The 57,671-nt window shown below is 61.2% G+C and carries 51 protein-coding genes (2 of these 51 running past the window's edge); 27 read left to right on the top strand and 24 right to left on the bottom strand.

What is annotated here, in order from left to right; all coding sequences use genetic code 11:
• On the top strand, positions 1-3,065 hold the 3' portion of the coding sequence (locus tag CRO59_RS28665) for a hypothetical protein (protein ID WP_159988116.1). The gene continues 619 nt to the left of window position 1, outside the view; the window shows 3,065 of its 3,684 coding nt (coding positions 620-3,684); its start codon lies off the left edge, out of view; its stop codon occupies positions 3,063-3,065.
• A 42-nt stretch (positions 3,066-3,107) separates the two neighbouring features.
• On the opposite strand, the gene CRO59_RS14575 is transcribed toward CRO59_RS28665, so the two are convergent.
• Together CRO59_RS14575 and CRO59_RS14570 are read right to left on the bottom strand one after the other, a co-directional pair.
• Positions 3,108-5,354: an ATP-binding protein gene (locus CRO59_RS14575; RefSeq protein ID WP_097087942.1), complete on the bottom strand. Its 2,247-nt coding sequence runs from the start codon at positions 5,352-5,354 to the stop codon at positions 3,108-3,110.
• The gene (locus CRO59_RS14570) at positions 5,351-5,965 is read right to left on the bottom strand and encodes a biliverdin-producing heme oxygenase (protein ID WP_097087943.1); all 615 of its coding nucleotides are present in this window, start codon (positions 5,963-5,965) and stop codon (positions 5,351-5,353) included. Before CRO59_RS14570 ends, CRO59_RS14575 begins: the two co-directional genes overlap by 4 nt.
• A 273-nt stretch (positions 5,966-6,238) precedes the next feature.
• Between CRO59_RS14570 and CRO59_RS14565 the strand changes: the two genes are divergently transcribed.
• Positions 6,239-6,859 (top strand): LysE family translocator, encoded by a 621-nt coding sequence (locus CRO59_RS14565; protein ID WP_097093090.1) that lies wholly within the window; start codon positions 6,239-6,241, stop codon positions 6,857-6,859.
• 3 nt (positions 6,860-6,862) lie between these two features.
• Here CRO59_RS14565 and CRO59_RS14560 read toward each other — a convergent pair whose 3' ends face one another.
• The gene (locus CRO59_RS14560; RefSeq protein ID WP_097087946.1) at positions 6,863-7,276 is read right to left on the bottom strand and encodes a VOC family protein; all 414 of its coding nucleotides are present in this window, start codon (positions 7,274-7,276) and stop codon (positions 6,863-6,865) included.
• Positions 7,277-7,383: 107 nt separating this feature from the next.
• On the opposite strand from CRO59_RS14560, the gene CRO59_RS14555 reads away from it, so the two are divergent.
• Genes CRO59_RS14555 through CRO59_RS14545 form a run of 3 tightly spaced genes read left to right on the top strand, consistent with a single transcriptional unit; the run spans position 7,384 to position 9,914 of the window.
• Positions 7,384-8,466, top strand: coding sequence for a bifunctional transcriptional activator/DNA repair enzyme AdaA (locus CRO59_RS14555; protein WP_097087948.1), 1,083 nt, complete (start codon positions 7,384-7,386; stop codon positions 8,464-8,466).
• 31 nt (positions 8,467-8,497) lie between these two features.
• Positions 8,498-9,295, top strand: a complete 798-nt coding sequence (locus CRO59_RS14550; protein ID WP_097087951.1) for an isocitrate lyase/phosphoenolpyruvate mutase family protein — start codon at positions 8,498-8,500, stop codon at positions 9,293-9,295.
• Between the two features lies 1 nt (position 9,296).
• The gene (locus tag CRO59_RS14545) at positions 9,297-9,914 is read left to right on the top strand and encodes a DNA-3-methyladenine glycosylase (protein WP_097087952.1); all 618 of its coding nucleotides are present in this window, start codon (positions 9,297-9,299) and stop codon (positions 9,912-9,914) included.
• Positions 9,915-10,019: 105 nt separating this feature from the next.
• Here the strand turns inward: CRO59_RS14545 and CRO59_RS14540 are convergent, their stop codons facing one another.
• The 3 genes from CRO59_RS14540 to CRO59_RS14530 form a co-directional block, all read right to left on the bottom strand.
• Positions 10,020-11,117, bottom strand: coding sequence for an extracellular solute-binding protein (locus CRO59_RS14540; RefSeq protein ID WP_027613167.1), 1,098 nt, complete (start codon positions 11,115-11,117; stop codon positions 10,020-10,022).
• A 2-nt stretch (positions 11,118-11,119) separates the two neighbouring features.
• Positions 11,120-12,235 carry an agmatine deiminase gene (aguA, locus tag CRO59_RS14535; protein WP_027613168.1) on the bottom strand — a complete coding sequence of 372 codons (1,116 nt, stop codon included), beginning with the start codon at positions 12,233-12,235 and terminating at the stop codon, positions 11,120-11,122.
• Positions 12,236-12,334: 99 nt separating this feature from the next.
• The gene (locus tag CRO59_RS14530; protein WP_097087954.1) at positions 12,335-13,219 is read right to left on the bottom strand and encodes a LysR substrate-binding domain-containing protein; all 885 of its coding nucleotides are present in this window, start codon (positions 13,217-13,219) and stop codon (positions 12,335-12,337) included.
• 208 nt (positions 13,220-13,427) lie between these two features.
• Between CRO59_RS14530 and CRO59_RS14525 the strand changes: the two genes are divergently transcribed.
• Positions 13,428-13,916 (top strand): GFA family protein, encoded by a 489-nt coding sequence (locus CRO59_RS14525; RefSeq protein ID WP_097087956.1) that lies wholly within the window; start codon positions 13,428-13,430, stop codon positions 13,914-13,916.
• Positions 13,917-14,034: 118 nt separating this feature from the next.
• Here the strand turns inward: CRO59_RS14525 and CRO59_RS14520 are convergent, their stop codons facing one another.
• The 3 genes from CRO59_RS14520 to CRO59_RS14510 all read right to left on the bottom strand — a co-directional run bounded on the left by CRO59_RS14520 (position 14,035) and on the right by CRO59_RS14510 (position 16,785).
• Complete coding sequence (locus CRO59_RS14520; RefSeq protein ID WP_097087958.1) at positions 14,035-15,321, bottom strand: ATP-binding protein; 1,287 nt, start codon at positions 15,319-15,321, stop codon at positions 14,035-14,037.
• Complete coding sequence (locus CRO59_RS14515; protein WP_027613172.1) at positions 15,322-16,029, bottom strand: response regulator; 708 nt, start codon at positions 16,027-16,029, stop codon at positions 15,322-15,324.
• 147 nt (positions 16,030-16,176) lie between these two features.
• Positions 16,177-16,785 carry a tRNA-(ms[2]io[6]A)-hydroxylase gene (locus tag CRO59_RS14510; RefSeq protein WP_007965776.1) on the bottom strand — a complete coding sequence of 203 codons (609 nt, stop codon included), beginning with the start codon at positions 16,783-16,785 and terminating at the stop codon, positions 16,177-16,179.
• A gap of 158 nt (positions 16,786-16,943) precedes the next feature.
• Here CRO59_RS14510 and CRO59_RS14505 point away from each other — a divergent pair, with 158 nt between their 5' ends.
• Positions 16,944-17,807: a universal stress protein gene (locus tag CRO59_RS14505; RefSeq protein WP_027613174.1), complete on the top strand. Its 864-nt coding sequence runs from the start codon at positions 16,944-16,946 to the stop codon at positions 17,805-17,807.
• A gap of 101 nt (positions 17,808-17,908) precedes the next feature.
• Here the strand turns inward: CRO59_RS14505 and CRO59_RS14500 are convergent, their stop codons facing one another.
• Positions 17,909-18,379, bottom strand: a complete 471-nt coding sequence (locus CRO59_RS14500) for a DUF1289 domain-containing protein (RefSeq protein ID WP_007965774.1) — start codon at positions 18,377-18,379, stop codon at positions 17,909-17,911.
• Between the two features lie 467 nt (positions 18,380-18,846).
• Between CRO59_RS14500 and acnB the strand changes: the two genes are divergently transcribed.
• Positions 18,847-21,456, top strand: coding sequence for a bifunctional aconitate hydratase 2/2-methylisocitrate dehydratase (gene acnB / locus CRO59_RS14495; protein WP_027613175.1), 2,610 nt, complete (start codon positions 18,847-18,849; stop codon positions 21,454-21,456).
• Between the two features lie 51 nt (positions 21,457-21,507).
• Here acnB and CRO59_RS14490 read toward each other — a convergent pair whose 3' ends face one another.
• From CRO59_RS14490 to CRO59_RS29290, 4 genes are all read right to left on the bottom strand, one after another.
• Positions 21,508-23,169, bottom strand: a complete 1,662-nt coding sequence (locus tag CRO59_RS14490; RefSeq protein WP_096795936.1) for a SulP family inorganic anion transporter — start codon at positions 23,167-23,169, stop codon at positions 21,508-21,510.
• Positions 23,170-23,249: 80 nt separating this feature from the next.
• Positions 23,250-24,530: an HAAAP family serine/threonine permease gene (locus CRO59_RS14485; protein ID WP_097087962.1), complete on the bottom strand. Its 1,281-nt coding sequence runs from the start codon at positions 24,528-24,530 to the stop codon at positions 23,250-23,252.
• 252 nt (positions 24,531-24,782) lie between these two features.
• Positions 24,783-24,953 (bottom strand): hypothetical protein, encoded by a 171-nt coding sequence (locus tag CRO59_RS28770; RefSeq protein ID WP_171061925.1) that lies wholly within the window; start codon positions 24,951-24,953, stop codon positions 24,783-24,785.
• 49 nt (positions 24,954-25,002) lie between these two features.
• Positions 25,003-25,383, bottom strand: a complete 381-nt coding sequence (locus tag CRO59_RS29290; protein ID WP_306460899.1) for a hypothetical protein — start codon at positions 25,381-25,383, stop codon at positions 25,003-25,005.
• Positions 25,384-25,427: 44 nt separating this feature from the next.
• On the opposite strand from CRO59_RS29290, the gene CRO59_RS14475 reads away from it, so the two are divergent.
• The 5 genes from CRO59_RS14475 to CRO59_RS14450 all read left to right on the top strand — a co-directional run bounded on the left by CRO59_RS14475 (position 25,428) and on the right by CRO59_RS14450 (position 29,665).
• Positions 25,428-25,811, top strand: a complete 384-nt coding sequence (locus tag CRO59_RS14475) for a tautomerase family protein (protein WP_097087964.1) — start codon at positions 25,428-25,430, stop codon at positions 25,809-25,811.
• A 207-nt stretch (positions 25,812-26,018) separates the two neighbouring features.
• Positions 26,019-26,543, top strand: coding sequence for a cysteine hydrolase family protein (locus tag CRO59_RS14465; protein ID WP_097087967.1), 525 nt, complete (start codon positions 26,019-26,021; stop codon positions 26,541-26,543).
• A 139-nt stretch (positions 26,544-26,682) separates the two neighbouring features.
• Positions 26,683-27,651, top strand: coding sequence for a 2-hydroxyacid dehydrogenase (locus CRO59_RS14460; protein ID WP_096795932.1), 969 nt, complete (start codon positions 26,683-26,685; stop codon positions 27,649-27,651).
• A gap of 156 nt (positions 27,652-27,807) precedes the next feature.
• On the top strand, positions 27,808-28,875 hold the full coding sequence (locus tag CRO59_RS14455; RefSeq protein ID WP_096795931.1) for a phosphotransferase family protein: 1,068 nt from the start codon (positions 27,808-27,810) through the stop codon (positions 28,873-28,875).
• A gap of 22 nt (positions 28,876-28,897) precedes the next feature.
• On the top strand, positions 28,898-29,665 hold the full coding sequence (locus CRO59_RS14450; protein WP_007965755.1) for an SDR family oxidoreductase: 768 nt from the start codon (positions 28,898-28,900) through the stop codon (positions 29,663-29,665).
• A gap of 174 nt (positions 29,666-29,839) precedes the next feature.
• Here the strand turns inward: CRO59_RS14450 and CRO59_RS28555 are convergent, their stop codons facing one another.
• From CRO59_RS28555 to CRO59_RS14425, 6 genes are all read right to left on the bottom strand, one after another.
• Complete coding sequence (locus CRO59_RS28555; protein WP_045122399.1) at positions 29,840-30,061, bottom strand: hypothetical protein; 222 nt, start codon at positions 30,059-30,061, stop codon at positions 29,840-29,842.
• Positions 30,062-30,806: 745 nt separating this feature from the next.
• Positions 30,807-31,064 carry a DUF1652 domain-containing protein gene (locus CRO59_RS14445; protein WP_097087969.1) on the bottom strand — a complete coding sequence of 86 codons (258 nt, stop codon included), beginning with the start codon at positions 31,062-31,064 and terminating at the stop codon, positions 30,807-30,809.
• 134 nt (positions 31,065-31,198) lie between these two features.
• The gene (locus tag CRO59_RS14440; RefSeq protein ID WP_097087970.1) at positions 31,199-32,695 is read right to left on the bottom strand and encodes a helix-turn-helix transcriptional regulator; all 1,497 of its coding nucleotides are present in this window, start codon (positions 32,693-32,695) and stop codon (positions 31,199-31,201) included.
• A gap of 188 nt (positions 32,696-32,883) precedes the next feature.
• The gene (locus tag CRO59_RS14435; protein ID WP_097087972.1) at positions 32,884-33,777 is read right to left on the bottom strand and encodes a LysR substrate-binding domain-containing protein; all 894 of its coding nucleotides are present in this window, start codon (positions 33,775-33,777) and stop codon (positions 32,884-32,886) included.
• 5 nt (positions 33,778-33,782) lie between these two features.
• Positions 33,783-35,996, bottom strand: a complete 2,214-nt coding sequence (locus tag CRO59_RS14430; RefSeq protein ID WP_097087974.1) for a xanthine dehydrogenase family protein molybdopterin-binding subunit — start codon at positions 35,994-35,996, stop codon at positions 33,783-33,785.
• Positions 35,996-36,460, bottom strand: coding sequence for a (2Fe-2S)-binding protein (locus tag CRO59_RS14425; RefSeq protein ID WP_027613188.1), 465 nt, complete (start codon positions 36,458-36,460; stop codon positions 35,996-35,998). The genes CRO59_RS14430 and CRO59_RS14425 overlap by 1 nt, the downstream gene beginning before the upstream one ends.
• Before the next feature lie 118 nt (positions 36,461-36,578).
• On the opposite strand from CRO59_RS14425, the gene CRO59_RS14420 reads away from it, so the two are divergent.
• The 9 genes from CRO59_RS14420 to CRO59_RS14380 all read left to right on the top strand — a co-directional run bounded on the left by CRO59_RS14420 (position 36,579) and on the right by CRO59_RS14380 (position 46,476).
• A complete protein-coding gene (locus CRO59_RS14420) occupies positions 36,579-37,469 on the top strand; it encodes a LysR substrate-binding domain-containing protein (protein ID WP_097087975.1) in 891 nt (296 codons plus the stop codon).
• A gap of 332 nt (positions 37,470-37,801) precedes the next feature.
• Positions 37,802-38,731 carry an amidohydrolase family protein gene (locus CRO59_RS14415; protein WP_007965237.1) on the top strand — a complete coding sequence of 310 codons (930 nt, stop codon included), beginning with the start codon at positions 37,802-37,804 and terminating at the stop codon, positions 38,729-38,731.
• A gap of 4 nt (positions 38,732-38,735) precedes the next feature.
• A complete protein-coding gene (locus tag CRO59_RS14410; protein ID WP_003224037.1) occupies positions 38,736-39,641 on the top strand; it encodes an amidohydrolase family protein in 906 nt (301 codons plus the stop codon).
• Positions 39,642-39,926: 285 nt separating this feature from the next.
• Entirely contained in the window at positions 39,927-41,312 is a 1,386-nt protein-coding gene (locus CRO59_RS14405; protein WP_097087977.1) for a UbiD family decarboxylase, read from the top strand.
• Positions 41,309-41,938: a UbiX family flavin prenyltransferase gene (locus CRO59_RS14400; protein WP_097087979.1), complete on the top strand. Its 630-nt coding sequence runs from the start codon at positions 41,309-41,311 to the stop codon at positions 41,936-41,938. The genes CRO59_RS14405 and CRO59_RS14400 overlap by 4 nt, the downstream gene beginning before the upstream one ends.
• A 66-nt stretch (positions 41,939-42,004) precedes the next feature.
• Positions 42,005-43,045, top strand: coding sequence for a GTP-binding protein (locus CRO59_RS14395; RefSeq protein WP_097087982.1), 1,041 nt, complete (start codon positions 42,005-42,007; stop codon positions 43,043-43,045).
• A 248-nt stretch (positions 43,046-43,293) separates the two neighbouring features.
• Complete coding sequence (locus CRO59_RS14390) at positions 43,294-44,649, top strand: nucleobase:cation symporter-2 family protein (protein WP_097087984.1); 1,356 nt, start codon at positions 43,294-43,296, stop codon at positions 44,647-44,649.
• Positions 44,650-44,662: 13 nt separating this feature from the next.
• The gene (locus CRO59_RS14385) at positions 44,663-46,051 is read left to right on the top strand and encodes an amidohydrolase family protein (RefSeq protein ID WP_097087985.1); all 1,389 of its coding nucleotides are present in this window, start codon (positions 44,663-44,665) and stop codon (positions 46,049-46,051) included.
• A gap of 215 nt (positions 46,052-46,266) precedes the next feature.
• Positions 46,267-46,476, top strand: coding sequence for a hypothetical protein (locus tag CRO59_RS14380; RefSeq protein WP_097087987.1), 210 nt, complete (start codon positions 46,267-46,269; stop codon positions 46,474-46,476).
• A gap of 49 nt (positions 46,477-46,525) precedes the next feature.
• On the opposite strand, the gene CRO59_RS14375 is transcribed toward CRO59_RS14380, so the two are convergent.
• Complete coding sequence (locus CRO59_RS14375) at positions 46,526-47,809, bottom strand: Zn-dependent hydrolase (protein WP_027613196.1); 1,284 nt, start codon at positions 47,807-47,809, stop codon at positions 46,526-46,528.
• A 154-nt stretch (positions 47,810-47,963) separates the two neighbouring features.
• Positions 47,964-49,448 (bottom strand): NCS1 family nucleobase:cation symporter-1, encoded by a 1,485-nt coding sequence (locus CRO59_RS14370; RefSeq protein ID WP_097087988.1) that lies wholly within the window; start codon positions 49,446-49,448, stop codon positions 47,964-47,966.
• 623 nt (positions 49,449-50,071) lie between these two features.
• Between CRO59_RS14370 and hydA the strand changes: the two genes are divergently transcribed.
• The 3 genes from hydA (at position 50,072) to preA (ending at position 54,311) form a co-directional block, all read left to right on the top strand.
• Positions 50,072-51,511, top strand: a complete 1,440-nt coding sequence (hydA, locus tag CRO59_RS14365) for a dihydropyrimidinase (protein WP_097087990.1) — start codon at positions 50,072-50,074, stop codon at positions 51,509-51,511.
• Positions 51,512-51,668: 157 nt separating this feature from the next.
• Positions 51,669-53,036: an NAD(P)-dependent oxidoreductase gene (locus tag CRO59_RS14360; RefSeq protein ID WP_097087992.1), complete on the top strand. Its 1,368-nt coding sequence runs from the start codon at positions 51,669-51,671 to the stop codon at positions 53,034-53,036.
• Entirely contained in the window at positions 53,037-54,311 is a 1,275-nt protein-coding gene (gene preA / locus CRO59_RS14355; RefSeq protein ID WP_097087994.1) for an NAD-dependent dihydropyrimidine dehydrogenase subunit PreA, read from the top strand.
• A gap of 118 nt (positions 54,312-54,429) precedes the next feature.
• Here preA and CRO59_RS14350 read toward each other — a convergent pair whose 3' ends face one another.
• On the bottom strand, positions 54,430-55,050 hold the full coding sequence (locus CRO59_RS14350) for a TetR/AcrR family transcriptional regulator (RefSeq protein ID WP_096795914.1): 621 nt from the start codon (positions 55,048-55,050) through the stop codon (positions 54,430-54,432).
• A gap of 138 nt (positions 55,051-55,188) precedes the next feature.
• On the opposite strand from CRO59_RS14350, the gene copC reads away from it, so the two are divergent.
• On the top strand, positions 55,189-55,551 hold the full coding sequence (copC, locus tag CRO59_RS14345) for a copper homeostasis periplasmic binding protein CopC (protein WP_097087997.1): 363 nt from the start codon (positions 55,189-55,191) through the stop codon (positions 55,549-55,551).
• 3 nt (positions 55,552-55,554) lie between these two features.
• The gene (copD, locus tag CRO59_RS14340; RefSeq protein WP_097087999.1) at positions 55,555-56,418 is read left to right on the top strand and encodes a copper homeostasis membrane protein CopD; all 864 of its coding nucleotides are present in this window, start codon (positions 55,555-55,557) and stop codon (positions 56,416-56,418) included.
• Between the two features lie 118 nt (positions 56,419-56,536).
• Here copD and CRO59_RS14335 read toward each other — a convergent pair whose 3' ends face one another.
• Positions 56,537-57,671: the 3' portion of an HlyD family secretion protein gene (locus CRO59_RS14335; RefSeq protein WP_027613204.1), read on the bottom strand. The gene runs 8 nt beyond the window's last position; only the last 1,135 of its 1,143 coding nucleotides appear in the window; its start codon lies off the right edge, out of view; it ends in the stop codon at positions 56,537-56,539.

The following is a 57,671-nucleotide window of genomic DNA, read 5'->3' as shown; positions in this document are numbered from 1 at the left end:
AAACCGGCGCAACAGAGCTGTGCATCGACGAAGATCAGCAATCGGCTATCTACCAGGTCATCCATAAGTTGATGGACAAGGGCGAGCCGCGCGCGGAACCGCTGATCAATTATCTGGCGGGCGCACTGCTCAAGAAAGAGACGCCGACAGCCCTGCGTGAATACCCGCGTCGCGCCTGGGCACTGCTGATCGAGACCGAAGAAGCCAAAGCTTTCGCCCAGTCCTGCTTCGAAGCGCTGAACGAGCCGTCCATGGTCAATGCGACTGTGCTGAGCACAGAGCAGCGCAGTCGACTGCTGGTCGCAGCGGTCATGCTGGATTTGTCGTTGGGTCGCGAAGACAAGAACCAGAACTTCATCGAGCAGAATATCTATAACCCAGGTTACGTGCAGGCTACCTCCCATGAGGTCAACCTGACACTGGAACAGGCACTCGGACGCCGACGTATCAAGGAATATGCAGTTCCCATGACGCTGGAACTGATCCTCGCCGGACTTGCACCTGAGTTCCTGGTCAGGACACCCGCGACTCTGCAGATCGGCACGCCAGGCTGGGTAATTCTGCGCAAATCGGTAAGTCTGGCCGAGAGCATCGCGCCTGGCCTGTCCAGTCAGATGTCCTATGACAAGCTGCTTGAATTGGGCGCGATCTTGCCCACTAGTGCCCAACAGCAGACCCTGCATGACTGGGCGAACCTGCAAGGCATCATGGACTGGTCGATGCTGAATGGCCTGGAACCGGAGAATGCCAATGACCTGCCAACCCAGGAACTGTTCAAGCAGGCAGCCAGCCAATACAACGCCCACCTCGAGACGATCAACACCGCACTGACAACGATCGCCACCCCACCGGTCAGCCGGCGCAAGCTGGCAAAAGCCGAGCTGTACGACGTAGGTTGCGATCCGATGATGCAAATAGCGTCGCCGGTCGAATACGGATACGAACGCCATTATCATCCCGTGCTTGATGTTTACATGACCCGCAACTTGCTGTTCAAAAAGGGCTATGACAGGCAATCCGGCACAAGTATCTACAAGGCGTATCCGGATCTGCTGACACTCGAACCAATCAACGACATTTACAAGGCAAAAGTAAAAGAACACTTCAAGCAATACAAAACAGCCATCAATACCACTGTGCGTCTGACACTTTCACGATTGTCACTGGAAGAACGGATGGCACTTGAATTCGGCAAGGTGGCCATATTCACCGTTCGCGATTTCTCCATACAAACCCCGATAAACAGCAGCTTTGTGCCGTTTGATCCACGTAAAACAGCGCGCTTCGGCAACATGCTGTTTTGCAAGTATGGATTGCAGTTCTACTGTTTTGAAATATTCCCCCTGCAAGGCATTTGCCGCAATAATCCGGCTCTTGCTGGAGCCTACATCCGCGGCCAGACACTCGATGAGATCGGATGGTTTACCGAGGGACCGAACGGCGACAAAGACTTCAAGTCGCTGACGTATCTTCATGCGCGAATCGAGAAAACCGCCTACTTCGAAGGCCAGCCCCCCTTGAGCGAGGAGCTGCGAGACAGGCCGGGCATCATTCTCGAACGCTTTGCCGAATTCGATGAACCTGACGACGCGCTACCCCTTACGCGTAGCCCTATGCACAGTTTCAACTCGGAACGTTTCGACAAGATCGGCGAAATCATTGCCGAACATAATCCCCCGACCCATTACGATCAGTTTTATGCAATCAGTTACGACAGACCCGCCCTGGAGAAGAAACATGATGACTGGGACAACGTCACCGAAACCATTCTCGACATCGTCATCCCGTTCCGCCAGTGCATCAGGGGCCTGTCCTCCAGTGACCCGGATCTTCGCAGCGGCGCCATATTCAGCTGTGTGATGGACCTGACCGCGATCCTCTTCGTCTTTGCCGGAGCGCTGGGGCCGTTCAGCAAGGCGCTGGGCAGCAGTACAAGACTGTTAAGCCTGAGCAAGGTCGGCGCAAGCGTAGCGCTGTCGGTGTTCAATCCGCTCGATGGCGTTCCGAAGCTGGTTTACGGTGGCGCCAGACTGGTCGGCAAAGGCGTGATGAAACTCAGCCATTTCGGCCATACCGTCATCCGGGCCGGAGCCGGACAACTCCGAGCGCTGAGCAGTACCAGCAGCGGCTCGTACGACCTGGTCAAGGCCCTGAGCAAGACCGGGGTTGCAGCGGAGATTCGCATGACGTTGCCGACGCTGGCGCATGCACGGGCATTGTTCAAGGATGATGCACTCGAAACAGTCGAACAGCTCGTCACACGCCTGAGCCAGGACGTTGTTTCCATACCCAAGGGCGGCAATGCGACAGAACTGCAGCATCTGTTCAACGCTGCAACGAGGGAAGCGACTCAGTCCTCAAAGGGATTCCAGCAACTGGAATCGTTAATCGGTCATGCCGCGGCGAACGACGTACTGATCAGCTTCACCAAAAGCAGAGGCCCCCGGTTCAACGGCACAAAGTTCACTACAAAAGCTGGTGACTATTCGGAAATACTTGGATCAATGGCCGAGCTTGAATCCAGGAAAGTCATCTATCTGAAGAATCATCAGCAAAGCATCTTGAAGACGGATCTGGGCAAGCCACCCTACAGCGACGTGATGCCCGAAACGGCGTTCAACCCGCAGGGTTTCACCGACAATGCGCAGAGAGCCGGAGCCTGGATGGTCAAGGGTTCGTCCTCCGACAACGAACTGGAGCACATTGTCGCGATCCTGCGCGAGTATACGAGCAACAATAAATCGCTCACCGATGCGAACGTGGTCAAAGAGATCCACGCTCGACTGGTGCCTCAACTGGCGGAGTCTGTGCGCGAGGTAGGACAGCCAACAAAATATGGTGGCAGCATCAGCGGTTATGCTTCGCTGGAACAACATCTGAAGACGCTCGATGCCGCCCATGAGCATGTCGACAAACACTTGCTGGCGGCCATCGCCGGTTTTCAAGGCTTCGGCGACGGCAATGGTCGTACCGCCAGCGCGGTGTATGCGATCAGCCAATTGCGCAACAATCGATTTGTACCGATGCCGAAACACGTGTTCATGTCGTTGAGCGATCTGGGCTAACCACCCAAAATCCGTGCCCCGTTTAAGGTGGCACGGATTTCTTCATTCCCCGGAGAGCATCGCCGGCACGGTAAACCGAAACTCCGTGCCCTCACCCGGCTCACTGCTGGCCTCGATGCGCCCGCCGTGGGCTTCAACAATCCCCTGCGTGATGTACAAGCCCAGTCCGGTTCCGGTCGGGTTGCCCTCCTTCACCGTCCAGTAGCGGTCAAACACCCGCGCCAGGTTTTCCTTGGGAATGCCTTCGCCGGTATCGCGCACGGTAAACACGATCTCTTTGCCGTCAGACTTGGCCAACACGCCCACCGAACCTTTGCGCGGGGTGAACTTGATCGCGTTGCCGATCAGGTTCGACAGCACCTGAAACAGGCGCTCCGGGTCGGCGTGGATTTTCAGGTCGGGATCGGCCTCGAACGAGATATTGATGTCCTTGTCCAGCGCCAGTGGCCCGAGCAGCGACTGGGTTTCCTCGAACATCTGCCCGACATCCAGGGTCTGCGGGGCGATGGTGTAGCGCCCGGCGTCGATCTTCGAGGTGTCGAGCAGATCTTCCAGTAGCGTGTTCATCCGCCCAGCTGCCTGCTGCATGGTGTCGATAGCCGTGGAGATGCGCCGCGAGGTGTGCGGGCCGTCGGAACTGAAGGTCTTCTGCATCATGCCGCAGAGCATGGAAATCACGGTCATCGGGTTGCGCAGGTCATGGGAAACCACCGCCACCAGTTCATCACGGGCGCGCACCGCCTCCTGCTCGCGGCGTACCTGTCGCGCCAGGTCGTTTTCCAGTGCCGAACGGCGCAAATCGTTGGCCGCGAACAGATCGCCATGACTCCATTTGGTGGAGATCCCGGCCATCTCGACTTTCCAGATTTCGAACGAAGTACGCGGACGCAGACGCAGGCCGGCGTCGGAATTTTCCAGATCCAGCGGTTTGCGCGGGTCGCCGCTCCAGTTGATGTTTTCCTTGACCTCGGGACGGAACCACATCACCCCGTTGTCCACCGGTTTGGGCAGGCTCATGGCAAGCACGCCGCTGGCCACTTGCTGAAACTGCGCGGCTGGCGGATAAACGCTCGCCAGATGATGGCTGGCGAATACCGGCTCGCCGGTGTTCTGCAACCACTTGTGCAGGGCGCGAATGTCTTCCGGCTCCGGGCAGTTGCCATAACGGTGCAATTGCTTGTCTTCGATGATCGCAATGCCCCCGGCCCCGGCCAGCGCCATAAGCACTTGGGGTTGTTGCGCCAGACCGTCGAAGACGTTTTCCGGCGAGTCGATCATGGCCTGATTGAGCAGCGCCAACGCCTCGACTTTCTCCTCGCGCTGGCGGCTGATTTCCAGCGCTTCCATCGCGCTGATCTGCAGCGACAGCACCTGACCGATGGTCTGGCACGCGCTGCGCAGTTCATGCGGCACGTGCAGCGGCTGGCGGTTGCCGCAGCTGATCAGGCCCCAGAGTTTGTCGCCCTTGAGCAGCGAGATGCTCATCGACGACAGCACGCCCATGTTCTTCATGTACTGGCAATGAATCGGCGAGACGCTGCGCAGAGTGGCAAAACTCAGGTCCAGCGGGGTCTGGGTGTCCGGGCGCAACTTGGGCACCAGCGGCACCGGCTGGTAATCGGCATTCGGGATGATCCGCAGCCAGTTGGTGCGGTACAGCTCGCGCGCCTGCTCGGGGATGTCCGAGGCAGGGAAAAACAGGCCGTTGAACACTTCCATCGACGGATCGGACGCCTCGGCGATCACCTGACCGTGGCCCTCCTCCTCGAAGCGGTAGATCAGCACCCGGTCGTAACCGGTCATCGCCTGGATTTCCTTGACGCTGATGTCGTACAGGGCCTGCAGCGAAGTGGCCGCTTGCAAGCGCTGGAGCATGCGCCCCAGATGGGTCTGGTTGCCGGCGACGTTACGTGGCTGGAAGTTCTCGACGTGGATTTCCAGTTCCAGGATCAACACGCCTTGATGACGGTGCAGCAGACCCTCGAACGCGGTGCCGTTGAGGCGAAAGTGCAGCGGTGCGGCATCGGCAAATACCGGTTGTTGCAACGCCTCGCGCACGGCCACCGCGTGCGTCTCACCCAGCAATTCGTGCAGCGGCTGGCCGATCAGTTCCTGCGCCGGGCGTGCCAGCAGGGTCTCGACATTGGCGCTGATCTGAATGATTTCCAGCGTCGGCTCGCTCAGGGTCAGCAACAGGCCATGAGGCTGGATCGCCCCGGGAAAGCGGATCGGTTCGTCGGCACAGTTGGCCAGCAGTTCTTCAAAAGCTTCTTGGTCTTGCGGGTTCATGCCAGTACCTCCCGGCTTTCGAGCCAGCGCTCGAAACAACTGAATGTGGTTCGGGCCGCCGCAACCACGGCTTCACGTTCGCTCGCATCCAGCGATCGACTGCCCAAGTATTCAATGAAAGCGCGCCAGCGGCGGCCAGTGGCGGCGCCATAAATGTCGAGGAACGCCGCGCCATTGTCGGCGTTCAGGCTCAACCGCGAGGCGATTTCGCGGCGCAGGATCTGCCCGCCGAGGGTTGCCCCTTCCAGCACGTACGTCACTCCCAGACAGGCAGCGCTGGAGTCGATCACGGGCAGCGCCTGACACAGCGGCAAACGGGCGATAGCCTCGACCGACAGACCCTGGGCCCTCAGATCATTGAACAGGGTCGGCGCCTTGAGACGTGGCGCAAGATCGAAATCGACCGGGATTGCGCCGCTGTCGAGCAATGCGCTTTCCAGCGGTCGATAAAAGCCGTAGTAGGCCTGCATCAGCCGTACAAAAGCGTTGGAATCGAGGGTATCGGAGAAAAAAGGAAGACGTTTTTCCAGTGCGATGTGCAGTTCGGCAGTGCCGGCTCGCAGATCTTGCAGCACCGGTGGCACATAAACTTCACGGGCCTTTGCTTGCATGTAGATCGCTCTTGGTGGGGCCGCTTCGGGGCCGGCAGGGTGTTTGCAGCTTTGGAAGGATATTACACGGCAAACGCCTTTTTCTGACTTGGCGCACAGATTTTTCTGACGAAACCATCGCCTTCAGACCTTTGAGAGTTTCGGCCAACCGGAAAAGTTCGACTCGATGGACGGGCTGCTGATGCTGTACCGCGACAGCACCACGTGACTGTACGGGTCAAGGCGCCCGCAGCCTGTGATAAAAAAGCACCATCGTTTCCGGAGCCCAAGCCCATGGATCTCGCCACGCTCTCGCTGTTTCTCCCGGCCTGTTTCGCCCTGAACATGGCCCCCGGCCCGAACAACCTGCTGTCGGTGAGCAATGCCACCCGCTACGGCTATCGTCGGGCCTGCGCCGCCGGTATCGGGCGAATCGTTGCATTCGCCGCAATGATTGCCCTCGCCGGGGCAGGATTGTCGGTGGTGCTGCAGACCTCGGAATGGCTGTTCCATGCGATCAAGATCATCGGCGCGGCGTACCTGCTTTACCTGGCCTGGCAACTGTGGCGGGCCAACCCCGAGGCCGAGCAGCAGGTCGCAGGAGCGTCGGTGGGGTTCTGGCGGCTGGCACGTCAGGAGTTTCTGGTAGCGGCGGGTAATCCGAAAGCGATCCTGTTGTTCACCGCGTTTCTGCCGCAATTCGTTGATCCGAGCCGCCCGGTGCCGGCGCAATTCGCCGTGCTCGGTGCGCTGTTTCTGCTGCTGGAGTGGATCGCCCTCGGCGCCTACGCGTGGATGGGCCTGCACATGCGCCGCTGGTTCGCCGAGCCGCGCGGCAAACGGATCTTCAACCGTTGTTGCGCAGGGCTGTTGTCGGCGGCAGCTTCGGTGTTGTTGCTGGCGAAACGCGCGTGATACCTAGGCCTCGGACGGGCCTTTGAGCTCAACCTGATTGCCGTCCGGGTCGAAGCAATATAACGACAGGCCGTAGCCCTCGGCGCCGAAGCGTCTGGCGGCTTTTTCCACGCTCAGGCCGTGCGCCTGCAAGTGCTCGGTCAGCGCCGGTTCATCGAACGGCTCGATGCGCAGGCAGAAGTGATCGACGTTGCGCCGCTCGGTACCGGCCGCCCCGCCACCCTTTTTGCCGAGTTCGCCTTGCAAGTCGACGAGGTCGATCATCGAGGTGCCGGCGCGCAGGTGCACCAGACCCAATGGTTCGTTGTGCCTGACCACCTCGGCGCCGAACACCTGGCGGTAGAAATCGATACTGCGTTGCAGATCGGCGACCCGCAGGACGATGTGATCGATGTGTTGAATGATGAACGGTGGCATGGTTGGCTCCAGCGAATCGGCGATCCGCTGATTGTGGTGCAGAATCGAAAAAATTCACTGTCGATTTTTCGGTGGAGCCATCGAAAACCTGGATTTAAGCTCTGCCCATGAACATACAAACCGCACTCCTGCCGCCCCACGCCGAGATGGTTCGCGCCATGCTCGAACGCGACACCGCCTACGAAGGGGTGTTCTTCACGGCCGTGAAAACCACCGGGATCTTCTGCCGCCCCAGCTGCACGGCGCGCAAGCCGAAACCGGAGAACGTCGAATTCTTCGCCCATGCCGATGAGTGCTTGAGCGCCGGTTATCGCGCCTGCCTGCGCTGCAAGCCGCTGGACGCCGCAGCCATCGCCCCCGACTGGGTGCAGCGCCTGCTCACCGCCGTCGATGCCGACCCGGAAATGCGCTGGAGCGATGCGCAACTGCTGGCCGAAGGCATCGAACCGCTGAAGCTGCGGCGCTGGTTCAAGCAGCATTTCGGCATGACCTTTCATGCGTGGCTGCGCACGCGCCGGCTCGGCATGGCACTGGGCGGCATTCGCCAAGGCACCTCGATTGATCATGCGGCGTTCGATTCCGGCTACGAATCGATCAGCGGTTTTCGCGATGCGTTCCAGAAGTCGTTCCACATCACCCCGGGTCGTGCGGCCAGCAGTGAACCGCTGCTGTTCACCCGCCTGACCACGCCGCTGGGGCCGATGATCGCCATGGCCGAACGTCGCGGACTGGTGTTGCTGGAGTTTCTCGATCGCCCGGCGCTGACCCGCGAAGTCGAAGAGCTGCAAAGCCGTCATGGCTACGTGGTCGCCCCGGGACACAACGCGCCTTTGCGGCAGATCGAAGAGCAACTCAACGAATATTTTGCCGGGACGCGCAGTGCATTCAGTGTCCCGCTGCATCTGCCCGGCAGCGCGTTCGACCAGCAAGTCTGGGAGCAACTGCTGCAAATTCCCTATGGCCAGACCAGCACCTACGGCGCCATCGCCTCACGCCTGGGCAAACCCGGCGCCAGTCGCGCGGTAGGTTTGGCCAATGGGCACAATCGGCTGTCGATCGTGGTTCCGTGCCATCGGGTGATCGGTGCGGACGGTACGCTGACCGGCTATGGTGGTGGACAGCCGCGCAAGGCGTTTCTGCTGAGGCTGGAAAACGCTGCGGTGCAGCTCACGCAACCACTGGCTTTCTGACGCTTCGCTCCACTCACAAGAAGGGATTTCGATGAACGCGCTCGACACTCGGTTCCACCAGTTACACCAGGAAGGTCTGCTGATCCTGACCAACGTCGCCGACGCCACTGGCGCGCGACTGGTCGAGCATGCAGGCGGTAAAGCGGTCGCCACCAGCAGCGCGGCAGTCGCTTGGGCGCATGGCTATCCAGACGGCAACACCCTGCCCCTCGAACGGCTGATTTCAACCGTGGAATCCATCGCGCGGGTGATCCAGGTGCCGCTGAGCGTGGACATCGAGGCGGGTTATTCCGATGACCTCGAGCGCGTGGCCGAAGTGATCGACGCGGTGCTTGCCGCCGGTGCGGTCGGGATCAATATCGAGGACGGCAGCGGCGCCCCGGAGCTGTTGGCGCGCAAGATCGAAGTGGCGCGAGAAGTCGCCCGCAAACGTGATGTGAAGCTGTTCATCAACGCGCGCACTGACGTCTACCTCAAGGGTCTGGTCCCGGCCGAGGATCGCGTCGCCGAAACCCTGCGCCGTTCGAGGTTGTATCAGGCGGCCGGAGCCGATGGTTTGTTTGCCGCTGGCGTGACCGCCGCTTATGAAATCGAGGCAATCTGCAAGGGCACGTCACTGCCGGTGAACGTGCTCGGCTTCGCCTGCCTGCCCTCGCCGACCGAGCTGCAAGCTTTGGGCGTGCGGCGCCTGAGCGCCGGGTCGGGAATCGCCGAGTTCCTCTACGGCGCAATGGGCTCGCTGGTGAAAAGCTTCCTCGCCAGCGGCAAGCTCGACACCCATGATCTGAAGGCGCTGACCTACGGCGAAGTCAACGGACTGCTGAAATAGCATGCCGGATCGTTATCAGGCGGCCAGCGAATTTCTGGCCGCGCTCGACGAGGACTGGCAGCGCCACGTTGCAGCCGTCGGCCAGTGCCTGCATCAACCGCACCCGGCGCGTGACCCTTACGAATCGCTGGTGCGGGCAATTGCTTATCAGCAACTGCACGCCAAGGCTGGGGATGCAATTGTCGGGCGTCTGGTGGCGCTGTTTCCGGGGCAGACGTTTCCCCGGCCTGAACAGATTCTCGCGACCGACTTCGATCAACTGCGCGGCTGCGGTTTTTCGGCGGGCAAGATTGCGACCATTCAGGGCATCGCCCAGGCAACGCTGGACGGTGTAGTGCCGGATTATCCCACCGCGCTGGCAATGGAGGATGAAGCGCTGATCGAACGCCTTGTCAGCCTGCGCGGGGTTGGCCGCTGGACCGTGGAGATGCTGCTGATTTACAGCCTGGAGCGCATGGATATTCTGCCGGCGGATGATTTTGGCGTGCGCGAGGGCTATCGCCGATTGAAGGCGCTGGAGGTACAGCCGACGCGCAGGCAGATGATCGAGATCGGCTTGGCGTGGAGTCCGTATCGGACGGTGGCAGCTTGGTATTTGTGGCGCGTTGCCAAGGTCTAGACCGCGTTATCGTTCTTCGCGAGCAAGCCCGCTCCCACAGAGGAACGCATTTCAAAATGTGGGAGCGGGCTTGCTCGCGAAGGCGCCCGTCGACTCAACCTCAAATCAAAGACCTGACTTCAACTTGCTGAACGCCCGAATCAAAGCCCGATTGAACGCCTTGCCATTGTCATTCTTGCTATACAGCGAAGCCCGCACCGCCTCCGACGGATACGTCCCCGGATCATTACGGATCGACGCATCCACCAGACCATCCGCCGCCGTGATCGCATTGGCGTAGTGGATGGTGTCGGTGATCGGCGCGATCACCTCAGGCGTCATCAGATAATCCATCAATGCCAGCCCGGCCTGTGGATGCGGCGCATCCTTGGGAATGACCATGGCGTCGAACCAGATCAACGTGCCTTCTTTGGGGATGCGGTAACTGAGCTGGAACGGCTTGTTCGCCGCTTGCGCCTGCCCGGCTGCAATCGCCACGTTGCCGTTCCACGACATCGCCACGCAGGTGTTGCCGTTGGCCAGGTCGCTAATGTTCAGATCGTTGTCGAAGTAGCGAATGTACGGGCGGATCTTCGCCAGTTGCTGCTCGGCGAGTTTCAAGTCATCGAGGTTCTGGCGGTTGATGTCCAGGCCCAGGTACTTCATGACCGCCGCGAACACTTCGTTCGGATCGTTGAGCAGACTCACGCCACAGTCGGCAAATTTCGCCACCACCGCCGGGTCGAACAGCATCGCCCAACTGTCGGTCGGCGCGTTTGGCAGACGCCGCTTGATCGCCTGTTCCTGATAACCCACGCCGGTGGTACCCCAGGCATAAATCCCGGCGTAACGGTTGCCCGGATCGAACACCGCCATGTGCTGGCGGAACTCCTCGCCAACCCCGGCAAAGTGCGGCACCCGCGCCTTGTCCAGCGGCTGGATCGCACCGCTCTCGATGGCTCGCGACAGGTGTTGCCCGGCGGTCAGTACCAGGTCATACCCGCTGCGCCCGGTGAGCAGTTTGGTCTCTACGGTTTCCAGCGAATCGAAGTGATCGGCGACCACCTGAATCCCGGTTTTCGCCTCGAAATTCTTCAGGGTATCCGGGGCCAGGTACTCGCCCCAGATGTACAGATTGACCACCGGTTTCGCCGTTTCGGCAGCCTGCACACACAGGGGTGCAAGCACCAGCAATAACGCTTTACTCAGTTTGTGCAGGCCCATGGTCAGGCTCCTTTTTTCTGGCCGGCGTATTGCGGCATGGTGATGCACGCGACGTTGCCGCCACCGAGGAGGATTTCCCGGGAATTCTCGATGCCGACAATCTTGTGCTGCGGGAACAGTTCGGCGAGGGTCGCCAGCGCCACCTGATCGTTGCGATCACCGAACAGCGGCACCACGATCGAGCTGTTGCCGGCGTAGTAGTTGATATACGACGCGCAGATTCGGGTGCCGGCCTGACGGGTGTGGGTACTGTCCTGCTGATCGAGGCCTTCGGCTTCTTCGGCGGTCCACTCCAGCACGTCCGGTTGCGGCAGCTTGTGCACGATCAACTCGCGACCACGGCTGTCGCGGGTGCTGCGCAGGATGTCGTAGGCCTCTTGATAGATTTCCCATTGTGGGTCGTCGCGGTTGTCGGTCCATTGCAGCACCACTTCGCCGGGACGCACGAAGCACGCGAGGTCATCGACATGGCCATCGGTTTCGTCGAACTTGCAGCCACGTGGCAACCAGATCACTTGTTCGGCGCCGAGGTAATCGGTCAGGCGCCGAGTGACCTCGTCCTTGCCCAGATGCTGGTTGCGATTGCGGTTGAGCAGGCACTGTTCGGTGGTGAGGATGCTGCCCTGGCCGTCACTCTGGATGCCGCCGAGTTCGGCAATCAGCGGCGCGCGGTAACGGTCGAAACGTTCGATTTCGAGGATCTTGCTGGCGATCTGGTCGTCCTTGTCCCACGGGTAGTACAGCCCGCCGTCGAGGCCGCCATAGGCGTTGAATTCGAAGTCGACGCCGCGCACTTCGCCGCTCTGGTCGTTGACCACGAAGCACGGGCCGCTGTCGCGGAACCAGGTGTCGTTGCAGGTCATCTCGACCACGCGCACTTGCGGCGGCAACTGGCGGCGGGCGGTGGCGAATTGCGCGGCGGAGGCGCAGACGGTGACCGGTTCGCTGTGGGAGATGGCGGTGACGATCTGCACCCAGACTTTCTGCGCCGGTTTCGCGCCGTTGCGCCATACGTCGGTGCGCTCCGGCCAGCCGAGCCAGCAGCCGGACTTGGCTTCAAATTCGCCGGGCAGACGGAAGCCGTCGCGCTTGGGGGTGGAGTCGAGCAAACGTGCCATGGTCAAACCTCGTCTTGGGGTTGGGAATGACCACAGGCTACGATCGCGGGCGGCTGGCCCGCCAACGATGAATATTGCGGAACAGTTGAATTCAACTCATCAATCGGCCAGTTGATCGTTGAACCATTCAAGCATCTGCGCCACCGCCGGCCGCTCCAGGCGCAGCCGTTCGCAGACCAGCGCGTATTGGCCGAGCGCGGTCATGCTCGAGGTGAATGGCCGCACCAGCCGCCCGCTCAGCAAGTCCTCCTGCGCGGTGAGGTTGTCGCCCATCGCCACGCCCTGCCCCTGCGCCGCCGCTTCCAGCGCCAGACCGGCATGGGCGAAATACAACTGGCGCTGCGGGCGCAGATCGCCGGCGTGACTGGTGAGCCAGGCGGTCCAGGTCTTGCCGTCCTGATCGTCGTGCAGCAGGCAGTGGCGCGCCAGGTCTTTCGGGGATTTCAGACTGCCCTGATTGAACAGCCCCGGGCTGCATACCGGGAAGAATTGCAGCGCAGGCAACGGCCGTACGAAGTAGGCGCTGCTGTCCACCGGGCCGGTGCCGTAGGTGATCGCCAGGTCGATGTCTTCGCCCGGCGCGCTGGCGTCGATCGGCTGTTCGTAGAGATGCAGGGTGATGTGCGGATAGCGCACGTAGAAATCGGTGAGGCGGTTCATCAGCCACTTTTGCGCCAGCTCGGCGGTGACCGCCAGGCGCAACACCGCCAGCGAGGAAGGATCGCGCAGTTCATCACAGGCCTCGCCGATCAGTTCGAAGGCCTGCTGCAGGCTCTGCATCAGGCGTCCGGCGGCGATGGTCGGGCGGATCTGCCGGCCTTCGCGGATGAACAGCGAAACGCCGAGCTGCTCTTCGAGCTGACGGATCTGGTGGCTGACCGCGCTGTCGGTGACGCACAACTCGGCGGCAGCCCGGCCGAAATGCGCGTGGCGGGCGGCGCATTCAAAGGTTCGCAGGGCCGCCAGTGAGGGGAGTCTTCGCATGGGTTGGGGTGCCTTTTTTTGGGACATGCTGACCGGGCTGGCGGTGGGCGTCCAGTGCGACAGAGCTATCGTTCTTCGCGAGCAGGCTCGCTCCCACATTCTCGAACGCGCTTCCCTGTGGGAGCGAGCCTGCTCGCGAAAGCGTCTGCATGATCGCCACAAATCTTCTAGGCTCAACCGCACCCCTTCAGCCAACCGGAGGCCCCTCATGCACCTCGAAGGCTCCTGCCATTGCGGCGCCGTCACTTTCAGCCTGACCAGCGCCCATCCCTACCCCTATCAACGCTGCTACTGCTCGATCTGCCGCAAGACTCAGGGCGGTGGCGGCTATGCAATCAATCTCGGTGGCGATGCGGCCAGCCTCAAGATTCAGGGGCGCAAGCACATCAGCATCTACCACGCGAAGATGAAGGAAGCAGGTGAAAAACGTGCCCATCGCAGCACCGCCGAGCGGCATTTCTGCTCACAGTGCGGCAGCGGCTTGTGGCTGTTCAGCCCGGAATGGCCGGAGTTGATTCATCCATTCGCCTCGGCCATCGATACGCCACTGCCGGTGCCGCCGCAGCACACACATTTGATGCTGGGGTCGAAGGCGCCCTGGGTCGAGGTGGATGCGAAACCCAAGGACAAGCAGTTTGCGGTGTATCCCGAGGAGTCGATTGCGCAGTGGCATGAGCGGTTGGAGTTGGTCAAATGAGCAGGGGGTTGTGTTGTGATTGATGGCTCTATCGCGAGCAGGCTCACTCCTACAAGGGAATGCATTCCAAATGTAGGAGTGAGCCTGCTCGCGATAGGGCCCAACCTGTCTACACAAATCAGTCCAGATGCGCCCAGGTCATGCGAAACGACGCCCCGCCCCAAATCGACTCCCCGACCTCGACCTGTCCGCCATGGGACTGCGACACCCGCCGCACCAGCGCCAGCCCCAGGCCGAAGCCACCGGTGCGACGGTCGCGACTGGCATCCAGCCGCGAGAACGGTTCGAAGATTTTCTCCCGACCTTCCACCGGCACACCCGGGCCGTCGTCGTTGACCCGCACTTCGTAGTAATCGCCGCTACGAACCAGTGTCACTTCAACCCGCTGCTCGGCATAACGAATGGCGTTGCGCAGCAGATTGATCACTGCGCGCGCCATGAACCGCGGCTCAATGCGCACGGTGTCGAGCCGACAGTCACCAATCAGCAACTGCACTCCCGCCGCTTCCGCCTCCAGCGCCACGCTGCCGACCACGCTGTCGAGCCAGTTGGCGGCCTGAATGTTTTCGCGCTTGATCACCGTCGCACCGCGTTCGAGGCTGGCGTAGGTCAGCAGTTCGGAGACCATTTCTTCCAGCTCGCCAAGGTCGGCGTACATATCGGCGATCAGTTCGCGGTTCTGAGTGGCGTCCGGCTGTTGCTTGAGCTGATCGAGTTCGAACGACAGCCGCGCAATCGGCGTGCGCAACTCGTGGGACACGGCATTGGTCAGTTCGCGCTGATTGGCGATCAGGCTCTCGATGCGCGCCGCCATCAGGTTGAAGTGTTCCGCCAGATCGCGGATGTTCGAGCGTTTTGACAGTTGAATGCGCACCGACAAATCGTTGTCTCCAAAACGCTCGGCGGCCAGGCGCAGTTTTTCCAGATCGCGCCAGTGCGGACGCACCCAGAAAAACAACACACAGCCGATCAGCACGGCGATCATCAAGTAGGCACCGGCAATGTAGAACGGCATCAGGCTGGGTTCGGCGGGCAAGCGAATGCTGAGCAGTTGCGAGCCGCCGTCGATGGCTGAAATGTATTGGGTGTATTTGTCGCGGATCACCAGCAAGCCTTGAGCAAGCTCGGCTTTTTCCTCGTCGCTGAGCGCCAGTTGATCGGCGTCGACCAAGGTCAACCCCAGGCCATAGTGCGGGCGCAGGGCCTGCAATTGTTTTTCACGGGCCGGGCCGTCGAGGTTGCGCAGCAACTCCCCCAGCGTCCAGGCCTGACCACGCACCGCCTCGCGGTTGTAATCCTGCATCTGATAGTCGAGCAAGGCATCGAACGTACGCTCGACAGTTTGCAGGGCCAGGACCAGGCCCACCGTCATCACCAGAAACAGCCCGAGGAATAACCGCAGCATCTACAGCTCCCACGCGAACGGATTGAACAGATACCCCTTGCCCCACACGGTCTTGATGCACACCGGTTCGCGTGGGTTGTCCTTGAGTTTGTTGCGCAACTTGCTGATGTACACGTCGACGCTACGATTGAGCCCGTCGAAGGCGATGCCGCGCATGCGGTTGAGAATGTCATCGCGGGACAAGGTCTTGCCCGCGGCGCTGGCCAGCAACCACAGCAGCTCGAATTCCATGGTGGTCATTTCGATGATCTCGCCGGCCAGACGCACTTCGCGACAGCTGCGATCGATGCTCAAGCGCCCGAACTCCAGCGCACTGACCACGCCAGCTTCCGGCATCTGCCGCCGCTGCAAGGCGCGCAGCCGAGCGAGCAGTACCGGCGGTTTGATCGGTTTGATCACGTAGTCGTCGGCGCCGGATTCCAGGCCGAGAATATGGTCGAGGTCGTCTTCCTTGGCGGTGAGGATGACAATCGGCGTGTCCGACACGCTGCGGATTTCCCGGCACACGTGCAGGCCGCTCTGCCCCGGCAGCATCAGGTCGAGCACCACCACTTTGGGCTGGAACTCGAGAAACGCGGCCACTGCCAGATCACCGCGATGCACCGCGCGCACCTCGTAGCCATGTTGTTCGAGAAAGTGCGCAATCAACGTGGCCAGACGCTCATCGTCTTCGACCAGCAGGACTTTGCCAAAACCCAGGTTATCCATAACGACCGTCTGCCAACCCATGTGTGAAGTGGGCGACAGTATGGCGGGATTCGTCGGAGAGGCGTTGTTTCGGGCAGCAAAAACCGGCCGCAGGGGCCGGTTCTCGGTGATATTTCATACTCTTAAGAGTTTTTAACAGTTTGTGTTTCAGGCCGCGGCCGGCACACCACTGTGAAAGCGGAATTCTTCATCCGGCGACTCGATCAGCTCCTGCTCGGCAGCACGCACCTTGTCGATCACCTGAGCGATGTCCTTCGCGTCGCCGTACTGGTAAGCCAGTTTCAGATAACCCTGGAAGTGCCGCGCCTCGCTTTTCAGCAGGCCGAAATAGAACTTGCCGAGTTCTTCGTCCAGATGCGGCACCAGCGCTTCGAAACGCTCGCAACTGCGCGCTTCGATAAATGCACCGACCACCAGGGTATCCACCAGTTTCACCGGCTCATGGCTGCGCACCACTTTGCGCAGGCCCGAGGCGTAACGCCCGGCGTGCAACTGGCGCAGCTCGATCTTGCGGCGTTTCATGATGCGCATGACTTGTTCGTGGTGCACCAGTTCTTCCCGGGCCAGACGCGACATCATATTGATCAGGTCGACGTGGGAATGGTACTTGGCAATCAGGCTCAGCGCGGTGCTGGCGGCCTTGAACTCGCAGTTCTTGTGGTCGATCAGCAGGGTTTCTTGATCGGCCAGTGCCGCCTGGACCCAGGCGTCGGGCGTGCGGCAGCCAAGGAATTCGTGGATTTCGGGAAGGATCATGGGGCTCACGGTAAAGGTATTGGCGCGAAGGGCGCCGATTATACCGGCCTGCCCGCAGACCACCAGTCGCAGGCGTTGATATGCATCAAGTCGCAGGCGCATGAGCAGCAACTATAGTTGTGCAACGCCGTGCCTTTTCTTTGCTGGAGACTCCGCTCATGCAAGCCATTCGCAGCATTCTGGTGGTCATCGAACCCGAACATTCGGAAAGCCTGGCGCTCAAGCGCGCCAAGCTGATCGCCGGCGTGACCCAGGCCCATCTCCACTTGCTGGTGTGCGACCGCAAGCACGACCACGCCGGCATGCTCGGCGTGCTCAAAGCCGCGCTGCTGGCGGATGGCTACAGCGCGACCACCGAACAGGCATGGAACGAGAGCCTGCACGAAACCATCATCGATGTGCAGCAGGCCGAAGGCTGCGGGCTGGTGATCAAGCAGCACTATCCCGACAGTGCGCTGAAAAAGGCTCTGCTGACGCCGGCGGACTGGAAACTGCTGCGCCACTGCCCGACCCCGGTGCTATTGGTAAAAACATCCACTTCCTGGAAAGACCGGGTGATTCTTGCGGCCGTGGACGTGGGCAATGCCGATGGCGAACACCGGCATTTGCACACCACGATCATTGATCACGGCTACGACATTGCCAGCCTCGCCAAGGCGCATCTGCATGTGATCACGGCGCATCCGTCACCCATGCTCTCGGCAGCGGATCCGACCTTTCAACTCAAGGAAACCATCGAGGCGAAATACCGCGAACAGTGCAAGGCGTTTCAGGCCGAGTTCGATGTGGACGACGAACACCTGCACATCGAGGAAGGCCCGGCGGATGTGCTGATTCCGTTCATGGCGCACAAACTGCAAGCGGCAGTGACCGTGATCGGCACCGTGGCGCGGACCGGGTTGTCGGGCGCACTGATCGGCAATACCGCCGAAGTGGTGCTGGATGCACTGGAAAGCGACGTGCTGGTGCTCAAGCCGCAGGAGGTTGAGGATCATCTGGTGGAGTTGGCGGTGAAGCACTGAGGATTACGGTGCCTGAACCGGCGCCTTCGCGAGCAGGCTCGCTCCCACAATTGGAATGCAATCTCCTGTGGGAGCGGGCTTGCTCGCGAAGCTTTTGATCTTCAGGCGCCGAAGGCGTCTTTCAGGAAGCCAGGGGCGATGTAGCGCTGATAATGCGCTTCCGACAGCAGGAAAAATTCCCGATCAATGGCATCGCGCAACTCCGGCAGGTTCCAGTCGCGGAACTCCGGCAGCAACACCATCCCGTAGGCTTCCAGATTAATGATCACCCGCGCCCCGCGCGCAATCAGCTGATAGGCCCAGCAATATTCCGACTGATGCGGCACGAAGCGGATCTTGCGCTGCTCCAGCTGTTGGCGAAGGCGCGCCGGATCGAAGATCTCGACCTTGCTCGCCATCACTTGTGACAGCAATTGCTCCAGACGCAACCACACCGCACGCTTTTCCTCCTCGCCGTAACCATTCCAGTGGATCACTTCGTGGTGGAAACGCTTGCAGCCACGGCACACCAGATCTCCGTAAACAGTGGAGCAGAGGCCGACGCAGGGGGTCTTGATGGTCTGATTGGGCATAAATTGGCAAAACACTGAAACGCGGAACAGGCCGGCATGTTAGCCCTTTGTCGGGCATTGATCACCCCTCAAACGTCAGGGGCAAGCGCTGGCTCGCGGTTTGCCTCGCCCGCGCACAACGCCACCAAAGTCCAATAGAGCGCGACTTACCTTTAAATTTTTTTTGCCGTAGAATCAGCCAGCCTTTTAAGGCGCCAATGTCCGTTAGAAGCTGTTTTCAAAGCGTCACGAGCACAGTCGTTCCTTCAGAGCGGTGTTGGCGAAGGGTTTTTCCAGCGGGGAAAAGCCCAACGCCAACCCTCATCAGCTCCCCGTTCTGCAGGCGTAAAACTTTGAAAGCAGCTTCTGTAAGGAATTGCCGGTAATTCTGGCCAAACGACCCACAACGTCGTGCGGTGCATGAGTACGGCAATTTCGGGATGAGCGTCCCGGACACCCATTTGGGACCACTGATGAGGGTAATAACTGTGCTTGAAGCCTACCGCAAACATATCGAAGAGCGTGCAGCCCTGGGTATCGTTCCCCAGCCGCTTAACGCCGAACAAACTGCAGGCCTGGTCGAGCTGCTGAAGAATCCTCCGGCTGGCGAAGAAGCTTTCCTCGTTGACCTGATCACCAATCGCGTACCACCAGGAGTGGACGAAGCCGCTTACGTCAAAGCCGGTTTCCTGTCGGCCCTGGCCAAAGGCGAAGTCACCTCCCCTCTGCTGGACAAGAAGCGCGCTGTAGAACTGCTCGGCACCATGCAGGGCGGCTACAACATCGTGACTCTGGTTGAACTGCTGGACAACGCCGAGCTGGCGCCAGTGGCTGCCGAAGAACTCAAGCACACCCTGCTGATGTTCGATGCCTTCCACGACGTGGCTGAAAAAGCCAAGAACGGCAACGTTCACGCCAAGGCCGTGCTGCAATCCTGGGCTGACGGCGAGTGGTTCAAGAAGCGTCCTGTCCTGGCCGACAAGATCAGCCTGCGCGTATTCAAGGTCACCGGCGAAACCAACACCGACGACCTGTCGCCTGCACCAGACGCCTGGTCGCGTCCTGACATCCCGCTGCACGCCCTGGCCATGCTGAAAATGGCCCGTGACGGCATCGTTCCGGACGAGCAAGGCAAGACCGGCCCGATGAAGCAGATCGAAGAAATGCGCGGTCAAGGCTTCCCGATCGCCTACGTCGGTGACGTGGTCGGTACCGGTTCCTCGCGTAAATCGGCGACCAACTCGGTGCTGTGGTTCTTCGGCGACGACATCCCTTACGTGCCGAACAAGCGCGCTGGCGGTTTCTGCTTCGGCAGCAAAATCGCTCCGATCTTCTACAACACCATGGAAGATGCCGGCGCACTGCCAATCGAGTTCGACGTGTCGAACATGAACATGGGCGACGTGATCGACCTGTACCCGCACGCTGGCAAAGTCTGCAAGCACGGTACCGACGAAGTCATCACCACCTTCGAAATGAAGACCCCTGTGCTGCTGGACGAAGTCCGTGCCGGCGGTCGTATTCCGCTGATCATCGGCCGTGGCCTGACCGAGAAGGCTCGTGCCGAACTGGGTCTGCCGGCATTCGATCTGTTCAAGAAGCCGGAAGCACCGGCTGAAAGCACCAAGGGCTTCACCCTGGCGCAGAAAATGGTCGGCAAGGCGTGCGGTCTGGCAGAAGGCAAAGGCGTTCGTCCTGGCACCTACTGCGAACCGAAAATGACCACCGTCGGCTCTCAGGACACCACCGGTCCGATGACCCGTGACGAACTGAAAGACCTGGCGTGCCTGGGCTTCTCCGCTGACCTGGTGATGCAGTCCTTCTGCCACACCGCGGCGTATCCGAAGCCGATCGACGTGACCACCCACCACACCCTGCCTGACTTCATCATGACCCGCGGCGGCGTTTCCCTGCGTCCGGGCGATGGCATCATCCACTCGTGGCTGAACCGCATGCTGCTGCCGGACACCGTAGGTACCGGTGGTGACTCGCACACCCGCTTCCCGATGGGCATCTCGTTCCCGGCCGGTTCCGGTCTGGTCGCGTTCGCCGCTGCCACCGGCGTCATGCCGCTGGACATGCCGGAATCGATCCTGGTGCGCTTCAAAGGCAAAATGAAACCTGGCATCACCCTGCGTGACCTGGTTCATGCCATCCCTTACTTCGCCATCCAGAACGGTCTGCTGACCGTCGAGAAGAAAGGCAAGAAAAACGCCTTCTCCGGCCGCATCCTGGAGATCGAAGGTCTGGAAGGTCTGACCCTGGAACAGGCGTTCGAACTGTCCGACGCCTCGGCCGAACGTTCGGCTGCCGGTTGCACGATCAAGCTGTCGAAAGAGTCGATCACCGAGTACCTGCAGTCCAACATCACCCTGCTGCGCTGGATGATCGGCGAAGGCTACGGCGATGCGCGTACCCTGGAACGTCGCGCGCAAGCGATGGAAGCCTGGATCGCCAACCCTGAGCTGATGGAAGCCGATGCCGACGCCGAATACGCCGAAGTCATCGAAATCGATCTGGCCGACATCAACGAGCCGGTACTGTGCGCGCCGAACGATCCGGACGACGCCCGTCTGCTGTCCAGCGTCGCTGGCGAGAAGATCGACGAAGTGTTCATCGGTTCGTGCATGACCAACATCGGTCACTTCCGCGCTGCCGGTAAACTGCTGGATCAGGTCAAGGGTCAGCTGCCAACCCGTCTGTGGCTGTCGCCGCCGACCAAGATGGACGCTCACCAACTGACCGAAGAAGGCTACTACGGCATCTACGGCAAGGCTGGCGCACGCATGGAAATGCCAGGCTGCTCGCTGTGCATGGGTAACCAGGCACGCGTTGAGCCGAACAGCACCGTGGTGTCGACTTCGACCCGTAACTTCCCAAACCGTCTGGGCGACGGCGCGAACGTCTACCTGGCTTCGGCCGAGCTGGCGTCCGTGGCTTCGATCCTGGGTCGCCTGCCGACCGTCGAGGAGTACATGGAATACGCTGGCAAGATCGACAGCATGGCGGCCGATGTCTACCGCTACCTGTCCTTCGACCAGATCGCCGAGTTCCGTGAAGCTGCTGCGAACGCCAAGATTCCAGTCGTTCAAGCCTAACGTTACAAAGCAATAGAAAACGCCGCCCATCGTGAGATGCGCGGCGTTTTTTTATGTCTGGGGACCTGTGGGAGCGGGCTTGCTGGCCTGCTGCACCGCACCATCGACGCTCAGCCCGCTGAGTATCACCCCGTTGGCCGTCACCTCCGGCAACGCCTCCAACACGGCCAGCGCCTCATGCTTGAGTCGCGCCAGAATCAGGCGCTTGCCCTCCTGATGCACCCGCAGGAAGAACTCCTGGATCGCCTCGATGCTGGTGCCGTCCAGATCCGGGGTTTCCTCCAGACTGAGAATCACCGTGTGCAGCGGCACGTCCGAATGACGAATCAAGTGCAAAGCTGCACCAAGAACCCGCTCGACGTTGGCAAAGAACAACGCCTCACTGGGTCGCACAATCAGCACTCCGGGCTCGGTTGTCGCCGTCGGATGACGTTGCACATCGACAAAATCATGCCCGCCGTCAATCCGACCGAGCACCTGAATGTCCGCCGCCGACATCTGTTTGAGCATCAGCAACACGCTGATGGCCACCGACACCAGCAAGCCGTCGAGAATGCCCAGTACCAGCACCGCCCCCACCGCGCACAGCACCAGCAGCCGATCCCGGCGCCAGACGAAATAGCGCCCCAGCGGCTGCAGACTCAAACCACGCGCCAGCGCATGAACCACGATGGCCGCCAGAATCGGCTCCGGTGTCAGGGCGATCCACGGCAGCACCGTCAGCACGATCACCAGCACCACCAGCGCCGCCACCCCACCGGCCCAGCGAGAAGTCGCGCCAGCGGCCTCGTTCGCCGACGTTGCCGAATACCCGGCCCCCGCCGGCATGCCATGGAACAATCCGGCCAACAAGTTCGCTGCGCCGAGCGCCAGCAGATCGCGGTTGGAGGTCACACGATCACCGTGCTTGAGGGCGAACGAACTGATCGAGCCGTACGACTCGGCGTACAGAATCATCACCAGCGCAAACCCCACCTCCCCCAGCCGCAGCCAGTCGGCAAACGGCAGCACCGGCAGGCTCGGCACCTCCAGGCTCAGGTCGATCAAGCCAATCATGTTCACGCCATACGCCGGAAGGTTCAGCCATTGTCCGGCGACGATGCCGATCACCACCACCAGCAAACCGCCAGGCACCCGTGGAAAGCGCGAGAACAGTCCCAACAGCAGCAGCGCCACCGCTGCGACGGCCGCCGCCGGCCAGTTCCACTGCGGCAGTTGTTCGAGCAGTTGCGGGGCGAAGCGCACCAGATTGGCATCGGTCAGATGCACACCGACCACACTGGCGACCTGCTTGAGGATGATGGTCAGCGCGAGGCCGAAGGCGAAGCCGCGCAGCACCGGTTTGGCGATAAAGGCAGTGACGCTGCCGAAACGAAAGATCCCCGCCAGCAAGAACAGCCCACCGGTGACCAGCACCAACCCGACCGCCAGCGTCGCGCGTAGCTGCGGGTCGCCATTGGCCATGGTCGCGGTGGCCGCCGCCAGCACCGCCGCTGACGAAGACGTGGCTGAGACAATGGCAAAGCGGCTGGTGCCAAACAACCCATAGCACAGCAACCCGGCAAACAGCGCAATCACCCCGGCCTGGGGCGCCAGTGCGGCGATGGTCGAATAGGCGACCGCTTCGGGCAACAGCAGACCGGCAATCGACAGACCGGCGAGGATGTCCTGCCAGCGATTGGGTGGCTCTACTGATTGGGGCGCGCTCGACAATCCACTGTCTCCAGACGAAAAAAAGCCGCTGTGCGTATCACGCACAGCGGCCACTGTAGCTGAGTCTCTGGCGCTTTGGCTTACGCCGTCAGCGAATAAATCACCGCCGAAATGGCCACCAGACCGACCAGGGTAACGAATACGTTCGACGCCTGACCGCGATAGCGCGCCATCGCCGGTACTTTACGAATCGCGTACATCGGCATCAGGAACAGGATCGCCGCAATCACCGGACCGCCGACGGCCTCGATCATCCCGAGAATGCTCGGGTTCAGGGTTGCAACGATCCAGCACACCACCAGCATGAACGCCGCCACGATACGATCCAGCGCTTTGGCGCCCGGACGCTTGCCGCTCTTGACGATCAGGCCCTTGAGGCCTTCGCTGGCACCGATATAGTGGCCGAGGAACGACTTGGAGATCGCCACAAAGGCAATCAACGGCGCCGCAAAAGCGATGGCCGGATTGCTGAAGTGGTTGGCCAGGTACGACAGGATCGACAGGTTCTGCGCTTTGGCTTCGGCCAGTTGTTCCGGCGACAGGGTCAGCACGCAACTGAAGACGAAGAACAGCACCATCACCACCATCAGCAGGTGGGCGCGGCAGAGGATCTGCGAGCTGCGCTGCTCCGCATTGGCACCGTAACGACGCTTCTGGTCCACCGCGAAGGCCGAGATGATCGGCGAGTGGTTGAACGAGAACACCATCACCGGAATCGCCAGCCACAGTGTGTGCAGCAGTGCCGACGGTGCCGGCACTTGCGAAGCGGTCGTAAGAATGCCGCCATTCCAGTGCGGAATCAGGTACACCGCGAGGAACAGCAACGCGACGATGAACGGATACACCATCACGCTCATCGCCTTGACGATCGCCTGCTCGCCGCAACGCACCACGGCCAGCAGGCCGAGGATCAGCACGAACGACAGCAGCGCGCGCGGTGGCGGCGTGATGTGCAGTTGGTGTTCGAGGAAGCTGGCGACCGTGTTGGTCAGGCCGACGCTGTAGATCAGCAGGATCGGGAAGATGGCGAAGAAGTACAGCAGGGTGATCAGCGCGCCGGCCTTGATGCCGAAATGCTGCTCGACCACCTCGGTGATATCGGCGCCTTCGCGACCGGAGAGCACGAAGCGGGTCAGGCCGCGGTGAGCGAAGAATGTCATCGGGAAGGCCAGCAGCGCGAGGATCACCAGCGGCCAGAAGCCACCCAGACCCGCGTTGATCGGCAAAAACAGGGTACCGGCGCCAATGGCCGTCCCGAACAGTCCCAACATCCACGTGGTGTCATGGCGATTCCAGCTCGACAGTTCAGCTGGTGCTGCCGCTTCATAGCGTGCGTCGACGCTATTGGCCTGATCATTCATCCGGTCGGATCTCCGCATTCCGGTCACTTGCCACTCGGTCAGGACGCGTCGGAAAAAACCGACAGACATGCTCCGGCCGAAACAGGGGCGCGATTCTCCGCGATAAACGAGCAGAAGCAAAGACTTAGCTGAGGAATGGTTGTACGGAGCAGATCAGCGGGTTGTCGTTTTCGGGAAAATGGCTGTCGGCTCCGGATACGTGAGATGTCGTTTTCCGGCAAGTTTCAATGTAATACGAGCGGGAAGACTGGATCAGATCGATCGAGCCAGCATGAATCCGAGTGACATGCAAAACAGGCCGAACACCAGCATTCCCCAGATTGGGTACATATCGCCCTTGTTTTTGATGCGCATTCTTTCAACGTCCTCATCGTATTCTCGATCTGCCCGTTCAATCATGGCCTGACGGTCAAATGTACTCATGGTGATTTCCTTTTTTAGAGAGGGGTCTGAATGGTACAAACGCGAACACTTAAAACTTGAGTGAAAGTCCTACTACGGCTGCTGTTGCGGTCAACACCCCAGTGACTACCGCAAACGGATAAAAATACGTATCCCACCTCAACTTCTTTTCTTCCGCTATAAGCTTTTTTCTCTCGGCCGCCAGTTTCCGTATTTCACTCATTATCCTTTCGAGTTCCAGGTGTTCTCGATTGTTTTGAAGCATTTGCCTTCCTTGGCTGTTGGTAGTCACTGCCCAAGCTACTTTGTGCCCCCATGATTTCGCGTTCATCACCATTCCGGTAGCAGACGCATCCGCCAAATTCGTAGGCAAAATCCGCGAAAAACGTAGGTAGCCTCGTACAAAAACAGCGGCGAGCTCATCACCCCACACTTTCAATCTGGCCGACATGTTCTAGCGTGAGACAAGTCCCCTACCCAACGGAGTCTCTGCCCATGCCCCTCGTCCGCGTCGAAATCAAAAAACACTCTGACCCCACCTTCGCCAAACGCATCGGCAAGCAGATCTACGCCGCCATGCGCAGCACCATCAACGTGCCGGAGCACGACAACTTCCAGATTCTCAACGAGCACGACGGCGAACATTTCATCTTCGATCCGCAGTACCTGGGCATCCAGCGCAGCGATCAGTTGGTGATCATCCAGATCACCCTCAATGAAGGGCGGACGCTGGAGCAGAAAAAAGCCCTGTACCAGACCATCGCGCACAACCTGAACACCCAACTGGGCATTCGTATGGAAGACGTGTTCATCAATCTGGTGGAAGTAAAAAAGGAGAATTGGTCGTTCGGCAACGGCATCGCTCAATACGCCAGTTGACAGCCCTTCACCGCCGCCAGCATGATCGGCGGCATGAACCTTCGCCCGCTGCACCTCACCCGTACCACCACGACCGCCACCGGCGGGTCGTGGTGTTGCTGCCTGAGGTGAATCCAGCGCAGTGAACCCAAGGCCCCGCCAGCAATGGACGGGGCCTTGTTGTTTCTCCCGTCCGTGCGGCACTTGCAGCCCTCAAGGAGAAACATCATGTCCGCAGCATTGTTGATCATCGATATGCAGGTCGGTCTGTTCCATGGCCCGGAAAAACCCCACGACGGCGAGCGTGTGCTCGCCAACATCCAGCAGCTGATCCGCCAGGCACGCCAGCAACGCGTGCCGATCTACGCCGTACGCCACACCGGCCCGGCAGGCTCGCCGATTGCCGCCGGCAGCCCCTTCTGGCAATTGCTGCCGGAACTCGATCTGAATGCCAAGTCCGACCATGTGTTCGACAAATCCAGACCCAACGCATTCCACGGCACGAATCTGGCGCAGCAGCTCAACGCTGCGCAGATCGACGACCTTTACCTGGTCGGCATGAAGACCCAGTTCTGCATCGACGCCACCTGCCGCGCCGCTGCGGATCTTGGCTTCAAGCCGTTGCTGGTGGCCGACGCCCACACTTGCATGGACACCCCCGCATTACCCGCCCACATCATCATCGAGCACCATAACGCCACCCTCGGCAGAGCATTTGCACGGCTGATCAACAGCGCCGACGTGAGCTTCTGACGAAGCGCCCGCGCGCTCCCCGTTTCAGCTCCTACACTGGCTGAAGCGGGGCTGCGGCCACCATTGCCAAACCGCTCTGGAATCAGCACTCTGACACGACTTTCGCGACCACACCGTCATAGATCACAGGAGCCGCGCAATGCCCGCCACCGTTCTGGTACTGGTTGAAACCATCAATGACTATCTGCCGATTCTCGAGCATCAGGGTTTTCACCTGATCCTCGCACCAACCCCTGCCGAACGTGCGCAAGCCATCGCCAGCCACGGCGCAAGGATCGACGCGGTGCTGACCCGTGGCCCGCTGGGACTGACCGCTGAGGAAATCGCCGCCCTGCCGGCGCTGAAAATCATCACCGTGATCGGCGCCGGCTATGAACACGTTGACCTGCAGGCTGCCAGCGATCGCGGGATCACCGTGACCAATGGTGCCGGGGTCAACGCCTCGTCGGTGGCCGATCATGCGATGGCGATGCTGTTGGCGCTGGTGCGCGACATTCCGCGCTGCGACGCGGCGGTGCGCCGGGGTGAATGGCCGAAGATCATGCGCCCGTCGCTGGCCAATAAACGCCTGGGCATTCTCGGCCTGGGCGCGGTGGGCATGGCGATTGCCAAGCGTGCTCACCTCGGTTTCGACATGCAGATCAGTTACCACAACCGTCAGTTGCGCAGTGATGTGCCCTATACGTTCTGCTCGACGCCGACCGAACTGGCGCGGGCCTCGGACTTTCTGATCGTCGCCACGCCGGGCGGGATTGGCACCCAGCATCTGGTGACTCGCCCGGTGCTCGACGCCCTTGGCCCGAACGGTTTCATCGTCAACATCGCGCGGGCCAGTGTGATCGCCACCGCCGAGCTGATCAGCGCCCTTGAGCAACGGCGGATTGCCGGCGCCGCACTGGACGTGTTCGATCACGAACCGCAGGTGCCAGATGCGCTGAAAACCCTGAGTAATGTGATTCTCACGCCACACGTCGCCGGCCTGTCACCCGAGGCCACCCAAGGCACGGTGGAACTGGTGGGAAAAAATCTCGTGGCGTTCTTCTCAGGGCAACCGGTGCTGACGCCCATCGCCCTGCCCCCCAGGCTCAACAACCAGCGCGTGCATTGAAAAGAGCCGGCAGCGCCCTGCTGCCGTACCTATTCGAAACGCTGATTATCCTGCAACACGCTAACCTATAAGACCGCTGCGCGCTTGTGGCCGCCCGAGTGCGCCATTAGATTAGCCAATGATGTCTGGCCTCCAAAATAAGCAGAAGGGATAAGCATGGCGCTTACTGACCAGTCCACCCGTATCCGCTCTGGCGAAGAACTCGATGCCAGCCTGATCGATCCGTACTTGAAGAGGCACATTCCGGGGCTGACCGGCACGCCGCAGATCAGCCAGTTCCCCGGCGGTGCGTCGAACCTGACTTACCTTCTGGAGTACCCGCAGCAGGAGTTCGTGCTGCGCCGGCCGCCGTTCGGCCACAAGGCCAAATCCGCCCACGACATGGGCCGCGAATTCCGCATCCTCAATCAACTGCGAGATGGTTTCCCCTACTGCCCGAAAGCCTACGTGCACTGCACCGACGAGTCAGTGATCGGCGCCGAGTTCTATGTGATGGAACGGGTCAAGGGCATCATCCTGCGCTCCGACCTGCCGCCAGAACTGGGCCTCGATGCAGCGAAAACCGAAGCGCTGTGCAAGAGCTTCATCGACCGCTTTGTTGAGCTGCATCGGGTTGACTACAACGCCTGCGGCCTCGGCGATCTGGGCAAGCCGGAAGGCTACGTCGCCCGTCAGATCAAAGGCTGGAGCGAGCGCTACGAAAAAGCCCTGACCCCGGATGCGCCGCACTGGGAGAAAGTCAAAGCCTGGCTCAACGACAAGATGCCGGCCGACCATCCGACCTCAAGCATCGTCCACAACGACTATCGCTTCGACAACGTGATCCTCGACCCGAACAACCCGATGCAGATCATCGGCGTGCTTGACTGGGAACTGACTACCCTCGGCGATCCGCTGATGGATCTGGGCAACACCCTCGCCTACTGGATTCAGGCCGATGATCCGGCACCGGTGCAACTGATGCGCCGCCAGCCGAGCCACGCCCCGGGCATGCTGACTCGACGCGAATTCGTCGATTACTACGCCGAACGCTCGGGCATACAGATCGACAATTTCGACTTCTACTACACCTACGGCCTGTTCCGTCTGGCCGGCATCGTGCAGCAGATCTACTACCGCTTCTACCACGGCCAGACTCAGGACAAACGCTTTGCGCAGTTCATTCACATGAACAAACTGCTGGAGCACATGAGCCTGCAGGTCATTGCGAAATCGAGCCTCTGACGGCCCACACCAAGGAACCTTTATGTCCAAGACTCAGTTGTTCGACCTCGACGGCAAAATCGCATTCGTCTCCGGCGCCAGCCGTGGCATCGGCGAAGCCATCGCCAAACTGCTGGCCCAGCAAGGCGCCCACGTGATCGTCTCGAGCCGCAAGCTCGAAGGCTGCCAGCACGTCGCCGACGCGATCATCGCCGCCGGCGGCAAGGCCACCGCCGTGGCCTGCCACATTGGTGAAATGGAACAGATCAGCCAGGTCTTCGCCGGAATCAAGGAACAGTTCGGTCGCCTCGATATTCTGGTGAACAACGCGGCGACCAACCCGCAGTTCTGCAACGTGCTGGACACCGATCTGGGTGCGTTCCAGAAGACTGTCGACGTGAACATCCGTGGCTACTTCTTCATGTCGGTGGAAGCCGGCAAGCTGATGCGCGAAAACGGTGGCGGCAGCATCATCAACGTCGCCTCGATCAACGGTATTTCACCGGGCGTGTTCCAGGGCATCTACTCGGTGACCAAGGCCGCCGTGATCAACATGACCAAAGTCTTCGCCAAGGAATGTGCGCAATTCGGCATCCGCTGCAACGCCTTGCTGCCGGGCCTGACCGACACCAAATTCGCTTCGGCCTTGGTGAAGAATGACGCGATCCTCAAGCAGGCACTGACGCAGATCCCGCTCAAGCGCGTGGCCGATCCGAGTGAAATGGCCGGGGCGGTGCTGTATCTGGCGAGTGATGCATCGAGCTACACCACCGGGGTTTCGCTGAATGTGGACGGTGGGTTCCTGTCCTGATCTCTCTGACAACCCTGTGGGAGCGGGCTTGCTCGCGAAGTCGGAGTGTCAGGCAGCATTGCCTTGAATGACACACCGCATTCGCGAGCAAGCCCGCTCCCACAGGGGTTATCCGTAAGACAGTGACTTTGGGTAATGGCCTGACAAAGTGCACCGGCAAGCACCCCTACAGCACTACTGCGTGACACACCGGGTGGTGGTGATATGCCGGGTGACCTGCTCGTCAACATACATATCGCCCGACACCTGAGTGTTTTCCAGGGTCTGACAGGTACGCACCGGCGGTGGTGGCGGTGCAGCAGGCGGTGGTGGCGGAGGACTGGCGCAGCCGCTCAATAGCGCGACAGAGAAAGCCAGCGACAACGGCAGATACACGCGTTTCCCAGGATTATTCATAGGACGACCCGCGATGAATGGAAGAGCCACTTCCGCCATCGCGCACGAATACCGCGGATGACGGAAGACCTGACCACTCATTCTTTATAGCCGACTACCCTGCAAGCGCCAGTGAAATGGAGGGGGATAAGAGAATTGGCTGTCGATTTTGCGGGGAGTAACTCTGTGTGGGAGGGGTACATCAACAAGAATTTTTTGACTGGAAGGCCGCCATCGCTGGCAAGCCAGCTCCCACAGGGGTTGAGTATTCCTGACTGAAATGGGTCAGCTGTCAGGCCGCCTTCGCGAGCAAGCCCGCTCCCACAGTTGGAATGGGTGTGTTCAGTTGTAAATGGGTCCGCTTTCAGGCCGCCATCGCCAGCAGGCTGGCTCCCAGAAGCCCCAGATCAAAAGATCGCAGCCTGCGGCAGCTCCTACACTGGCCGAGTGTCAGCTCGCCGAAAGCTTTTGATCTGAGGGCCCGTCGGCAGGCTGAGTGGAGGGATTTATCCGGGGGTGGGAGCGCAGCGACCGTTTGGCGCAGCCAAACACAGCGAGAGGAGGTGCAGCGAAGCAAACCGTAGGCGCTGCCCCCGGATGAATCCCGCAGCGAAGGAACCCGAGCCTAAGCGAGGGCCGAACGTCAGGGTAAAGCCCTTTGGTTACTTTGGGGCGTTTGCCAAAGTGACCCGCCGTCAGGGCGGAACCCTAAGTGGCCGTTACCGCAGCAACGGATATACACCCAAAACAAACCAACACCAAAACCCTAGGCCATATCCGGATCCCGAGCAGCCCGCAAAGAGTTGCTCTCCAACTCATAGCGCAACTCATCAACCAACGCCGCCACAGCCTCCGGTGTACGCAACGCATCGAGCTTCAACCCACTGATCACCAGATCCACCTGCCCCGAATCCGGGTGATACAACTTCACCGTCAGCGAATGATCCCCATCCACTGAACACTCGCACGACAATGGCGAAAAACTCTGTTCGAGGCTGGCGCGCAACTGCGCAAGATTCATCATGGAGCCTGTTCCTTTAGCTGTTTCGAAGGAGACGATCCCAAGCCAAACAGGCTCGTATCGCACCCCAACAGACTAAGAACTGCCTTATCTCACCAGAACCTGCATTTGCACCGCATCAGCTAGTGCATTTGCACCTACCGCTGACCCTTCGCGCCGCGCTCGCCAGAAAACAGACCACGCTCCCGCGCCCAGACAATCGCCTCGCTGCGGCTGTGTACATCAAGCTTGGAATACACGGTCGCCACATGATTGCGCACGGTGTTCGGCGCCAGTTTCAGGCGTGCGGCAATCTCCTTGTCAGCCAGGCCTTCGCAGATCAGCGCCAACACGTCGCGCTCACGCGCCGTCAGGTCAGTGAACGACACGCTCGGCAGTTGCGGCGAGTTGACCTTCTTCACATTGGCCAGTTTTTCGATCAGCGTCCGGCTGAACCACGAAGCGTCTTTCATCACCTCTTCAATCGCCGCCACCAGCTCCAGCTCGGTGCGCTTGCGTTCGGTGATGTCCATCAGCACCAGCAGATAGCACGGCGTGTCCTGAATATTCACGGTGTCCGCAGACATCGCGCACTCCAGCAGATCCGCGTCCTTCTTGCGCACCCGCACATCGACCCGATCCACTCGTCCGCTTTTCGCCAAGGCGGTCAGCAGTCGGGCCCGCGCACCATCGTCGTCAATGAAATTCAGCTGCGTCACGGTTTTGCCGACGACGTCGTCACTCTCGTACGCCAGAGCGTCGAGGAACGCCTGATTGACATCAATTACCTGCTGCTCCTCGGCTGTGCAGATCAGAATCGGCACCGGAGTCAGGCGGAACGCCTTGGCGAAGCGCTCTTCGCTCTGACGCAGCGCCACCTCGGCCTTGTGGCGCAGCTCCATGTCGACAAAGGAAAACAGCATGCAATCCTCATCATTGAGCACCAACGGTTGCCCGGCAACGATCACTTGCTTGCTGCCGCCATCGGGCAGGCGCAGTTGAGCCTGCATCTGCGGAATGGTCGCCACATCGCGCAGGCGCTGGATCGCCAGATCCTTTTTTTCGGCCTGTTCGAAGATGTCGATTTCATAGGCCGAGGTGCCGATCACCTGCTCGCGGGTGTAACCGGTCATCTCCAGAAACCCCGGATTGACCTTGATGTAGCGCAAATCGCTGAGGCGGCAGATCACCGCCGGCGCCGGGTTGGCATTGAAGGTCTTTTCGAAGCGCTGCTCGGCGTTGGCCCAATCGGTGACGTCGCTCATGATCAGCACCAGTGACTCCGGCTGCCCTTCGCGATCAGTCAGGATCATGCTGCGCACGCTGTGCACCCAGACGTGCTCGGGATCATTCACGGCAGACACTTCGATCAGCACGTCGTTAAAGGCTTCGCAGCGTGCCGCGCGGCTGATCGGGTAGTGCTCCGGGGGCACCGTATGATTGTTGCGATAGCGCAGGCTGAAGCGCTTGGCATACTCGTCGGCATTAGTGCCCAGCTCACCGATCCGGCTGACACCGTGCATCGCCAGCGCCGCCTCATTGGCCCAGAGGATGCTCTGATCGAGCTCCAGCAGAATCACCCCGTCGGACAGCCCGGCGATGATCTGCTGCAGCTGGCGACGGTTGGTTTCAGTGGTCAGGACTTCCTGGCTCATTGGATCTCCACAGGGAATTCGCGTGTGAAGATTACGACCGCAGGCGTTCGTGATCGTGCCGAACATAAATTCCCGCACCACCACAGTCCCCCTGTGGGAGCGGGCTTGCTCGCGAAGGCGGTGTGTCATTCAACTGATTTTTAACTGACTCACCGCCTTCGCGAGCAAGCCCGCTCCCACAGGGGGGATTAGTGTTGGCCGGAGGTTTCCACCAACTCCCGCAACGTATCGAGAAACAGCTTGAGCACCGGCGAAGCATCATCCGCCCGGTAAATCGCATACAACGGCACCTCCGGCAGCGCCGGTGTCAGCTTGCGAAACACCAGCCCTGCCGGCGCCAACTGCTCGATAGAAGCAGGCAACAGCGCCACCCCGAAACCGGCGCGCACCAGACTGAGCAAGGTCTGCACCTCGATCACCTGCTGGCGAATCTGCGGCGTGAATCCGGCCTGAATGCAGCACTGATAAAGGAAATTGGCGAACCGCGACTGCTTCAGTTCCAGCGCGACAAACGGTTCCTGCGCCAGATCTGCCGGCGCCAATATCTCGCGCCTGGCCAGCGGATGATCGGCCGGCATCACCACATGAATCGGCTCGTAGATCAACAACTCGTTGCGCAGCAACGGATCGTCATAACCCACGCGGAACACGCAGGCATCGATACGTTTTTCCTTCAACGCCTTGACCTGCGCCGCCGGGGTCATTTCATGCAGGCGCCAGTTCACCTGCGGATAGCGCTCACGAAACAGGTGCAGGGCCTTGGGCAGCACGCCGACCATCACCGAACTGATCATGCCGATTTCCAGTTCGCCGAGTTGCCCGCGCCCGGTCTGGCGCGTCAGATCCAGCGCCCGTTCCAGTTGTTCGAACACCAGCGGCGCCTGCTCCTTGAGCATCTGCCCCGCCGCTGTCAGTTCGACCCGGTGGTGACTGCGCTCGAACAACGGCGTGCCCAGCTCCTCCTCCAGCAGGCGAATCTGCTGGCTCAGCGGCGGCTGGCAAATGTGCAGGCGCTCGGCGGCGCGGCCGAAATGCAGCTCATCGGCCAGAGCCATGAAGTACCGCAGCAGACGCAGGTCCATGGCGCCTACCCTAGACTCAGCGGCGTTGAACGCTGGCGCACGCCGGTCAGCGCAAACAAGGCGTTGGCAATCGCCGGCGCCACCGACGGACTGCCCAACTCGCCTACGCCACCGGGCTTGCCCGGCTCGCCATCCAGCACCACGATGTCGGTGGCCGGCATGTCCGACATCCGGGTCACGCGGTAGTCGTGGAAATTGCTCTGCACCACCCTGCCCTGTTGAATGTCGAGGCGATCAAACAACGCATGGCCCAAGCCCCACATCAGTCCGCCGTAGATCTGCTCCTCGACCCCGCCCGGCGACACCGCCAGACCGCAATCGACCACACAGGTCAACTTCTCCACTTTCGGCTTGCCATCGACCATCGCGACCCGCGCCACCACCGCAATAAAACTGCTGTAACCCTGATTGGTCGCAATCCCCAGCGCAGTGCCCGGCGGCAATGACTGGCCCCATCCGCCGCGTTCGGCAGCCTGTTTGAGCACCGCCACATGCCGTGGCCGCTCCTGCATGTTGGCCAGACGGAACGCAAGCGGATCCGCGCCTGCCGCATGGGCCAACTCGTCCATGAAGCTTTCAACGGCGAACACGTTGGGGATGAAGCTCACCGAGCGATACCAGCCGCTGGGCACATGGCTTTCGTGCTTGACCCAATTCAGCTCCAGGTGCGGCGGACGGTAGGCGAAGTCCCACGCGGTGATCGCTTCGGTAGTGCTGTAATCCATGTGATCCGGGCGTTCGAAATAGCCCGGCTCCCACTGCTCCGGCGACGCCGGTGACACCGCGTGCAGTTGCAGTGCGTTGAGTTTGCCTTGGGCATCCAGCGCGCCTCTGACCCGGTGCAGCGTCGCCGGGTGATTGAACAGTGCGTGCATTTCGTCTTCGCGGCTGTTGAGCAACTTCACCGGCACGCCGGTCTGTTGCGCCAGATACGCCACCTCGAACAACCAGTATTTGGCCTCCCGCGCGCCGAAGCTGCCGCCGGACACCAGCTCATTGATGGTGACCTTCTCCTTGGCGATGCCGCATACGCTTTGCGCCGCTTCCAGCGCCGAAGACGGCACCTGCACGCCGCCCCAATAAGTGATCGCCTTGTCCTGCACGTGCGCGGTGATGCAGATTGGCTCGAGCGGGTTCTGCACCTTGTACGGCATGCGGTAATCGGCTTCGATCAGTTGCGCCGCGTGCGGCCATTGCGCGCCGACATCGCCATGCGTCATGGCTTTGATGGTTTGGCTGTTCGGGTCGGAAATAGCGGCCGCTTGCGCCATGCCCAGTTCCGCGCTGTCGAACCCGGCCAGCGGCGAATCGCTCCATTTGATCTCCAGCACTTTGCGCCCCTGCTGCGCCGCCCAGAACGTCTTGGCCAGCACCGCGACGCCTTCCAGATTGCCGCCGAGCACGTCCGGGCGCCCGGGGACTGCAAGCACCTGGCGCACGCCCGGCACCTGCAATGCCGCCGCCGAATTCACGCTGACGACTTTCGCCCCGACCACCGGCGCGCGCTGAATCACTGCCACCAGCATCCCCGGCAACTGCACGTCGATGCTGTACTTGAAGCGCCCGCAGACCTTGGCCGCGGCATCGCGCTTGTGCCGCAGTTTGCCGATGTATTTGAACTGCGTCGGATCCTTCAGCGTGACACTGGCCGGCGCCGGCAAATGCGCCGCCACCCCGACCAGTTCGCCGTAGCCGAGGCTGCGTTTGCTGGGCAGATGAACCACCCGACCTTCTTCGGTGCTGCAGCTGTCGGGGCTGACTTTCCATTGCTGCGCTGCCGCCGCGATCAGCAGCGCCCGCGCCGTGGCCCCGGCCATACGCAGGCGCTCGTATTCCAGCGACACACTGGTGCTGCCGCCGGTGGAGAAGACTTTCCAGACCGGGTGAATGTAGGTCTCGAAGAACGGATCTTCCGGGGTGATCACCTGCACGGTCATCGGGTTCACATCCAGCTCTTCGGCCACACACGCGGCCAACGCCGTTTGCGTGCCGGTGCCGGAATCGTGTTTGTGCACCACCAGTTTCACTGTGCCGTCGGGGAAGATCCGCACCCAGGCGTTGGGCTCGAATTCCGTGGCCGGCGCCGGAGATTTCGGGTCGCTGGCGGCGCTGCCGGAGGGCAGATACAAGGCAATCGCCAGGCCCGAAGCCACCGTCGCCGCTTGCTTGAGAAAGACCCGGCGTGACGGTTCGAGCAAGGTGTCGTCGCGCAGGCTCATCACGCCTCCTTCGGCGCGTTCGCCGCGCGCTTGATCGCTTTGTTGATCCGCGCGTAAGTGCCGCAACGGCAGATATTGCCGGTCATCGCATTGCGGATCGAATCGTCGGTTACCGCCGCGCCGGTGTTGAGCAGCGCGGCGGCGGACATGATCTGCCCGGATTGACAGTAGCCGCATTGCGGCACATCTTCGGCGACCCAGGCCAGTTGCAGCGGATGGCTTTCGTTCGGCGACAGACCTTCGATGGTGGTGATGCTGTGGCCCGCGACGGCGGCCAGCGGCAACTGGCAGGAACGCACCGCGACACCGTCCAGATGCACGGTGCAGGCACCGCACAGGCCCATGCCGCAGCCGAATTTGGTGCCGGTGAGTTTCAGTTGATCACGCAGTACCCATAACAAGGGCATGGAGGGGGACGCCTCATCCAGCTCGCGTCGTTCGCCGTTAACCGTGAATGCGATCATTGTAAGGCTCCAAAAGAGCGGCCCGTCTTTGTGCGGGCCTGGTGACCGATTATTGGAAGCCCACGCAACACGCGGCCAGCGACGATTTCTGCCAACCGGTGTAAGCAGGACTAACAACATGTACAAGCGATACCCGTCGGTGCAGTCCATGAGCGCGTTCATCCAAGCGGCGCGCAGCGGCAGTTTTTCCAGTGCCGCGCGCAAGCTCGACCTGACGCACAGTGCGATCAGCCAGCAGATTCGCGCACTGGAAGATTTCATCGGTCAGCCGTTGTTCGTACGTGAGGGCGGCGGCAGCAACCTCACCGATGCCGGGCAGTTGTTTGCCAGCGTGCTAGCGGACGGGCTGGCGCAGATCGACCGGGCCCTGTCCTCGGTGAAAAACCGCAGCGTGGCGCAGCGCCTGACCCTGGACGTCGACAGTGAACTGGCGCAGAGCTGGCTCAATCCGCGCCTGCCGGAGTTGCTCGACGGACTTCCGGATTACGAGGTGACGCTGCTGTCGATGCCGCGCAGTGATCGCAGCACGTTTGAGCGGGTCGATCTGGCGTTGCGTTACGGCTATGGCGATTGGGATGACTGCGAGATGACGCAGATCTGCGGCGACCGGGTGCTGGCGGTGGCTTCACCGGCGCTGCTTGAGCGCTATGGTTTGCAGGTGCCGTTGAGCCCGGCGCAGATTCTTGAATTGCCGCTGTTGGGCTATACGCGGCGCTCGTGGATACCGTGGCTGGATGCGGCCGGAATGCCCCCGGTAGAGCCAGCGGCGCGGGTGATTTTCGATAATGCGGCGAACCTGATTGCGGCGGCTGAAGCCGGGGTTGGTGCCGGGCTGGTGCGCGGCTTGCTCGCCGCCGATGCGTTGCGCAGTGGGCGGCTGGTGGCGTTGAACGAGGCGCAGATTGCTGCGCATTACAACCTGTATGCGGTTTGGCCGCATGGGCAGGCCGAGCGTGTGGCGCCGGTGGTTGAGGTGATCCGGCAGTTGGCTTTGCGTACGCAACACTGACGCCTTCGCGAGCAGGCTCGCTCCCACAGTTTGACCGCATTTCTCCAGCTGGAATGCATTCCCCCTGTGGGAGCGAGCCTGCTCGCGAAGGGGTCGGCACAACAACCACAAAAACCAAAACCATATCGCCCAAGTATCACCACCGCGCCCAATTAATATTGTACGAACCCCTCCGCCCTTTCCAATACTCGCCCTCAGCAACCACCCACCCGGGCCGGATGCGAACAGGCGAGGGAATGCGCGAGTGCTGCGCATAGAAATGGCCGATAGCCCGGGGCGTGGATGCCGAGAGCCGCAAGGCTCCCTTCCCCGCTATCAGGAGATCGACTTCAATGATCATCGATATCAGCTGCTATCCCACGGATCTCGTGGACCTCGCCTGGAGGCATGACGGTGACCCGTTCACCGGCGAGCGTTTGCTGGAGATGATGGATGGCCCGTACATGGTCAACGGCAAACCTCGCCGGATCGACAAAGCCTTCATCCAGCCGCCGCAGGGCAACACGATTTACACCTGGACCGACGGCGAACTCTCGGGCCGCGAATCTATCGACGCCTACATGGCCTACACCCTGAAAATGGTGCAGACCTACCCCGATCGTTTCATCGGCTGCTTCGTCTACAACCCGCGCTGCGGCGTGGAAAACGGCGTCGAGGCGATCGAGCGCTACGTCAAGGAGCACGGTTTCAAGATGGTGCAGATGCAGGCCAATATGCACGCCTACCGGCCTGATCGTGCACTGGACTGGGTGCGCCCGTGCTTCGAGAAATGCGCCGAGCTGGGTATTCCGGTCAAGCTGCACACCGGTGACGGGCCGTACAGCATCCCCTCGGAATGGGTGCCGATGATCAAGGAATTCCCCAACGTGAATTTCATCATGGCCCACTTCGGCGTGCAGACCGGCGGGGTCTACGTGTTCGAACCGATGCAATGGGCGATGGAGCTGCCCAATGTCTACTGCGAATCGGGCTGGTGCCTGCAATCGCGGATCGTCGAGTTCGCCAAGGTCTTGCCAACGCACAAGATCCTGTTCGGCACCGACACACCGCCGAACGAACCGGGCATGTGGCTGCGCCTGCTCGAAGTGTTGTGCCACGAACCGCCGCAGGGTCTGAACCTCGACGAGGACACCCTCGAGGAATACCTGGGCAACAACACCGCGCGGATGATCGGCCTCGAACCGACCCCGCCGCCGCGTTCCGTTTCCGAAGCAGAGGCGCAACTCAAGCGCCCCGTCACCACGCAACTGGCCAGGAGCTGAACCGATGATCATCGACACCCATCTGCACCCCACCAACCTGGTCGACGAGGCCTGGCGCCACACCGGCGAACCGTTCACCGGCGAGCGCATGCTCAAACTGATGGACGGCCCGTACATGATCAACGGCAAACCGCGCCGCATCGACATGGGTTTCATCCAGCCACCACCGGGCAACACCGGTTATCGCGACGGTAACCGCCGTGGCCGCGAGGGCGTGCGTGACTACATGTCGTACGTCGCCGAACTCTGTGTGAAGTACCCGGATCGCTTCATCGGCAACTTCAACTTCAACCCGCGCTGGGGACCGGAAAACGGTGCGGCGGAGCTGGAATTCCACATCAAGGAATACGGCTTCAAGATGCTCAAGCTGCACGCCAACATGCACGGCTATCGCCCGGATCGGGCGCTGGACTGGTTGCGCCCGGCAATGAAAGTCTGCGCCAAGTACAACATCGTGGTGCTGATCCATACCGGCGACGGCCCGTACACCATTCCGACAATGTTCTACCCGATCATCCGTGAGTTCCCGATGGTCAATTTCATCATCGGCCACTTCGGCATCCAGACCGGCGGCAACTACTCGTTCGAGGCGTTCTGGATGGCGATGGACACGCCGAACGTGTACTGCGAATCGGGTTGGTGCTTCCAGTCGCGGATCGTCGAATTCGCCAAGGAACTGCCGCGCAACAAGATCGTGTTCGGCACCGACTCGCCGCCGAACGAACCGGGCATGTGGCTGCGCGAGCTGGAGGTGTTGTGCTCACCGGCACCGCAGGGCTTGGGCATCGATGAGGATCATCTGGAGGACTACCTGGGCAACAACATCGCCCGGTTGTGCGGGATCGAGCCGACGCCACCGCCGAAGGATCTGGTTGAGGCGGATATTCGCCTGACCACCACGTACCTCTGACCTGAAGAAATGGCGCACTTTGTGGTGAGGGGATTCATCCCCGATGGGTGACGAAGTCGCCCTCTCTTGATGCTGAGAGTCCAGGCCTGCTGCGCAGTCCATCGGGGATAAATCCCCTCACCACAGTTAATCCCATTCCACAGGGGTTTCTCAGTGTTTCATGTGGGCAACACAGCGACTTTACAGGCACGAAGATGACCCGGCGTTCCCCCGACCGGCAGGCCAACGGCTGCTCGATCGAACGCCCTCTCACCCCTGCGTGCCTGCTTTTTACGAGGTGAAACCATGACCCGTTCGACGCTCGGCGATTCTCAGGATTTTCACGTGTTCATCGACGCCTATCGCCGTGAGTACCCGGACGATGTGCTGACCATCACCCAATCTGTTTCTGCCGATCAGGACATCACCGCCCTGGTCGATGCCCTCGCCACACAGGGCCGCGATCCGTTGCTGATCTGCGAAAACGTCGGCGGCCTCAAGGTACCGGTGGCAACTAACCTGTTCGCCTCCCGCACCCGCATTGCCCGGTTGTTCGGTGTCACCCCGGCGCAACTGCACGAAACCTTCCAGCGCCGCGCCAACCAGCCCATCGCCCCGCGCTACGTGGAAAGCGGCCCGGTGCTCGATGAAGTGTTCGAAGGCGAAGCCGTGGATCTGGCGCTGCTGCCGATGCTCAAGCATTTCGACAGCGATCGCGGGCCGTACATCACCAACGCGATCATCATCGCCGAGGACCCGCTGACCGGCATCGCCAACATGAGCTACCACCGCTCGATGCGCCACGCTCGCCAGTCCCTGGCGACCAGCCTGCACTCGCGCGGACACCTGTGGCGGATGCTGCAGACCGCCCGTGAGCGCGGCGAAGAATTGCGCGTGGCGATGGTGGTCGGCGCACATCCGCTGTTCATGCTCGCGGCGGCAGCGCGTTTACCCTACGGCAGCGATGAACGTGCCGTCGCCGGGGGCCTGTTCGGCGCACCGCTGGAACTGGTCAAGACCCCGCGCTACGGTATTGGTGTCCCGGCATACGCCGAGTTCATCCTCGAAGGCGCCATCGACCCGACGGCCTACGCCGAGGAAGGCCCGTTCGGCGAGTTCAGCGGTTACTCCTCGGATCGCTCGACCAACAACGTGCTGCGCGTCGACACCCTGCTGCGGCGCAAGGACGCCTGGCTGGTAGACGTGATGGGCGGCCGCTACGCCGAGCACCTGACCCTCGCCCGGCTGCCGCGCGAAGCGGAAATGAGCGAAAAGCTCAAGGCGCGTTTCCCTGCCGTCACCGCCGTGCATTACCCGAATTCCGGCACGCACTTTCATTGCTATGTAGCGCTGGATCAGAGCCGCGACGGCGAAGCGCGGCAGATCATGCTGGCCCTGCTCGGCTGGGATCCGTATCTGAAAAACGTGATCGCGGTGGACAGCGATATCGACATTACTGACGACAGCCAAGTGTTGTGGGCACTGGCCACGCATTTCCAGCCGCATCTGGATATTTTCGTGATCGACGGTTTGCCCGGCAGCCCGCTGGATCCGTCGTCCTCGGTCAACGGCACCACTTCGCGCATGGGCCTTGATGCCACACGCGGTTCCGGCTTCGACGGGATCAAGGCGCAGCTCGATCAGGACGTGCTCGAACGTGCCCGGCAACTGCTCAAAGGGCTGGCATCGTGAACCGCCAGCGGCTGGTGGTTGGCATCAGCGGCGCGTCCGGCTTCATCTACGGCATGCGCCTGCTGCAATTGCTCGCCGAACTGGACATCGAAAGCCACCTGATCATCAGCCGCGCGGCACTGCTGACCATGGCCCACGAGACCGACTACAAACTGGCCGATGTCACTGCGCTTGCCAGCCACTACCACCGCGCCGATGACGTCGCCGCCGGGATCGCCAGCGGTTCCTTTCGCTGCCTGGGCATGGTGGTCGCGCCGTGTTCGATGCGCACCCTGGCGGAAATCGCCACCGGCACGTCTTCCGGGCTGATCGGCCGCGCCGCCGACGTCACCCTCAAGGAACGCCGCACGCTGGTGCTGATGGCCCGCGAAACGCCGCTGACCCTCGCCCACCTGCGCAACATGACTGCCGTCACCGAGATGGGCGGGATCATCGCCCCGCCGGTGCCGGCGTTCTACGCCCGGCCCGAAAGCCTGGCGCAGATGGTCGATCACAGCCTCGGCCGGGTGCTCGACCTGTTCGGCCTCGATGCCGGGGTTGCCACCCGCTGGAAAGAACACCGAGAACCCTGTGGGAGCGGGCTTGCTCGCGAATGCGGTGGGTCATTCAACAATGAAGGTGGCTGAACCACCGCATTCGCGAGCAAGCCCGCTCCCACCCAAAGCAAATCCGCGTCCATCAAGGAGCTGCATATGAACACCCCCTTCAACGCCCCAACCCCCAACACCAAAATCCCCGTGACCATCCTCACCGGCTTCCTCGGTGCCGGCAAAACCACCCTGCTCAACTACATCCTCAAGGAAAACCACGGGCGCAAGATTGCCGTGATCGAAAACGAGTTCGGCGAGGTCGGGATCGATGGCGATCTGGTGCTCAGCTCGGAGACCGAAGAAATCTACGAAATGGTCAACGGCTGCGTGTGCTGCACCGCCGAGGTTCGTGAGGACCTGGTGCGCATCGTCCGCGAGCTGGTGGCGCGCCCGGCGCGCCTCGATCACATCCTGATCGAGACCAGCGGCCTCGCCGATCCGTACCCGGTGGCGCAGAGCTTTTTCATCAATGACCCGATTGCCGAAGAAGTCGAACTCGACGCGATCGTGACCATGGTCGACGCCAAGCACATCGCCCAGCACCTGGAAGATCTGCAACTGGATGGCGTCGACAATCAAGCGGTGGATCAGATCGTCTGCGCCGACCGCATCGTCATCAACAAGGTCGATCTGGTCAGCCCTGAAGAGGTGGACATTCTGCGCGGCAAGATCCGGGGTTTGAACGCCACCGCAGATCTGGTGACCTCCACCCACGCGCAGATCGACCTGACGAAAATTCTCGGCATCGGTGCGTTCGAGTGCACGCAGAAGCTTATGGAAATCGGCGCGGAACCTGAGCATCACGACCATGACCACCAGCATGAATCGGAAGACCACGAACACGATCCGAGCGTGTCATCGGTGGGCATCGCCGTCGACGGCGCGGTCAATCTGATGGCGTTCCACCGCTGGATCAGCGAACTGCGCTCGTCCCAGGCCGACAACCTCTATCGCATGAAAGGCGTGCTCGCCGTGGCCAACGAAGACCAGCGCTATGTGCTGCAAGGCGTGCACAGCCTGGTGGAGTTTCGCGCCTCGACCGCATGGGGCACGGAGCCTCGTTCGAGCAAGATCGTGTTCATCGGCCGCGACCTGGACCGCGCGGCGCTGAACCAGGGCTTTGCCGCCTGCCTGGCAGGCTGAACAAGGCATCGGAGCCGGTGGATGGCGGTTCCGGGCACGAATGACTGATGTTGATCAGCGAAACGCTGCAAAACCTGTGGGAGCGAGCCTGCTCGCGAAGGCGGTGGGCCATTGAACAGTGATGTCGGCTGACACAACGCTTTCGCGAGCAGGCTCGCTCCCACAAGGGATTTTCAGTGTTCCTGAAACCTGAGGCATCAGACGAATACCCCTCTCTACCGCATAAAAACAGCCAGAGGTGATTCCCCATGTCGTCAGCCACTCCTTCCTCCACCGTGCACCCCGTCGACCGCGTCCTGCCGGTGCGACAGATGCTCACCCTCGGCCTGCAACACATGGCCGTCTCGTACATCGGCGCCATCGCCGTGCCGTTGATCGTCGCCAGTGCCCTGAAGATGTCCCACGCCGACACCGTGGTACTGATCAGCACCACGCTGTTCTGCTCCGGCATCGCCACCCTTTTGCAAACCGTCGGTTTCTGGAAATTCGGCGTACGCCTGCCGATCCTGCAAGGCGTGGCGTTCAGCAGCGTCGGTCCAGTGATTGCCATCGGCAGCAACCCCCAAGTGGGCTTCGCCGGTGTCTGCGGCGCGGTGATCGGCGCCGGAATTTTCACCCTGCTGATGGCGCCGTTCGTGGGCCGATTACGGCGGTTTTTCCCGCCGGTGGTCACCGGTTGCATCGTCACAGTGATCGGTTTGCAGCTGTTCCCGATCGCCTATGAATGGGTCGGTGGTGGGCGCAACGCGAGCAACTTCGGCGCCCCGGCATTTCTCGCGGTGGCGGTGGTGGTGCTGCTGACCATTCTGCTGGTCAATCGCTATGGCAGTCCGCTGCTGCGCAACATGGCGGTGCTGGTGGGGATGCTGATCGGCGCCGGTCTGGCCTACGGTCTGGGCATGGGCAATTTCCACAGCGTCGAAGAGGCGCCGTGGCTGACCGTGCCCTACCCGTTCTACTTCGGTTTGCCGACTTTCAGCCTGATCCCCATCGCGACCATGGTGGTGGTGATGATCGTGCAGATGGTCGAGTCGATGGGGTTGTTCGTGGCCATCGGCGACATCGTCGACAAACCGGTGGAAGACCAGCAAGTGGTCAATGGCCTGCGCGCCAATGGCCTGGCCAGCACCATCGCCGGGATGTTCGCCGCGTTTCCGTTCATTGCCTTCATGGAAAACGTCGGTCTGGTGATCCTGACCGGCGTGCGCAGCCGCTGGGTGGTCGCCGTCAGTGGCCTGCTGATGTGCTCGATTGCGCTGGTGCCCAAGGCCGGGGCGATTATCGCGTCGATGCCGACCGCGGCGCTGGGCGGCGCCGGTATTGCGATGTTCGGCGTGGTCGCGGCGGCGGGCATCCAGACCCTGGCCAAGGTCGATTACGAGCGCAATCGCTACAACGTATTGATCGTCGGTTTCACCATCGCCGCCGCGCTGGTACCGGTGCTCGCCCCCACCCTGTTCAAACAAATGCCCGAGTGGTCACAGCCGTTCCTGCACAGCAGCGTGGTCATCGCCTGCCTGGTGTCGGTGCTGCTCAACGCGGCGCTCAACGGCGTCAGCGTGCCAGAAACCACACCCGGCAAATCCGCCTCGCACATTCTCTGACTGGAGCCTGCCCATGACTCGACTTCAAAACATCCTGATCAAAAACCCGCTGGCGGTGATGACCGGCCTGCGCGGCCCGCGTGCCCGGGCCGGTGCGGTGGACATTCGCGTGGTCAACGGCCGCATCGCCGAAATGGCCGCCGACCTTCAAGCGCAACCCGGCGAGCGCGTGATCGATGCACGCAACTGCGTGGTCTATCCGGGCTGGATCAACACCCACCATCACCTGTTCCAGAACCTGCTCAAAGCCGTGCCCGAAGGTTTGAATCAGGATCTGCAAGGCTGGCTGGCGAGCGTGCCCTACCCAAGGTTGAACCGCTTCACCCCGCAACTGGCGCGGATTGCCGCCCGTCTTGGCATGGTCGAGTTGCTGTTGTCCGGGGTGACGACCTGCGCCGATCATCATTATCTCTACCACGCCCACGGCACCACCGAGACCGGAGACCTGCTGTTCGATCTGGCCGATGAGTTCGGCCTGCGCTTCGTGCTGTGTCGCGGTGGCGCGCTGGAATCCGCCAGCGCGCACCCGGGTTTCTCGAAAACCGCGCTGCAACCGGAAAGCCTCGAACAAATGGTCGGCGATATCGAGCGACTGAAATCGCTGTATCACCAGGACACCCCGGATGCCCTGCGCCGGGTGGTCGTCGCGCCAACCACACCGACCTTTTCGCTGCCGCCGACCCTGCTGCGCGAACTGGCGCACACCGCGCGCGGCCTCGGTTTGCGTCTGCACACGCACCTGTCGGAAACGCAGAACTACGTGAATTTCTGCCGCGAGAAATATAACTGCCTGCCGGTGGAGTTCGTCGCCGAACACGAATGGCTCGGCCCCGACGTCTGGTTCGCCCACGCCGTGCACCTGCAACCCGGCGAAATCCGCATGCTCGCCCAGACCGGCAGCGGCATCTCACACTGCCCGGTAAGCAACGCGCGCCTGGGCAGCGGCGTCGCGCCGGTGCCGCAAATGTATGAGGCCGGCGTGCCGATCTCCCTCGGCGTCGACGGCGTCGCGTCCAACGAATCCGGAAGCATGGTCGGCGAAGCCAACACCGCATGGCTGATCCACCGCGCCGAACAAGGCGCCTCGGCGACCACTGCCGAAGACGTGATCCACTGGGGCACGGCGGGCGGCGCGCAGGTATTGGGACTGGGCGCGGTCGGTACGCTGGAGATCGGGCAAGCGGCGGATCTGGTGATCTACAGCCTTGATCATCCACGCTTCTTCGGCTTCCACGACAGTGCGGTTGCAACGGTGGTCGCGGGAGAACCGATCACGGTGAAGTACAGCCTGGTGGGCGGCCGGATCGTGGTCGATAACGGCGTGATTCCGGGGCTGGATATCGAACGGATGCGCGCCGAGGCATGGGAAGGTGTGCAGGCGATGATGAATATCGACGATTGATCCGCAGGCGATGCAAAACCTGTAGGAGTGAGCCTGCTCGCGAAAGCGATGTGTCAGCTGACATTTGCGCTACTGACGCACCGCTATCGCGAGCAGGCTCACTCCTACAGGGAACAACGGCGCATTCGCGGACTCGAGGATTCTCGACTAAGGTTACCCCCTCATCGGATTGAGCCCCTGCCAGCTACACCGGGCTCTTGATCAAGGAGAGACTGATGACGTCGCGTCGCAACATCGAACAGACCTATCGCACCTGGTCCAGCCCGATTCTGCTGGAGCTGAAAAAGCGCGAACACCAAATGGCGCCGGTCGAGCGTCAGGCGCTGGAGAATGTGCTGGTAGAACGACGGTTGCTGGATATCGGCAATCCAAATGGAAGTGTTCGCCGCCAAGGGGGCGCGAACAAAAACGAGCGTCCCGGCTGATCACTAAAAAAAACCTGTGGGAACTGCTCCCACAGGTCATGCCGCGTTTTCAGGCCGCGCGCTGCCCCTCCGCCACCATCGCCGAAGCCGCCAGCATCGCCCGCAACAACACCGCGCACCCGGCCGCCAGATCATCCGGCGCGGCATTCTCGATTTCGTTGTGGCTGATCCCGCCTTCGCACGGTACGAAGATCATCCCCGCAGGACCGAGTTCGGCGAGGAAGATCGCGTCATGCCCGGCGCCGCTGACGATGTCCATGTGCGACAGGCCCAAACCTTTTGCCGCACCGCGCACGGCTTCGACGCAACCCTTCTCGAAGTACAGCGGCGGAAAGTCGGCCGTCGGGGTCAGTTCATAGGTCAGGCCGTGTTCTTCGCAGGTCGCCTCAATGACTTGTTTCACCTCGCTGATCATCGAATCCAGCCGCTCCGGTTGCAGATGGCGGAAGTCGAGGGTCATGCGCACCTCGCCGGGGATGACGTTGCGCGAGCCGGGGTAGGCTTGCAGGCAACCGACGGTGCCGCAGGCGTGGGGTTGATGGCCGAGGGCGGCGCGGTTGACCGCACCAACGATGACCGAGGCGCCGACCAGCGCGTCCTTGCGCAGGTGCATCGGGGTTGGCCCGGCGTGGGCTTCGACGCCGCGCAGTTTCAGGTCGAACCACTTCTGCCCGAGGGCGCCGAGCACCACGCCGATGGTTTTCTGCTCGTCTTCGAGGATCGGGCCTTGCTCGATGTGTGCCTCGAAATAGGCACCGACCTTATGACCGCTGACCTTGCGTGACCCGGCGTAACCGATCGCATTCAGGGCTTCGCCGACGGTGACGCCGTCAGCATCGACCTTGGCCAGAGTTTCTTCGAGGGTGAATTTCTCGGCGAACACCCCGGAGCCCATCATGCACGGGGCGAAGCGCGAGCCTTCTTCGTTGGTCCAGACCACCACTTCCAGCGGCGCTTCGGTTTCCACGCCGAGGTCATTGAGGGTGCGCAGCACTTCGACGCCGGCGAGGACACCGAAGCAGCCGTCGAACTTGCCGCCGGTGGGCTGGGTATCGATGTGGCTGCCGGTCATCACCGGCGGCAGGTTCGGATTGCGCCCGTGACGGCGGGCGAAGATGTTGCCGACTTCATCCACCGTGACGCTGCATCCGGCGTCCTTGCACCACTGCACGAACAGGTCGCGGGCCTGACGGTCGAGGTCGGTCAGCGCCAGGCGACAGACCCCGCCCTTGACCGTGGCACCGAGCTTGGCCAGTTCCATGAGCGAGGCCCAGAGGCGGTCGCGGTTGATGTGCTGATGGGTGGATTGCAGAACGTCTACGGCTGCGTTCATGTTGATCTCCTCAGGCAGTTTCTTAGGGTATTTCTTTGGTGTTTTCCAGGCCGCCATCGCTGGCAAGCCAGCTCCCACAGGTTTTGAGTGAACTCATGGTTTGTGTACGACTTGATCCTTGTGGGAGCTGGCTTGCCAGCGATGAGGCCCTCCCTCACACCGGTGATTTCACGACCGAAGGCTGCGCCCGCATCACGCACAACCCGTAATAAATCACCCCACCCAGCGCCGAACCGGTAAACCAGCCGTAGCTGTAAAACCAGCTGAACGCATCGCTACCCAGCGACAGCAAGGTCAGCACCACCGGCACGCCAAACGCGGTAAACCCGGCCCAGTTCCACGCCGGATAGACGTCATCGCGATACAACCCGGCCAGGTCCAGCTGCTGTTTCTTGATCAGGAAATAGTCCACCACCATGATCCCGGCAATCGGTCCGAGCAGGCTCGAATAGCCCAGCAGCCAGTTGGAATACACGGTTTCCAGGCTGACATCGGAAACGATCAGCCCCAGCTTTTTCAGCAGCTCATGGGCCATCAGCGCGAGCCCGACGAAGCCCGTGAGCAACACCGCTTTGGTGCGGTTGATCACCTTGGGCGCGATGTTCTGGAAGTCGTTGGTCGGCGAGACAATGTTCGCTGCGATATTGGTCGACAGCGTGGCAATGATGATCAGCGCCATGGCCACCGCCACCCACAGCGGGCTCTGGATATGGCCGATCAGGCTGACCGGATCCGACACGGTGACACCGACCAGTTTCACCGACGCGGCAGTCATCACCACACCCAGCGAAGCGAACAGGAACATGGTCAGCGGCAGACCGAAAATCTGCCCGAGGATCTGGTCCTTCTGGCTCTTGGCGTAACGGCTGAAGTCAGGAATGTTCAGCGACAGCGTGGCCCAGAAGCCGACCATCGCCGTCAGCCCGGCGGCAAAGTAACTGACCACGCTCGCGCCCTCAGGACGCTTGGGTGGAATCGCCAGCAGCTCGGTCATCGACACATTGGGCATCGCCCACATCAGCAGGCCGATGCCGACCGCCACCAGCAACGGCGCGGACAGGGTTTCCAGCCACTTGATCGACTCGGCGCCGCGGATCACCACCCACAGATTCAGCGACCAGAAGATCATGAAGCCGATCACCTCGCCGGTTCCGCCGAGGGATTTCCAGCCGTCGAAGATCGAGCCGAGAAACAGGTGAATCGCCAGCCCGCCGAACATGGTCTGAATGCCGAACCAGCCACACGCCACCAGTGCACGAATCAGGCACGGCACGTTGGAACCGAGCACGCCGAACGACGAGCGCAGCAGCACCGGGAATGGAATGCCGTACTTGGTGCCGGGGAAAGCATTGAGGGTCAACGGAATCAGCACGATGACGTTGGCCAGCAGAATCGCCATCAGCGCTTCGCCGACGCTCAGTCCGAAATACGCGGTAAGTACGCCGCCGAGAGTGTAGGTCGGCACGCACACCGACATACCGACCCACAGCGCGGTGATGTGCCATTTGTTCCAGGTTCGTTCGCGCACCTTGGTCGGTGCCATGTCGTGGTTGTAACGGGGACTGTCGAGGACGTCACTGCCGGCTTCGAGTTCGAACAAGCCGTCGCGCTCGGTCACTTGCGATCTGTTCTGTTGCATGGCCGCTCCACTGTTCTTCTGATTATTTTTTTGCTCATCAGGCGGCTGCACACGGGGTGCGAGCCGGACGATGGCCGGAGGAACTGACAACTTTCGTGTACCGGCCATGGTGTCAGCGGCGGCATCAATAAACGTGCCGGGTGCCCCGCTTAACGGTAGGGCCGTGGTTCAAACACATTGCAACTTTCTGATATTGCTCGGTTTTAATTATTCACCGAAAGAGTCCGCGAAAACTTGTCTGCACGCTCAGGCCAAACGTTTGCCAAGTTGTTCGAACTGTCAGGACTCAATCTGGTGCACTGCACTTTTTTTCATCACGGGCGCTCAACCGCAGCTCAACTTCAAGCGGCTGATTTCACATAGGAAATCTTGCTCATAATTCCATCCTGTCAAGTGCGTCAAAATGGTGAACAGCCTCACCATTTTGGTGATTTATGTTTTTTTACGTTATTTTTCATAGATTTAAAACAGTCATAAGCTTATAAAAAATAATCTTGATCAATTTCAAAACTGCGACTAGCTTCTATTCCTGACAGCGCTGACAGGAATACGCCGATCAGCGTTGTACATCAATAAAACATTTAGAACCGGCACAAGTCGGTCATGCCTGCGAGGAACTCGGAATGTCTCTGTTGATCCGTGGCGCCACCGTTGTTACCCATGATGAAAGTTATCGCGCCGACGTCTATTGCGCCGACGGCGTGATCAAAGCCATTGGTCAGAACCTGGATGTTCCCGCCGGCGCCGAAGTGCTCGACGGCAGCGGCCAATACCTGATGCCCGGCGGCATCGACCCACATACCCACATGCAACTGCCTTTCATGGGCACCGTGGCCAGTGAAGACTTTTACAGCGGCACCGCTGCGGGTCTGGCCGGCGGCACCACGTCGATCATCGACTTCGTGATTCCCAATCCGCAGCAGTCGTTGATGGAAGCGTTTCATCAGTGGCGCGGCTGGGCCGAGAAGTCGGCATCGGACTACGGCTTCCACGTCGCGATCACTTGGTGGAGCGAGCAAGTGCGTGAGGAAATGGCCGAGCTGGTCAGCCATCACGGGATCAACAGCTTCAAACATTTCATGGCCTACAAGAACGCGATCATGGCCGCCGACGACACGCTGGTGGCAAGTTTTGAACGCTGCCTGGAACTCGGCGCGGTGCCGACCGTGCACGCGGAAAACGGCGAGCTGGTCTATCACCTGCAACGCAAGTTGATGGCCCAAGGCATTACCGGGCCGGAAGCGCATCCACTGTCGCGACCATCGCAGGTGGAAGGCGAAGCGGCGAGCCGGGCGATCCGTATTGCCGAGACCATCGGCACGCCGTTGTATCTGGTGCACGTTTCCACCAAGGAAGCGCTGGACGAAATCACCTACGCCCGCAGCAAGGGTCAACCGGTGTACGGCGAAGTGCTGGCCGGGCATCTGCTGCTCGACGACAGCGTCTACCAGCACCCGGACTGGCAGACCGCCGCCGGCTACGTGATGAGCCCGCCGTTCCGCCCGCGCGGCCATCAGGAAGCCCTGTGGCATGGCCTGCAAAACGGCAATCTGCACACCACCGCCACTGACCACTGCTGCTTCTGCGCCGAGCAAAAAGCCGCCGGGCGCGACGATTTCAGCAAGATCCCCAACGGCACTGCCGGCATCGAAGACCGCATGGCAGTGCTGTGGGATGAAGGGGTCAACAGCGGACGTTTGTCGATGCAGGACTTCGTCGCCCTCACCTCCACCAATACCGCGAAAATCTTCAACCTCTACCCGCGCAAAGGCGCGATCCGCGTCGGCGCCGATGCCGACCTGGTGCTGTGGGACCCGCAAGGCACCCGCACCATCTCCGCCAAGACCCACCATCAGCAGGTGGACTTCAACATCTTCGAAGGCAAGACCGTGCGCGGCGTACCGAGCCATACCGTCAGCCAGGGCAAAGTGGTCTGGGCCGACGGCGACCTGCGCGCCGAGCGTGGGGCCGGGCGGTACATCGAACGGCCGGCGTATCCGACGGTGTTTGATTTGCTGAGCAAGCGGGCTGAGAGGCACAAGCCGGCGGCTGTGAAACGCTGAAATCCAGGCCTTCGGCCTTCGCGAGCAGGCTCGCTCCCACATTTGAAATGCATTCCCCTGTGGGAGCGAGCCTGCTCGCGAAGAGGCCCTCCCAAACGACACAAAAACCACTGCCCATCAGAGGCAGAGAACCTCAATAACCGTGAGGCAAAAAACCGTGATCGAAACCCTGAACCATCTCCCGCACCCGCACGAAAGCGCGGCCGCCCTCGCCGGCCATTTCACCGATCTGGCGCCACCGCTCAACGCCCGGCAGGCGCATCTGGAAGCCTCGCGCTGCCTGTATTGCTACGACGCGCCATGCGTCAACGCGTGCCCAAGCGAGATCGATATTCCGTCGTTCATCCGCAATATCCATCAGGACAACGTGCCCGGTGCGGCGCAGAAAATTCTCTCGGCGAACATCCTCGGCGGCAGTTGCGCCCGGGTCTGCCCAACGGAAATCCTCTGCCAGCAAGCCTGCGTGCGCAACAACGCCCAAGAATGCGCGCCGGTACTCATCGGCCTGCTGCAACGCTACGCCGTGGACAATGCGAATTTCACCGAGCACCCATTCCAGCGTGCGGCCAGCACCGGCAAGCGCATCGCCGTGGTCGGCGCCGGGCCAGCGGGTTTGTCCTGCGCCCACCGCAGTGCGATGCACGGGCATGACGTGGTGATTTTCGAAGCACGGGAGAAGGCTGGCGGCCTCAATGAATACGGGATCGCCAAGTACAAACTGGTCGACGATTACGCGCAGAAGGAGCTGGATTTCCTCCTGCAGATCGGCGGCATCGAAATCCGTCACGGGCAGAAACTCGGCGAGAATCTGACCCTCAGCGAGCTGCATCAGCAGTTCGACGCGGTGTTCCTCGGCCTCGGCCTCAACGCCAGCAAACAGCTCGGTCTGGCCCACGAAGACGCGCCCGGCCTGCTCGCCGCCACCGACTACATCCGCGAACTGCGCCAGGCCGATGACCTGACGCAACTGCCACTTGCCGAACGCTGCATCGTCCTCGGCGCCGGCAACACCGCGATCGACATGGCCGTGCAAATGGCCCGCCTCGGTGCCCGCGATGTGAATCTGGTGTATCGCCGGGGTGCGGCGGACATGGGCGCCACCGGCCACGAACAAGACATCGCCAAAGCCAATCAGGTGCGCCTGCTGACCTGGGCACAACCGGAGGAAGTACTGCTCGACGCGCAAGGCAAGGTGCGCGGCATGCGTTTCGCCCGCACGCAACTGGTCGACGGTCGTCTGCAAACCACTGGGGAGACCTTCGAACTGGCCGCCGACGCGATCTTCAAAGCCATCGGCCAGGCCTTCGACAGCAGCGCCCTCGCCGACCCGCTGGCCCGTGAACTCAAGCGTCAGGGCGAACGGATTCAGGTCGATGACAACCTGCGCACGAGCATTCCCGGCGTGTATGCCGGCGGCGACTGCACCAGCCTCGATCAGGACCTCACCGTGCAAGCGGTACAGCATGGCAAACTCGCCGCCGAGGCGATCAACGCGCAACTGATGCTCAACGTGGAGGCTGCGTAAATGGCCGATCTCTCGATAGTCTTCGCCGGCATCAAAGCGCCCAATCCGTTCTGGCTGGCCTCCGCGCCACCGACCGACAAGGCCTACAACGTGGTTCGCGCCTTCGAGGCCGGCTGGGGTGGCGTGGTCTGGAAAACCCTCGGCGAGGACCCGGCAGCGGTCAACGTCTCGTCGCGCTACTCAGCACACTACGGCAACAACCGTGAAGTGCTAGGCATCAACAACATCGAACTGATCACCGACCGCTCGCTGGAAATCAACCTGCGCGAGATCACACAGGTCAAGAAGGACTGGCCGGACCGTGCGCTGATCGTCTCGCTGATGGTGCCGTGCGTCGAGGAATCGTGGAAACACATCCTGCCGCTGGTGGAAGCCACCGGTGCTGACGGCATCGAGCTGAATTTCGGTTGCCCGCACGGCATGCCCGAACGCGGCATGGGCGCAGCGGTGGGTCAGGTGCCGGAGTACGTCGAGCAGGTGACGCGCTGGTGCAAGACCTATTGCTCGCTGCCGGTGATCGTCAAGCTGACACCGAACATCACCGACATCCGTGTCGCCGCCCGCGCGGCCCATCGCGGGGGCGCCGATGCGGTGTCGCTGATCAACACCATCAACTCGATCACCAGCGTCGACCTGGAACACATGGTCGCCCTGCCCACCGTCGGCAGTAAGAGCACCCACGGCGGTTACTGCGGCTCGGCCGTCAAACCGATCGCGCTGAACATGGTCGCCGAAATCGCCCGTGATCCACAGACCCAGGGCCTGCCGATCTGCGGCATTGGCGGCATCGGCAGTTGGCGTGACGCGGCGGAGTTCATGGCGTTGGGCAGTGGCGCGGTGCAGGTGTGCACGGCGGCGATGCTCCACGGTTTCCGGATTGTCGAGGAGATGAAGGACGGTCTGTCGCGCTGGATGGACAGCCAAGGCTACGCCAACATCGCCGAGTTTTCCGGGCGCGCAGTGGGCAATACCACCGACTGGAAGTACCTCGACATCAACTATCAGGTGATCGCCAGGATCGACCAGGACGCGTGCATCGGTTGCGGGCGTTGCCACATTGCCTGCGAAGACACTTCACACCAGGCGATCAGCAGCCTGAAACAGGCCGACGGCACGCATAAATATGAAGTGATCGATGATGAGTGTGTTGGCTGCAATCTGTGCCAGATCACCTGCCCGGTGGCGGACTGCATCGAGATGGTGCAGATGGAGACCGGCAAGCCGTTTCTGGACTGGAATCATGATCCGCGCAATCCGTACCATGTCTCAGCTTAGGGCAGGTAGCGTCTGAACTGACGCCTTGGCGAGCAAGCCCGCTCCCACATTTGGAATGCATTTCAAAACAGTGGGAGCGGGCTTGCTCGCGAAGAGGCCAGCCGCTTCAACTCATATATCAGGGCTCCAACCCGATCCCGCGCAAAATCACACTGGTCACCGTCTGCACCGCCCGCTCGAACTGCATGTCCGACAGCGGTTGATGCTCGTTGAGAATATTCACCTGATGGTCGAAGTCGGCGTAATGCTGGGTCGAAGCCCAGATCATGTACAGCAGGCTCGACGGCTCCACCGGCAGAATCCGCTTGTCTTCGACCCACTGGCGGATCTTCGCTTCCTTCATTTTCGCCCAGTCGTACAGGCTCAGATCCAGCGCTTCACCCAAGGTCGGGGCGCCGTGGATGATCTCGTTGGCCCAGACTTTCGAGCCGTGCGGCCGGCTGCGCGAATGGTTCATCTTGGCGCGGATGTAGCTGCTGAGCACCACCCGTGGATCATCGAACATCTCGAAGCACAGCGCATCCTGCTTCCACACTTCCAGCAGGTCGAACAGCACCGCGCTGTACAGTTCGCTCTTGGTGGAAAAGTAGTAATGCAGGTTGGAACGCGGCAGCTGCACTTCGGCGGCGATGTCGGCCATGGCGGTGCCGCCGAAACCTTTTTCGGCGAAGACTTTTTCCGCCGCGAGCAGGATTTTCTCGACGTTACTGCGACGGATCTCGATCTTGTGATTGCCCATGAGGGCTCCCTGACAACGACGTTGTTGAAGACTAGCATCCGCTCTGGCCTCGGGGCGACCGCTGCAAACAAAACTTCGTATGAAGGTCGGCGCATGGCTAAACTGGCGCTTCTTTGTCCTGCCTCAGAGGTATCCGCGATGCTGTTCAAGAACGTCCTGACCACCACTGCCCTGCTCGCTTCGCTGTTCGCCGCATCTTCGGTTTTCGCCCACGCCCACCTGAAAAGTGCCACCCCGGCCGCCGACAGCACCGTCGCCACGCCGGCCGATCTGCGCCTGACCTTTTCTGAAGGCGTCGAAGCCAGTTTCACCAAAGTCAGCCTGACCCACGATGGCGCCCCGGTCGCGATCAAACCGCTGACCACCGAAGGCGACAAGAAAACCCTGATCGTCACCCCCGCCGCACCACTCGCCGCCGGTGAATACAAAGTCGAATGGCACGCGGTGTCGGTCGACACACACAAGAGCGAAGGCGCCTACCAGTTCAAGGTTGGCCAGTAATTCATGAGTGAAGCGCTGGTGCTGTGCCGTTTTGTGCATTTCAGCGCGGTGTTGATGTTGTTCGGCGCCTGGTTGTTCCGGCCGTTGCTGCTCAAGGCACCAGTGCCGACGTTGGATCGGCATCTGGCGCGACTGGCGCGTTGGCTGACCGCGATTGCCTTGGTCAGCGGCGTGACCTGGGCGCTGTTGATCACCGCGAGCATGGCCGCTTCGACGGCGGCAGCGTTCGATCCGGACACTGTTGGCGTGGTGCTCGGCAACACCTTTTTCGGCCAGGTCTGGCGCTGGCATCTGCTGATCAACGCGCTGTTGCTGGCATTGCTGTTCACGCCGTGGCGTTCGAATGTGCTGCTGCGCCTGGGCTTGAGCGCGCTGCTCTTGGCGACCCTGGCGCCGGTCGGTCACGGCGCGATGCTCGACGGCCTCAGCGGGCAACTGCTGATCCTCAACCAGATCGTTCACCTGACTTGCGTCGCTGCATGGCTGGGCGGCTTGTTGCTGTTGGTGTTGGTGTTGATCCTGCGTCAGCCGAGCACAGCGATGGGGCGGATCCTGCAACGCTTCAGCGGTGTCGGTTATGCGATCGTTGGCGGCCTTCTGATCACCGGGTTGATCAACGTGCGCGTGCTGACCGGGCAATGGTGGCCGACGCCGCTGTTTGCAGGGTTTGCCTTGATTCTGCTGATCAAGAACTTGCTGGTGCTGGGCATGCTTGCACTGGCGCTGTTCAACCGCTTGCGGATTGATGATTGCGAACAGCGGATGGGCGCGCTCAAACGCAGTGTGGTGCTGGAGTGGTTGTTGGGGATGGGTGCGGTTGCTGCGGTCTCCCTGCTCGGTACCCTGCCGCCGATGATTGCTGGATAAACCCAATCAGACTGTGGGAGCGGGCTTGCTCGCGAAGGCGGTGTATCAGATACGAAAATATCGCCTGACACACCGCTTTCGCGAGCAAGCCCGCTCCCACATTTTTGATCTGCGCAGGTCAATGCGGTTGTGTGTCACCCGCCGCGGTGTCGATGCTGACCACCACCGACATCCCCGGGCGCAAGCGCTCCTCTTCCTGCTGCCCCTCATCAATGGTGATCCGCACCGGCACGCGCTGGGCGATTTTCACAAAGTTGCCGGTGGCGTTGTCGGCCTGCAACAGGGCGAATTCCGAGCCGGTACCGGGTGAAATGTGCTGCACATGGCCGGTGAACTTGCGGTGGTTCAGCGCATCGACGGTGAAGCGCACCGGCTGCCCGACGCGCACATTGTTCATCTGGGTTTCCTTCATGTTGGCGATCACCCATTTCTGGTTCGGCACCAACGCCATCAACTGCGCCCCGGAGTTGACGTAAGCGCCGAGGCGCACGCCGATCTGCCCGAGTTGGCCGTCACGCGGGGCGACGATGCGCGTGTTCGACAAGTCGATCCGCGCCAGTTGCACCGCTGCTTCAGCGCTGGCCACCGAGGCTTCCAGCGAACCGCGATTGACGATTACCGTCTGCAGATCCTGCCGGGCGATTTCCAGATTGGCCTTGGCCTGCGCCACCGCCGCAATGCTCTGCGCATTGGCCGCGAGCGTCACGTCCATCTCGCGTTTCGACACCGAGCCGTCACTCACCAGCTCCTTGTTACGCCGCAGATCCGCCTCGCTTTTGCGCAACTGCGCCTCGCTGTCGGCCACCACCGCCTGACGCAGTTTGATCGTCGCTTCGGCGCTGTTGCGTTGCTGCACCACGTTGGCCAGCGCGGCTTTCTGCACCGCCAGTTGCGCCAGCGACTGGTCGAGGCGCTGCTGATAAATCCGGTCGTCCAGGCGCACCAGCAGGTCGCCGGCCTTCACGTACTGGAAATCCTGCACCGGCACCTCGAACACGTAACCGCTGAGCTGCGGGCCGATGATCGTCACCTGGCCACGCACCAGGGCGTTTTCAGTGGTTTCGACCGCACTGCTGAACGGCGGCAACTGCCAGGCGTAGAGCACGATCAGCACACCGACGATGGCAATCGCGGCAAAGCCCAGCGACGAGATGATCCGCACCCGCAGCGAGCGCGGCTCGGTGTTCGGCGAGGACGGCGGTGCCACGCCTTCCGGGGTGGCGGCGATGGCATTGGTGGTTGTGGTGGTGGGT

Origin of the sequence: Pseudomonas sp. LAMO17WK12:I5 (assembly GCF_900215165.1) — a bacterium.
GTDB lineage: Bacteria > Pseudomonadota > Gammaproteobacteria > Pseudomonadales > Pseudomonadaceae > Aquipseudomonas > Aquipseudomonas putida_A.
The sequence above is the reverse complement of the archived record's forward strand: the minus strand, read 5'-3'. Positions and strand labels throughout refer to the sequence as shown.

Coding starts and splice junctions, on each gene's coding strand:
- CRO59_RS14575 (WP_097087942.1), bottom strand. CDS start 5,354: ATGAACCCGCAAGACCAAGAAGCTTTTGAAGAACTGCTGGCCAACTGT.
- CRO59_RS14570 (WP_097087943.1), bottom strand. CDS start 5,965: ATGCAAGCAAAGGCCCGTGAAGTTTATGTGCCACCGGTGCTGCAAGAT.
- CRO59_RS14565 (WP_097093090.1), top strand. CDS start 6,239: ATGGATCTCGCCACGCTCTCGCTGTTTCTCCCGGCCTGTTTCGCCCTG.
- CRO59_RS14560 (WP_097087946.1), bottom strand. CDS start 7,276: ATGCCACCGTTCATCATTCAACACATCGATCACATCGTCCTGCGGGTC.
- CRO59_RS14555 (WP_097087948.1), top strand. CDS start 7,384: ATGAACATACAAACCGCACTCCTGCCGCCCCACGCCGAGATGGTTCGC.
- CRO59_RS14550 (WP_097087951.1), top strand. CDS start 8,498: ATGAACGCGCTCGACACTCGGTTCCACCAGTTACACCAGGAAGGTCTG.
- CRO59_RS14545 (WP_097087952.1), top strand. CDS start 9,297: ATGCCGGATCGTTATCAGGCGGCCAGCGAATTTCTGGCCGCGCTCGAC.
- CRO59_RS14540 (WP_027613167.1), bottom strand. CDS start 11,117: ATGGGCCTGCACAAACTGAGTAAAGCGTTATTGCTGGTGCTTGCACCC.
- aguA (WP_027613168.1), bottom strand. CDS start 12,235: ATGGCACGTTTGCTCGACTCCACCCCCAAGCGCGACGGCTTCCGTCTG.
- CRO59_RS14530 (WP_097087954.1), bottom strand. CDS start 13,219: ATGCGAAGACTCCCCTCACTGGCGGCCCTGCGAACCTTTGAATGCGCC.
- CRO59_RS14525 (WP_097087956.1), top strand. CDS start 13,428: ATGCACCTCGAAGGCTCCTGCCATTGCGGCGCCGTCACTTTCAGCCTG.
- CRO59_RS14520 (WP_097087958.1), bottom strand. CDS start 15,321: ATGCTGCGGTTATTCCTCGGGCTGTTTCTGGTGATGACGGTGGGCCTG.
- CRO59_RS14515 (WP_027613172.1), bottom strand. CDS start 16,029: ATGGATAACCTGGGTTTTGGCAAAGTCCTGCTGGTCGAAGACGATGAG.
- CRO59_RS14510 (WP_007965776.1), bottom strand. CDS start 16,785: ATGATCCTTCCCGAAATCCACGAATTCCTTGGCTGCCGCACGCCCGAC.
- CRO59_RS14505 (WP_027613174.1), top strand. CDS start 16,944: ATGCAAGCCATTCGCAGCATTCTGGTGGTCATCGAACCCGAACATTCG.
- CRO59_RS14500 (WP_007965774.1), bottom strand. CDS start 18,379: ATGCCCAATCAGACCATCAAGACCCCCTGCGTCGGCCTCTGCTCCACT.
- CRO59_RS14485 (WP_097087962.1), bottom strand. CDS start 24,530: ATGAATGATCAGGCCAATAGCGTCGACGCACGCTATGAAGCGGCAGCA.
- CRO59_RS28770 (WP_171061925.1), bottom strand. CDS start 24,953: ATGAGTACATTTGACCGTCAGGCCATGATTGAACGGGCAGATCGAGAA.
- CRO59_RS29290 (WP_306460899.1), bottom strand. CDS start 25,383: ATGTCGGCCAGATTGAAAGTGTGGGGTGATGAGCTCGCCGCTGTTTTT.
- CRO59_RS14475 (WP_097087964.1), top strand. CDS start 25,428: ATGCCCCTCGTCCGCGTCGAAATCAAAAAACACTCTGACCCCACCTTC.
- CRO59_RS14465 (WP_097087967.1), top strand. CDS start 26,019: ATGTCCGCAGCATTGTTGATCATCGATATGCAGGTCGGTCTGTTCCAT.
- CRO59_RS14460 (WP_096795932.1), top strand. CDS start 26,683: ATGCCCGCCACCGTTCTGGTACTGGTTGAAACCATCAATGACTATCTG.
- CRO59_RS14455 (WP_096795931.1), top strand. CDS start 27,808: ATGGCGCTTACTGACCAGTCCACCCGTATCCGCTCTGGCGAAGAACTC.
- CRO59_RS14450 (WP_007965755.1), top strand. CDS start 28,898: ATGTCCAAGACTCAGTTGTTCGACCTCGACGGCAAAATCGCATTCGTC.
- CRO59_RS28555 (WP_045122399.1), bottom strand. CDS start 30,061: ATGAATAATCCTGGGAAACGCGTGTATCTGCCGTTGTCGCTGGCTTTC.
- CRO59_RS14445 (WP_097087969.1), bottom strand. CDS start 31,064: ATGATGAATCTTGCGCAGTTGCGCGCCAGCCTCGAACAGAGTTTTTCG.
- CRO59_RS14440 (WP_097087970.1), bottom strand. CDS start 32,695: ATGAGCCAGGAAGTCCTGACCACTGAAACCAACCGTCGCCAGCTGCAG.
- CRO59_RS14435 (WP_097087972.1), bottom strand. CDS start 33,777: ATGGACCTGCGTCTGCTGCGGTACTTCATGGCTCTGGCCGATGAGCTG.
- CRO59_RS14430 (WP_097087974.1), bottom strand. CDS start 35,996: ATGAGCCTGCGCGACGACACCTTGCTCGAACCGTCACGCCGGGTCTTT.
- CRO59_RS14425 (WP_027613188.1), bottom strand. CDS start 36,460: ATGATCGCATTCACGGTTAACGGCGAACGACGCGAGCTGGATGAGGCG.
- CRO59_RS14420 (WP_097087975.1), top strand. CDS start 36,579: ATGTACAAGCGATACCCGTCGGTGCAGTCCATGAGCGCGTTCATCCAA.
- CRO59_RS14415 (WP_007965237.1), top strand. CDS start 37,802: ATGATCATCGATATCAGCTGCTATCCCACGGATCTCGTGGACCTCGCC.
- CRO59_RS14410 (WP_003224037.1), top strand. CDS start 38,736: ATGATCATCGACACCCATCTGCACCCCACCAACCTGGTCGACGAGGCC.
- CRO59_RS14405 (WP_097087977.1), top strand. CDS start 39,927: ATGACCCGTTCGACGCTCGGCGATTCTCAGGATTTTCACGTGTTCATC.
- CRO59_RS14395 (WP_097087982.1), top strand. CDS start 42,005: ATGAACACCCCCTTCAACGCCCCAACCCCCAACACCAAAATCCCCGTG.
- CRO59_RS14390 (WP_097087984.1), top strand. CDS start 43,294: ATGTCGTCAGCCACTCCTTCCTCCACCGTGCACCCCGTCGACCGCGTC.
- CRO59_RS14385 (WP_097087985.1), top strand. CDS start 44,663: ATGACTCGACTTCAAAACATCCTGATCAAAAACCCGCTGGCGGTGATG.
- CRO59_RS14380 (WP_097087987.1), top strand. CDS start 46,267: ATGACGTCGCGTCGCAACATCGAACAGACCTATCGCACCTGGTCCAGC.
- CRO59_RS14375 (WP_027613196.1), bottom strand. CDS start 47,809: ATGAACGCAGCCGTAGACGTTCTGCAATCCACCCATCAGCACATCAAC.
- CRO59_RS14370 (WP_097087988.1), bottom strand. CDS start 49,448: ATGCAACAGAACAGATCGCAAGTGACCGAGCGCGACGGCTTGTTCGAA.
- hydA (WP_097087990.1), top strand. CDS start 50,072: ATGTCTCTGTTGATCCGTGGCGCCACCGTTGTTACCCATGATGAAAGT.
- preA (WP_097087994.1), top strand. CDS start 53,037: ATGGCCGATCTCTCGATAGTCTTCGCCGGCATCAAAGCGCCCAATCCG.
- CRO59_RS14350 (WP_096795914.1), bottom strand. CDS start 55,050: ATGGGCAATCACAAGATCGAGATCCGTCGCAGTAACGTCGAGAAAATC.
- copC (WP_097087997.1), top strand. CDS start 55,189: ATGCTGTTCAAGAACGTCCTGACCACCACTGCCCTGCTCGCTTCGCTG.
- copD (WP_097087999.1), top strand. CDS start 55,555: ATGAGTGAAGCGCTGGTGCTGTGCCGTTTTGTGCATTTCAGCGCGGTG.